Source organism: Massilia sp. BAP21, assembly GCF_057801335.1.
In genome coordinates, this window is the sequence record NZ_CM173596.1 from 3,948,304 (window position 1) to 4,003,304 (window position 55,001).

Annotated in this window: 62 protein-coding genes (2 of these 62 only partly in view); 44 read left to right on the forward strand and 18 right to left on the reverse strand. The window is 64.1% G+C overall.

Annotated features, from left to right (window positions below; all coding sequences use genetic code 11):
* The 26 genes from ACWYRN_RS17485 to ACWYRN_RS17610 form a co-directional block, all read left to right on the forward strand.
* Positions 1-1,334: the 3' portion of a terminase large subunit gene (locus ACWYRN_RS17485; protein ID WP_488688831.1), read on the forward strand. 397 nt of this gene lie to the left of the window's left edge; the window shows 1,334 of its 1,731 coding nt (coding positions 398-1,731); its start codon lies off the left edge, out of view; it ends in the stop codon at positions 1,332-1,334.
* Complete coding sequence (locus ACWYRN_RS17490) at positions 1,335-2,642, forward strand: phage portal protein (RefSeq protein ID WP_488688832.1); 1,308 nt, start codon at positions 1,335-1,337, stop codon at positions 2,640-2,642.
* Positions 2,593-3,342, forward strand: coding sequence for a head maturation protease, ClpP-related (locus ACWYRN_RS17495; protein ID WP_488688833.1), 750 nt, complete (start codon positions 2,593-2,595; stop codon positions 3,340-3,342). Before ACWYRN_RS17490 ends, ACWYRN_RS17495 begins: the two co-directional genes overlap by 50 nt.
* A 96-nt stretch (positions 3,343-3,438) precedes the next feature.
* A complete protein-coding gene (locus ACWYRN_RS17500; RefSeq protein ID WP_488688834.1) occupies positions 3,439-4,686 on the forward strand; it encodes a phage major capsid protein in 1,248 nt (415 codons plus the stop codon).
* A 54-nt stretch (positions 4,687-4,740) separates the two neighbouring features.
* Positions 4,741-4,899 (forward strand): hypothetical protein, encoded by a 159-nt coding sequence (locus tag ACWYRN_RS17505; RefSeq protein ID WP_488688835.1) that lies wholly within the window; start codon positions 4,741-4,743, stop codon positions 4,897-4,899.
* Between the two features lie 4 nt (positions 4,900-4,903).
* The gene (locus ACWYRN_RS17510) at positions 4,904-5,101 is read left to right on the forward strand and encodes a hypothetical protein (protein WP_488688836.1); all 198 of its coding nucleotides are present in this window, start codon (positions 4,904-4,906) and stop codon (positions 5,099-5,101) included.
* A gap of 7 nt (positions 5,102-5,108) precedes the next feature.
* Positions 5,109-6,149, forward strand: a complete 1,041-nt coding sequence (locus tag ACWYRN_RS17515) for a hypothetical protein (RefSeq protein WP_488688837.1) — start codon at positions 5,109-5,111, stop codon at positions 6,147-6,149.
* Entirely contained in the window at positions 6,149-6,964 is an 816-nt protein-coding gene (locus tag ACWYRN_RS17520; protein WP_488688838.1) for a hypothetical protein, read from the forward strand. Before ACWYRN_RS17515 ends, ACWYRN_RS17520 begins: the two co-directional genes overlap by 1 nt.
* Positions 6,965-7,055: 91 nt before the next feature.
* Positions 7,056-7,622, forward strand: coding sequence for a head-tail connector protein (locus ACWYRN_RS17525; RefSeq protein ID WP_488688839.1), 567 nt, complete (start codon positions 7,056-7,058; stop codon positions 7,620-7,622).
* Positions 7,622-7,957: a phage head closure protein gene (locus ACWYRN_RS17530; RefSeq protein ID WP_488688840.1), complete on the forward strand. Its 336-nt coding sequence runs from the start codon at positions 7,622-7,624 to the stop codon at positions 7,955-7,957. Before ACWYRN_RS17525 ends, ACWYRN_RS17530 begins: the two co-directional genes overlap by 1 nt.
* Positions 7,958-7,985: 28 nt before the next feature.
* On the forward strand, positions 7,986-8,402 hold the full coding sequence (locus ACWYRN_RS17535; protein WP_488688841.1) for an HK97-gp10 family putative phage morphogenesis protein: 417 nt from the start codon (positions 7,986-7,988) through the stop codon (positions 8,400-8,402).
* Positions 8,402-8,752, forward strand: coding sequence for a tail completion protein gp17 (gp17, locus tag ACWYRN_RS17540; protein WP_488688842.1), 351 nt, complete (start codon positions 8,402-8,404; stop codon positions 8,750-8,752). Before ACWYRN_RS17535 ends, gp17 begins: the two co-directional genes overlap by 1 nt.
* 63 nt (positions 8,753-8,815) lie before the next feature.
* A complete protein-coding gene (locus tag ACWYRN_RS17545; protein WP_488688843.1) occupies positions 8,816-9,451 on the forward strand; it encodes a phage tail tube protein in 636 nt (211 codons plus the stop codon).
* 9 nt (positions 9,452-9,460) lie between these two features.
* Complete coding sequence (locus tag ACWYRN_RS17550; protein WP_488688844.1) at positions 9,461-9,871, forward strand: phage tail assembly chaperone; 411 nt, start codon at positions 9,461-9,463, stop codon at positions 9,869-9,871.
* A gap of 17 nt (positions 9,872-9,888) precedes the next feature.
* Positions 9,889-10,164, forward strand: a complete 276-nt coding sequence (locus ACWYRN_RS17555; RefSeq protein WP_488688845.1) for a phage tail assembly protein T — start codon at positions 9,889-9,891, stop codon at positions 10,162-10,164.
* Between the two features lie 27 nt (positions 10,165-10,191).
* Positions 10,192-12,408 carry a hypothetical protein gene (locus ACWYRN_RS17560; RefSeq protein WP_488688846.1) on the forward strand — a complete coding sequence of 739 codons (2,217 nt, stop codon included), beginning with the start codon at positions 10,192-10,194 and terminating at the stop codon, positions 12,406-12,408.
* Between the two features lie 74 nt (positions 12,409-12,482).
* Positions 12,483-13,292, forward strand: a complete 810-nt coding sequence (locus ACWYRN_RS17565) for a hypothetical protein (protein ID WP_488688847.1) — start codon at positions 12,483-12,485, stop codon at positions 13,290-13,292.
* Positions 13,292-13,798 (forward strand): hypothetical protein, encoded by a 507-nt coding sequence (locus tag ACWYRN_RS17570; RefSeq protein WP_488688848.1) that lies wholly within the window; start codon positions 13,292-13,294, stop codon positions 13,796-13,798. Before ACWYRN_RS17565 ends, ACWYRN_RS17570 begins: the two co-directional genes overlap by 1 nt.
* On the forward strand, positions 13,798-14,169 hold the full coding sequence (locus ACWYRN_RS17575; protein WP_488688849.1) for a hypothetical protein: 372 nt from the start codon (positions 13,798-13,800) through the stop codon (positions 14,167-14,169). Before ACWYRN_RS17570 ends, ACWYRN_RS17575 begins: the two co-directional genes overlap by 1 nt.
* A complete protein-coding gene (locus ACWYRN_RS17580) occupies positions 14,166-16,685 on the forward strand; it encodes a host specificity factor TipJ family phage tail protein (protein ID WP_488688850.1) in 2,520 nt (839 codons plus the stop codon). The genes ACWYRN_RS17575 and ACWYRN_RS17580 overlap by 4 nt, the downstream gene beginning before the upstream one ends.
* Positions 16,686-16,696: 11 nt before the next feature.
* On the forward strand, positions 16,697-18,802 hold the full coding sequence (locus ACWYRN_RS17585; RefSeq protein WP_488688851.1) for a hypothetical protein: 2,106 nt from the start codon (positions 16,697-16,699) through the stop codon (positions 18,800-18,802).
* A gap of 126 nt (positions 18,803-18,928) precedes the next feature.
* A complete protein-coding gene (locus tag ACWYRN_RS17590) occupies positions 18,929-19,186 on the forward strand; it encodes an HP1 family phage holin (RefSeq protein WP_488688852.1) in 258 nt (85 codons plus the stop codon).
* Positions 19,183-19,689: a lysozyme gene (locus tag ACWYRN_RS17595; protein ID WP_488688853.1), complete on the forward strand. Its 507-nt coding sequence runs from the start codon at positions 19,183-19,185 to the stop codon at positions 19,687-19,689. Before ACWYRN_RS17590 ends, ACWYRN_RS17595 begins: the two co-directional genes overlap by 4 nt.
* A complete protein-coding gene (locus ACWYRN_RS17600) occupies positions 19,686-20,051 on the forward strand; it encodes a hypothetical protein (RefSeq protein WP_488688854.1) in 366 nt (121 codons plus the stop codon). Before ACWYRN_RS17595 ends, ACWYRN_RS17600 begins: the two co-directional genes overlap by 4 nt.
* Complete coding sequence (locus tag ACWYRN_RS17605) at positions 20,048-20,347, forward strand: hypothetical protein (protein WP_488688855.1); 300 nt, start codon at positions 20,048-20,050, stop codon at positions 20,345-20,347. The genes ACWYRN_RS17600 and ACWYRN_RS17605 overlap by 4 nt, the downstream gene beginning before the upstream one ends.
* Before the next feature lie 189 nt (positions 20,348-20,536).
* Positions 20,537-20,788, forward strand: a complete 252-nt coding sequence (locus tag ACWYRN_RS17610; protein ID WP_488688856.1) for a hypothetical protein — start codon at positions 20,537-20,539, stop codon at positions 20,786-20,788.
* A gap of 300 nt (positions 20,789-21,088) precedes the next feature.
* Here the strand turns inward: ACWYRN_RS17610 and ACWYRN_RS17615 are convergent, their stop codons facing one another.
* On the reverse strand, positions 21,089-22,825 hold the full coding sequence (locus ACWYRN_RS17615) for a class I SAM-dependent methyltransferase (RefSeq protein WP_488688857.1): 1,737 nt from the start codon (positions 22,823-22,825) through the stop codon (positions 21,089-21,091).
* 337 nt (positions 22,826-23,162) lie between these two features.
* Here ACWYRN_RS17615 and ACWYRN_RS17620 point away from each other — a divergent pair, with 337 nt between their 5' ends.
* From ACWYRN_RS17620 to ACWYRN_RS17630, 3 genes are all read left to right on the forward strand, one after another.
* Positions 23,163-24,833 carry a diguanylate cyclase domain-containing protein gene (locus ACWYRN_RS17620; protein ID WP_488688858.1) on the forward strand — a complete coding sequence of 557 codons (1,671 nt, stop codon included), beginning with the start codon at positions 23,163-23,165 and terminating at the stop codon, positions 24,831-24,833.
* Between the two features lie 131 nt (positions 24,834-24,964).
* Entirely contained in the window at positions 24,965-26,110 is a 1,146-nt protein-coding gene (locus tag ACWYRN_RS17625) for a porin (protein ID WP_488688859.1), read from the forward strand.
* A gap of 98 nt (positions 26,111-26,208) precedes the next feature.
* Entirely contained in the window at positions 26,209-26,646 is a 438-nt protein-coding gene (locus ACWYRN_RS17630; RefSeq protein ID WP_488688860.1) for a hypothetical protein, read from the forward strand.
* Here ACWYRN_RS17630 and ACWYRN_RS17635 read toward each other — a convergent pair.
* Both ACWYRN_RS17635 and ACWYRN_RS17640 read right to left on the reverse strand, forming a co-directional pair.
* Positions 26,605-27,642 (reverse strand): SDR family oxidoreductase, encoded by a 1,038-nt coding sequence (locus ACWYRN_RS17635; RefSeq protein ID WP_488688861.1) that lies wholly within the window; start codon positions 27,640-27,642, stop codon positions 26,605-26,607. The two genes, ACWYRN_RS17630 and ACWYRN_RS17635, sit on opposite strands and share 42 nt — an antisense overlap.
* Before the next feature lie 488 nt (positions 27,643-28,130).
* Positions 28,131-28,355, reverse strand: coding sequence for a hypothetical protein (locus tag ACWYRN_RS17640; protein ID WP_488688862.1), 225 nt, complete (start codon positions 28,353-28,355; stop codon positions 28,131-28,133).
* A 142-nt stretch (positions 28,356-28,497) separates the two neighbouring features.
* Here ACWYRN_RS17640 and ACWYRN_RS17645 point away from each other — a divergent pair, with 142 nt between their 5' ends.
* From ACWYRN_RS17645 to ACWYRN_RS17655, 3 genes are read left to right on the forward strand one after another with little or no spacing between them, the layout of a single operon-like run.
* Positions 28,498-29,283: a phosphatase PAP2 family protein gene (locus ACWYRN_RS17645; RefSeq protein ID WP_488688863.1), complete on the forward strand. Its 786-nt coding sequence runs from the start codon at positions 28,498-28,500 to the stop codon at positions 29,281-29,283.
* Complete coding sequence (locus tag ACWYRN_RS17650; RefSeq protein WP_488688864.1) at positions 29,283-30,119, forward strand: metallophosphoesterase family protein; 837 nt, start codon at positions 29,283-29,285, stop codon at positions 30,117-30,119. The genes ACWYRN_RS17645 and ACWYRN_RS17650 overlap by 1 nt, the downstream gene beginning before the upstream one ends.
* Positions 30,120-30,171: 52 nt before the next feature.
* Entirely contained in the window at positions 30,172-30,522 is a 351-nt protein-coding gene (locus tag ACWYRN_RS17655; protein WP_488688865.1) for a translation initiation factor Sui1, read from the forward strand.
* A gap of 14 nt (positions 30,523-30,536) precedes the next feature.
* Here the strand turns inward: ACWYRN_RS17655 and cls are convergent, their stop codons facing one another.
* The 8 genes from cls to ACWYRN_RS17695 all read right to left on the reverse strand — a co-directional run bounded on the left by cls (position 30,537) and on the right by ACWYRN_RS17695 (position 40,362).
* Positions 30,537-31,925: a cardiolipin synthase gene (gene cls / locus ACWYRN_RS17660; RefSeq protein WP_488688866.1), complete on the reverse strand. Its 1,389-nt coding sequence runs from the start codon at positions 31,923-31,925 to the stop codon at positions 30,537-30,539.
* A complete protein-coding gene (locus tag ACWYRN_RS17665) occupies positions 31,922-34,066 on the reverse strand; it encodes a site-specific recombinase (RefSeq protein WP_488688867.1) in 2,145 nt (714 codons plus the stop codon). The genes cls and ACWYRN_RS17665 overlap by 4 nt, the downstream gene beginning before the upstream one ends.
* 164 nt (positions 34,067-34,230) lie before the next feature.
* On the reverse strand, positions 34,231-34,692 hold the full coding sequence (locus tag ACWYRN_RS17670) for a hypothetical protein (protein ID WP_488688868.1): 462 nt from the start codon (positions 34,690-34,692) through the stop codon (positions 34,231-34,233).
* Between the two features lie 165 nt (positions 34,693-34,857).
* A complete protein-coding gene (locus ACWYRN_RS17675) occupies positions 34,858-37,719 on the reverse strand; it encodes a TonB-dependent receptor (protein WP_488688869.1) in 2,862 nt (953 codons plus the stop codon).
* Between the two features lie 346 nt (positions 37,720-38,065).
* Positions 38,066-38,734, reverse strand: a complete 669-nt coding sequence (locus ACWYRN_RS17680; protein WP_488688870.1) for a YiaD family glycine zipper/OmpA-like lipoprotein — start codon at positions 38,732-38,734, stop codon at positions 38,066-38,068.
* 155 nt (positions 38,735-38,889) lie between these two features.
* Complete coding sequence (locus ACWYRN_RS17685) at positions 38,890-39,036, reverse strand: lmo0937 family membrane protein (RefSeq protein ID WP_136223041.1); 147 nt, start codon at positions 39,034-39,036, stop codon at positions 38,890-38,892.
* An 88-nt stretch (positions 39,037-39,124) separates the two neighbouring features.
* Complete coding sequence (locus ACWYRN_RS17690; RefSeq protein ID WP_488688871.1) at positions 39,125-39,397, reverse strand: hypothetical protein; 273 nt, start codon at positions 39,395-39,397, stop codon at positions 39,125-39,127.
* A gap of 206 nt (positions 39,398-39,603) precedes the next feature.
* On the reverse strand, positions 39,604-40,362 hold the full coding sequence (locus tag ACWYRN_RS17695) for an outer membrane lipoprotein (RefSeq protein WP_488688872.1): 759 nt from the start codon (positions 40,360-40,362) through the stop codon (positions 39,604-39,606).
* A 233-nt stretch (positions 40,363-40,595) separates the two neighbouring features.
* Here ACWYRN_RS17695 and ACWYRN_RS17700 point away from each other — a divergent pair, with 233 nt between their 5' ends.
* Positions 40,596-41,327 carry a Crp/Fnr family transcriptional regulator gene (locus tag ACWYRN_RS17700; protein ID WP_488688873.1) on the forward strand — a complete coding sequence of 244 codons (732 nt, stop codon included), beginning with the start codon at positions 40,596-40,598 and terminating at the stop codon, positions 41,325-41,327.
* Positions 41,328-41,560: 233 nt separating this feature from the next.
* Here the strand turns inward: ACWYRN_RS17700 and ACWYRN_RS17705 are convergent, their stop codons facing one another.
* The 3 genes from ACWYRN_RS17705 to ACWYRN_RS17715 form a co-directional block, all read right to left on the reverse strand.
* On the reverse strand, positions 41,561-41,782 hold the full coding sequence (locus ACWYRN_RS17705; RefSeq protein ID WP_290424628.1) for a YMGG-like glycine zipper-containing protein: 222 nt from the start codon (positions 41,780-41,782) through the stop codon (positions 41,561-41,563).
* A gap of 22 nt (positions 41,783-41,804) precedes the next feature.
* Positions 41,805-42,125: a BON domain-containing protein gene (locus tag ACWYRN_RS17710; RefSeq protein WP_488688874.1), complete on the reverse strand. Its 321-nt coding sequence runs from the start codon at positions 42,123-42,125 to the stop codon at positions 41,805-41,807.
* A gap of 123 nt (positions 42,126-42,248) precedes the next feature.
* A complete protein-coding gene (locus ACWYRN_RS17715) occupies positions 42,249-44,312 on the reverse strand; it encodes an AsmA family protein (protein WP_488688875.1) in 2,064 nt (687 codons plus the stop codon).
* A 188-nt stretch (positions 44,313-44,500) separates the two neighbouring features.
* On the opposite strand from ACWYRN_RS17715, the gene ACWYRN_RS17720 reads away from it, so the two are divergent.
* From ACWYRN_RS17720 to ACWYRN_RS17745, 6 genes are all read left to right on the forward strand, one after another.
* Complete coding sequence (locus tag ACWYRN_RS17720; RefSeq protein ID WP_488688876.1) at positions 44,501-44,887, forward strand: DUF4398 domain-containing protein; 387 nt, start codon at positions 44,501-44,503, stop codon at positions 44,885-44,887.
* A 156-nt stretch (positions 44,888-45,043) separates the two neighbouring features.
* Positions 45,044-45,946 (forward strand): OmpA family protein, encoded by a 903-nt coding sequence (locus ACWYRN_RS17725; RefSeq protein ID WP_488688877.1) that lies wholly within the window; start codon positions 45,044-45,046, stop codon positions 45,944-45,946.
* A 49-nt stretch (positions 45,947-45,995) separates the two neighbouring features.
* A complete protein-coding gene (locus ACWYRN_RS17730; protein WP_229439604.1) occupies positions 45,996-46,535 on the forward strand; it encodes a ferritin-like domain-containing protein in 540 nt (179 codons plus the stop codon).
* 42 nt (positions 46,536-46,577) lie between these two features.
* Positions 46,578-46,901 carry an ElaB/YgaM/YqjD family protein gene (locus ACWYRN_RS17735; protein ID WP_305822713.1) on the forward strand — a complete coding sequence of 108 codons (324 nt, stop codon included), beginning with the start codon at positions 46,578-46,580 and terminating at the stop codon, positions 46,899-46,901.
* A gap of 18 nt (positions 46,902-46,919) precedes the next feature.
* Positions 46,920-47,306, forward strand: coding sequence for a phage holin family protein (locus tag ACWYRN_RS17740; protein WP_488688878.1), 387 nt, complete (start codon positions 46,920-46,922; stop codon positions 47,304-47,306).
* Positions 47,307-47,327: 21 nt separating this feature from the next.
* Complete coding sequence (locus ACWYRN_RS17745) at positions 47,328-47,720, forward strand: hypothetical protein (RefSeq protein ID WP_488688879.1); 393 nt, start codon at positions 47,328-47,330, stop codon at positions 47,718-47,720.
* A gap of 162 nt (positions 47,721-47,882) precedes the next feature.
* Here ACWYRN_RS17745 and ACWYRN_RS17750 read toward each other — a convergent pair whose 3' ends face one another.
* Both ACWYRN_RS17750 and ACWYRN_RS17755 read right to left on the reverse strand, forming a co-directional pair.
* Positions 47,883-48,371 carry a hypothetical protein gene (locus tag ACWYRN_RS17750; protein WP_488688880.1) on the reverse strand — a complete coding sequence of 163 codons (489 nt, stop codon included), beginning with the start codon at positions 48,369-48,371 and terminating at the stop codon, positions 47,883-47,885.
* 90 nt (positions 48,372-48,461) lie between these two features.
* Entirely contained in the window at positions 48,462-48,926 is a 465-nt protein-coding gene (locus tag ACWYRN_RS17755) for an outer membrane lipoprotein (protein ID WP_229439609.1), read from the reverse strand.
* A 216-nt stretch (positions 48,927-49,142) separates the two neighbouring features.
* On the opposite strand from ACWYRN_RS17755, the gene ACWYRN_RS17760 reads away from it, so the two are divergent.
* From ACWYRN_RS17760 to ACWYRN_RS17770, 3 genes are all read left to right on the forward strand, one after another.
* Complete coding sequence (locus ACWYRN_RS17760; protein WP_488688881.1) at positions 49,143-49,748, forward strand: hypothetical protein; 606 nt, start codon at positions 49,143-49,145, stop codon at positions 49,746-49,748.
* Between the two features lie 83 nt (positions 49,749-49,831).
* Complete coding sequence (locus ACWYRN_RS17765) at positions 49,832-50,146, forward strand: BON domain-containing protein (RefSeq protein ID WP_229439611.1); 315 nt, start codon at positions 49,832-49,834, stop codon at positions 50,144-50,146.
* A 49-nt stretch (positions 50,147-50,195) separates the two neighbouring features.
* On the forward strand, positions 50,196-51,464 hold the full coding sequence (locus tag ACWYRN_RS17770) for an AI-2E family transporter (protein WP_488688882.1): 1,269 nt from the start codon (positions 50,196-50,198) through the stop codon (positions 51,462-51,464).
* A 112-nt stretch (positions 51,465-51,576) separates the two neighbouring features.
* On the opposite strand, the gene ACWYRN_RS17775 is transcribed toward ACWYRN_RS17770, so the two are convergent.
* Positions 51,577-52,491, reverse strand: coding sequence for a YihY/virulence factor BrkB family protein (locus tag ACWYRN_RS17775; protein WP_488688883.1), 915 nt, complete (start codon positions 52,489-52,491; stop codon positions 51,577-51,579).
* A gap of 118 nt (positions 52,492-52,609) precedes the next feature.
* A complete protein-coding gene (locus tag ACWYRN_RS17780) occupies positions 52,610-53,647 on the reverse strand; it encodes an OmpA family protein (RefSeq protein WP_229439615.1) in 1,038 nt (345 codons plus the stop codon).
* Between the two features lie 466 nt (positions 53,648-54,113).
* Between ACWYRN_RS17780 and ACWYRN_RS17785 the strand changes: the two genes are divergently transcribed.
* On the forward strand, positions 54,114-54,719 hold the full coding sequence (locus ACWYRN_RS17785) for a winged helix-turn-helix domain-containing protein (protein WP_488688884.1): 606 nt from the start codon (positions 54,114-54,116) through the stop codon (positions 54,717-54,719).
* A 200-nt stretch (positions 54,720-54,919) separates the two neighbouring features.
* A protein-coding gene (locus ACWYRN_RS17790) for a glutathione peroxidase (RefSeq protein WP_488688885.1) crosses the window boundary here: on the forward strand, positions 54,920-55,001 show its start. It continues 674 nt past the right edge of the window; the window shows 82 of its 756 coding nt (coding positions 1-82); its start codon is at positions 54,920-54,922; the stop codon falls past the right edge of the window.

Below are 55,001 nucleotides of genomic sequence, written 5' to 3' on the forward strand. Positions count from 1 at the left end.
GCCTGGTCGCCGACGGCGAGGCGCGCGCCGAGGTCTACTCGGCAGCGACGAAGAAAGACCAGGCGATGATCCTGTTCCGCGATGCGGTCGCCATGTACGACCATTCGCCGGAGCTGCGCAAGCGCCTGACGAAGAGTGGCACCGGCGAGAAGGCCTGGAACCTGGCCTACCTGCAGACCGGCTCGTTCTTCCGGCCGGTGAGTAGCGACGACGGTCAGTCGGGCCCACGCCCGCACGTCTCTCTGATCGACGAGTTCCACGAGCACAAGACAGGGACCGTGCTCGAGATGATGCGGGCTGGGACGAAGAGCCGGCGCCAAGCGCTGATCTTCATCATCACCAACGCAGGCAGCGGCCGCAACACGCCGTGTTGGGGGTACCACGAATACGGCGCGAAGGTTGCCGCCGGCGAGTCGATCGACGATTCGTTCTTCCCCTATATCTGCTCGCTCGATGAAGAGGATGACCCGTTCAATGACGAGACCTGCTGGCCGAAGGCGAACCCCAGCCTGCAGGATGCGAATCTGCCCGGCTACAAATACCTGCGCGAGCAGGTGACTGAGGCGAAAGGGATGCCCTCGAAAGAGGCCATCGTCCGCCGCCTGAACTTCTGCCAGTGGACCGATGCGGAATCGCCCTGGATCAGCCACGAGATTTGGACAGGCGCCAAGCGCGACTACAACGTCGAGCAGCTGCGCGGCCGCCGCGCGATCGCGGCGATGGACCTTGCGAGCACTACCGACTTGACCGGGCTGGTGTTTCTAGTCGAGCCGGTAGAACCGGGCGAACCGTGGAAACTGGTGCCCTACGCCTGGCTGCCGGATGCGGATCTGCAGCGCCGCGCCGACCAGGACCGGGTGCCGTATGTGCAGTGGGTGGCCGAGGGCTTCCTCGATACGACACCAGGGCGCGCGATCAGTAAGCGGATCATCTTGCAAAGGCTGTCCGGCCTGAGCGACTTCTTCGAAGTCATCGTGTGCGCATACGACCGCTGGCGCATGGCTGACCTGATCCAGATGGCGGTCGACGACGGGATAACCCTGCCGCCGATGAAAGAGTTTGGCCAGGGCTACAAGGACATGAGCCCGGCTATCGAGCAGTTTGAAACGATGCTGCTCAACGGCGATCTGGTGCACAACGGCCACAAGGTGCTGACCATGTGCGCCGGCAACGCGGTGACGGACTCGGATGCCGCGGGCAACCGGAAGCTGGACAAGGCCAAGGCCACTGGCCGCATCGACTTGATCATCGCAGCGGTGATGGCAGCTGGCCTGGTCAATATGCTGGAGCCCGAGGCCGAGACTGCACCTGAAATTTACTTCTTGGACTTTTAGATGACCGGAAAACTACTGAACCTGGAGGCCACGGCGCAACCTTCGCGCGTGCTGGGCTCCTGGCTGGCCGGTCGCGATGGCGGCGCGGAGCGGGCGGGCATCGCCGCGCTGGGCGAGAACTCGCACAGCGATCTGTCGATGAGCGAGCTGGCGAACCTGCTGGGCGCCGCGCACCGCTCGTCGTCTGGCGCCGCGGTGACGGCCGAGACAGGCATGCGCGTCTCGGCGGCTTACGGCTGCATGTCGCTCATCGCTGGCGCCATCGCCACGCTGCCGATCGGCATCTACGAGCGCAAGGGCAACGAGCGCGATTCGGCCGACCACGAATACTGGTGGATGCTGAACGAGAAGGCCAGCGACGGCTGGACGTCGGCGGCGGCTTGGGAGGCCATCATCCTGTCGAAGCTGTCGCACGGCGATGGCTTCGGCGAACTGATCCGTCCGCATTTCGGGACGAACCGCGTAATCGGCTGGAAGCCGCTGCCGCGCCACACGGTCACCCCGTTCAAGGATGGCAAGATGGTGCGGTACCGGGTTACCCCCGGCGACGCGCCGCCGTATGTCCTTGACCGGGCCGACATCATCCACCTGCCGAGCCTGGGCTTCGATGGTCTCACCAGTCCGAGCCCGCTCACCTATGCGGCGCTGGAGGCGATCGGCACGGCGCTGGCAGCGCAGCAGCATGTCGGGAAGTTCTTCTCGGGCGGGGCGAACTTCGACTACGCGCTGAAGACCGCGTCGAAGCTGGACAAGGAACAGCTCGAGCAGCTGAAGGCTTCGCTACTCGCGCGCGTGCAGAACGGCGGGCGCGGCCCGCTGATTTTGGGCGGCGGCCTGGAGCCGGCGCAGCTCAGCGTGAACTCGAAGGATGCCGAGATCCTGGCAACCCGCCTGTTCACGGTTGAGGAAATCTGCCGGATTTTCGGCGTCCCGCCATCGATGGTCGGCCACGGCGGAGCGGTGTCGAACTGGGGTACCGGCGTCGCGCAGCAGGGCATGGGCTTCGTGCGCTACACGCTGCAGCGGCACCTGACGCCGATTGTCCAGGAGCTGAACAGCAAGTTCTGGCCTGTGCGCGACCGGTTCTTCGTCGAGCACATCACCGCAGCGCTCGAGCGCGGCGATCTGAAGGGGCGCTACGACGCATACCGCGTCGCGCTGGGCCGCGCCGGCGAGATGCCGTTCATGGACGTCGACGAAGTCCGGCGCCTCGAGAACATGCCGAAGAATCCGAATTTGAAAATGAATGGAGGCAAGAGTGCCGAACAGCCTGACCAAGCTCCTGGCGAGCAACAAGAAGCGGCCTGACCGGCTGCCCCAGTCGCGCATCGTTGCCCAGGGCGGCGACACCGAGATCTATATCTACGACGCGATCGTCGCCGACGACGAGACCGCTTACTGGTGGGGCGGCGTCTCCGCCGAAACCCTGGTGCCGGCAATTCGCGACATCAAGGGTGGCACGATCCACCTGCGCATCAACAGCCCCGGCGGCGATGTCTTCGCAGCGCAGACCATCTGCCAGGCGATCCGCGACACCGGCGCCAAGGTCGTCGCCCACGTCGACGGCTACGCAGCCAGCGCGGCCACCGTAATCGCTACCGCGGCCGACGAGGTCGAGATCTCGGACGGCGGCTTCTTCATGATCCACAACGCGTGGACCTGGGCGATGGGCAATGCGAACGACCTGACCGCCACCGCCACCCTGCTGTCGAAGATCGACGGCACCCTGGCCGCCCAGTACGCGAAGAAGAGTGGCATGGCCGTCGACGACGTGCGCGCCGCAATGGACGCCGAGACCTGGTACACCGCCGAGGAAGCGGTGGCCGCCGGCCTGGTCGACCGCATCGCCGTCGGCAAAAAGGCCGAGGCCTCCTGGAACATGAGCGCCTATGCCAAGGCGCCGAAGATCGAAAACAAGGAACCCGACCAAGTCGACCCGGTCGCCACCGCCGAACACCGCGCCCGCCAGCAACAGCGCATCTCGATGCTGGCCCGCATTGCAAGTTAGCTGACGCTCTCGCGCCACTAAGCCAGCCGCCTTCGAGCGGCTTTTTTTTCGCCCAAACCAGGCCGCGAGAGCGGACCACCCACCGAAAGGTAATACATGAGCAAGCTCGCACAACTGCGCGCCCAGCGCGACGCCGTGGCCAAGAAGGCCCACGACCTGAACAACAAATACCCGGCCGACCAGCGCATGCCGGCTGCCGAAGCTGCCCAGCTGGACGGCTTCCTGGCGGAAGTCGAGGTGATCGACGCCGAGATCGCGCGCGAGCAACGCATCGCGCAACTGGCCGGCGAGAACCCGGACGCCCAGCATGACGCCGCCATGCAAGCGGCGTATCGCGGTGGCGTGCGTGACGCTGATGAAAGCGCTGCGCTGCGTGCCATGCTGTCGGGCGGCCTGTCGGCCCTGACTGCCGAGCAACGCAGCGCAATGAACGCGCGCGTGAACCACGACATCCGCGCCGCGATGTCGACCACCACCGGCTCGGAAGGCGGCTACACCGTGGCCACCGAGTTCAACAAAACGCTGATCCAGGCCATGAAGGCAGCGTTCTCGGTGCGCAGTGTTGCGAGCGGCATCCAGACCTCGACCGGCGCGCAGATGCTGTTCCCAACCGCGGACTCGACCAGCGAGGAAGGCGAGATTGTCGGCCAGAGCGTTGGCGCCGGCAGCGGTGATACCGGCTTCGGCCAGGCGTCGATGGACGTGTACAAGTACTCGTCGAAGGCGATCGCGTTGCCGTTCGAGCTGATCCAGGACTCGATGTTCAACATCGAAGCCTACATCCAGAACCTGCTGCAGCTGCGCATCGGCCGCATCCAGAACCGTCACCACACCGTTGGTACCGGCACCGCCCAGCCGCGCGGCGTCGTGACCGCATCCGGCGCCGGCAAGGTCGGCGCTACCGGCCAGACCGGCACCGTCACCTATGACGACCTGGTCGACCTCGAGCACTCGGTGGACCCGTACTACCGTGCGACCGCCAAGTGGATGATGCACGACGACACCCTGAAGGTCCTTCGCAAGCTGAAGGACGGCAACGGCCGCCCGATCTTCGTGCCGGGCTACGAGCAGGGCAACCCGGGCGGCGCGCCTGATCGCCTGATGGGCCGCGAGATCATCATCAACCAGCACATGCCGGTGATGGCCGCGAACGCGAAGTCGATCCTGTTCGGCGACTTCTCGAAGTACCTGATCCGCGACGTGATGGACCTGACCCTGTTCCGCATGACCGACTCGAAGTACACCGAGAAGGGCCAGGTCGGCTTCCTGGCCTTCCAGCGCTCGGGCGCGAACATGGTCGACGTCGGCGGCGCGATCAAGTACTACCAGAACTCGGCCACCTAACAGCAACCGGCGGCCAGCTGCGGCTGGCCCCTCCCAATCCCGTAGGAGAAAGACATGGCAGAAGCCAAAAAGAAAAAGGCCCGCGTGCTGGTTAAGTGCGCACTGGGCGAGATCGACGACGTCGTCGAAATCGAGGTCGATCAGGAAAAGTCCCTGGCCGGCATGGTCGACACCGATCCGGCGGCAGTGAAGTACGCCGAGTCGCTGAAGTAAGCCGGTGGGCATCGGGCCCGCCACCTCCGCCCTCATCGCCGATCTGCGCGAGTGGGCGGCCGACCCGGGCGCCTGGTGCTACCCGGTCGAAACCACACGCGGCCGCGCCGTCCTCTTTCCGGAGGATGTCGACGGCCGCACCGATGAACAGTTGGTCGCGGTGATCTGCGAGCGGCTGAGCGAAAACCGAAAACGAAACTAGGATAAAAATGACGATTCGCCTTCTCGCCGCGCGCGGACACTATCCGGTTAATGCGATCGTTACCTTGGATGCTGGCACAGAAGCAGGTCTGGTGGCCGCTAGGCTAGCCGAATTCGATCTAACGGGCGGCACGCCGTACGTGGCGCCGACGCTGCCAAACCAGCGCTTCGACGCGCAGATCGAGGTCGACCCTGCCGGCGCCGTCGTCGGACTCGTCGCGGATGGGAAGGTGCTTGCTATTGGGGGCGGCTACACACCTCCGATTTCGCAGTACGACCGCGCGCTGATCATTCCGCAAATCCGCCAAGCGAACGCAGTCAAGGGATTAAGCCGCAACATCAACGATGCGCAGTATGTGGGCGCGATTACCGATGCGGAGGTCTACGACACGGAACCGGGCGCGCTGTCGGTCGGGCAAGCCACCAGCAAGGCGCTCGCCTTTCATTGGGGGAAAATGCTATGGGACTTGGCAGATGGGGAATCCCTGCTAGTGCAGTGCCGGTTCAAGACGGTGGGAGCCACGGCTGGCGCGCGAATCATCTTTGGTAACTCTAACGGCGCAGCTGCTGAGGGCTGGAATATTCAGCTCTATGGACCAACGGATTCGGGGCAGGCGGGCCGGCTGATTTTGAACTATAAGACCTCCACCAACGCCAGTAATCGCCAGCTTCAGCCAGCGACAGTGGGCAACGGATCGGTGGGGAGCACCATCCTGCCAACTGATGCATGGATCAACCTCACGATGGTGATAGAAGGAAGCACCCGCCGCATGGATTCATGGGTGAACTGCCAGCAGAGCTTGCAAGCCGGTTCCATCTTGCAGCCAGGTAGCTGGGTTCCAGCAGTTAAGCGTAATTTCGGCATCGGCCACGCACCGACCGACGACAGCTTTACGACAACATCGGCGCAGGCTGTACGAATTCAGGCGCTCCGGATTGCTGTCCTGCCTGCCGGTCAGACGTTTGCCAATCCTGGCTGGCTTGACCTGCAATTCAATATCAATCCGTATCGTTTCTTTAGCGATGCTGACTACGTGGGGGCTGTGTAATGGCACAACGAAAAATCATGCTAAACATCGGCTATGGGCAATCAAACGAACTGGGAACAGGCGTTGCGCCTCGTATGGACGGCACCACGTCCATCATCACGTCGAACATCGGGGTGAACGTACGTCACACCTCCGTGTTCGGCCGTCCCAATGTCAGCCTGACCGTGGCGGGCACGCCAGGCGCCGTGTCGGCAGCGTCGATCTTCCAGAAGCTAGCCGAGCATATTGCCTTGGAAACTGGCTGGATCGTCGGCGTACAGAACTTCGCACGGGGTGGCACAGCAGTTACTGATAACTGGTGCGGTTGGGATGGCACGAACAAACGTATTCTTGCCCCCGGTGAAACTGGCTATGACCCATCGTCGTTAATCGCCAACACGATTACCGGCGTCACCAGTGCAGTCGCGGCCGGATTTGAAGTCTGGTCGATCACGGCCGGGCACCAGAACGATATAACTATTAGCGATGTCAACAATGCTGCGTTTCGACCTGTGCAGCAGATCATTTCCGGTTCAGCTCACATTCAGAATCTTGCACTTGCTGCTGGCGCGTCAAAAGTCATCGTCGGCAAGACGCCGCGATTCATCGGCGGCTCGTATGAGGCAGAATTCGACCCAGGCGGGAAGATCCACCAGATCGCCGCAGGAGTCATAGCGGCCGTTCCTGGCGCCATCGCAGGCGCCGACCTGACGGGGAATCTTGATACGCGCCTTTGCGCAACGGACAATCTGCAATTCATCCACCTGAACCACGCGGGCGTGTGCTGGGCTGCCGAAAAGTGGCTTCACGCCATTAAGGCGGCAAAGCTCATCTGACTTCATTGCAAGCCTGCTCCCGCACCTGCGAGAGTGGGCGCAAGACCCGGGCGCTCTGCGCTGTCCGATTAATTCCTGAAAGCCGTTCCCAATGAGCAGAGAACAAACATCGGCGCCGGTGGCGCTCGCCCTGACGATGGCCGAGGCCAAGCAGGCGCTGCGCATCGAAGAGGATGACACCTCGCTCGACACCATGATCAGCATCTGGGTGGCAGGCATCACTGCCGAGGCTGAGGCGCAGACCCACCGGGCGTTCGTCAACCGCGGTATGCGCGTGACCCTGGATGCGTTTCCGGACGCGATCCAGCTGAGCGCGCCAACGTTCAGCGTCGAGGCAGTGCGGTACCTGGACCCCGATGGCGTGATGCGCACGCTCGCCCCGGCCGACTACTACGTCGACAAGGTGACGACGCCAGGCTACATCGTGCCAGCGCGGGGCAAGGCCTGGCCAGCGACCGAGGCGCACGTCAACGCGGTCACAGTCGACTACACGGCCGGCTACGGCCCGACAGCCGCCACGGTTCCAGATGCGGTCCGGCTGTACATCCTGGCGCGCCTGTCCGAGATGTTCGACCCGGCGGCGCGCGAGTTCAAGGAAACCCAGGCGTCGATCTTCGTGAACCGCCTGCTCGATGGCCTGTGGGTGCCGGCGCTATGATGATCGCGCACCGACTGAACAAACGCGTGGCGCTGCAGCAGCTGGTGAAGGGCAAGACGCCCAGCGGCGCGCCGACCGAGGTCTGGGAGAGCGTGGTCAAGACCGGCGACGGCAAGATCTGGGCGGGCAAACGCGACCTCACCGGCCGGCAGTACCTCGCCGCCGGCGGCACGCAGAACTCCGTCCAGACTGAGTGGGAAATCCGGCGCCGCGCCGGCGTGATCCCGGCGATGCGCGTCGTGCACGGCACCGACCTCTACGACATCGAGGCGGTGCTCGAGCAGCAGAATGGCTCGCTGAAACTGATGTGTTCGAAAGGGGCCAACCGTGGCTGATACCAAAAACCTGACCGGCTTCGCGGAAATGGCGAAGAAGCTGCGCGAGTTTGGCCCAAAGGTCGGCCGCAAACACCTGCGCGCGGCGACGTCCAAGGGCGCGGCTGTCATCCGGAAGAAGGCGCGCGAATTGGCCCCGGTCGACACCGGCGAGATGCGCAAGGACATCCAGCAAAAGCGCGTGAAGACTGAAGGCGATCACATCGCCAGCTTCTCGGTCTACACCCGCAGCGGCAAACGGTCGCGCCTGTCCGGCAAGGCCCGCAACGTGGACAAGGACTCGTTCTACTGGAAGTTCCAGGAGTTCGGCACGGCCAAGATGCCGGCGCAGCCTTTCATGCGGCCCGCGTTCGAAAGCGAGAAAGAGAACGCTGTCGACGAGATCGGCGCCGAGCTGGACAAGCGCATCCAGAAAGAAGCCGCTGACGCGGCCGGGGGAAGTTGATGGACGTGCTTGCTGAATTCCTCGCCCTGGTCGACCCGATCATGGACGGCCAGGCGTACCGCAACGTGATCCCGGACGACGCGCCCGCGCCGTATGCCCGGTTCCTCCGCGTCGCTGCGGTCGAGGGCATCACGCTCGACGACAACGGCGGCGACGACAACGAGACCGCCACCCGGATCCAGCTCGATATTTTCGGCAGCTCGCCGGACGTCGACGCGAAGGCGAAGGCGATCAAGGCCGCGCTTAAGGGCTGGGCCATCGACAACATCATCACGCTCGAGCTGGACAGCTTCGAGCCGGAAGTAAAGCTGCACCGGACGATGCTCGACATCTCCACTATCCACCCGTAACCCGCATCACCAATCCAAGCCCGCCCGCGACAGCGGGTTTTTTTACGTCCAAAAGGATCAAACATGTCCGGAATCTCCGCACAAGGCAGCACGCTGCACATCGCCACCGGCACCGGCGGCGCGAAAAACATCACCGGCATCGCCGCCGGGTTCCCGACCATCGTGACCAGCGCCGCGCACGGCTTCAAGAACGGCGACGTCGTCAGCTTCGCCAGCGTGACCGGCACGATCGCGGCGCAGATCAACGGCACCACGCGTGTCGTGTCGAACGTGACCACCAACACCTATGCCCTGGATGACCTGGACAGCACCGGCCTGGCCTACACCTCGGGCGGTACCGCCACGCCGCAGACCTACACCAAGGTCAACGGCCTGCTGTCGTTCGATGGTTTCGACGGTTCGGCCGACGAGCTCGATACCACCGACCTGGACTCGACCGCGAAGGAATTCGTGTCGGGCATCAAGGACGAGGGCAAGTTCGGCTTCGAGATGAAGACCCTGAAGACCGACAACGGCCAGATCGCCCTGCGCGCGGCGCGCACCAACGGCAACATCGTCGGCCTCAAGCTGACCCTGCCGGACGCCAGCGTGGCCTCGTTCAGCGCCCTGGTAAAAACGATCCCGACCAGCGGCGGCGTCAATGCCGTCCTGAAGGGCAAGGTCGACTGCAAGATTTCCGGTCCTGTGACCTGGGCATAAGGGGGACACATGAAACTGCTGAATAAAGCCGCGATCCTCGGTGCCGAGGACCTGAAGCACGAAGACGTGCCGGTGGCCGCATGGGGCGGTACCGTGCGCGTGCGCATGATGACCGGCGCCGAGCGCGACGAGTTCCGCGGCGCGATCGCAAACGATGACGGCAAGCCAGCGCCGGGCAAGGTCTCCGCCGCGCTCCTGGTGGCCACCTGCGTCGACGAGAACGGTGCACGTCTGTTCACCGCCGACGACATGGACGCGCTGCAGGAAAAGAGCGCGCCGGCCCTCGACGTGCTGGCTGAAGTGGCGATGCGCCTGAACGGCCTGGGCGGCAACGCGGTGTCGGATGCCGCAAAAAACTCCGCGAGCACCCAGAGCGACGATTCTGGTTCCGACTCGCTCTCGCCCTCGGAAAAACAGTAAGGCAGCTGCAGGCCGAGATGGACTCGGCCGAGTTCACCGACTGGATGGCGTTCTACCAGGTCGAGCCTTTCGGCGACCTGGTCGCCGACGAGCGGCACGGATCGGCGGCGTCCCTGCTGGCGAACCTGAACCGTGATCCGAAGACGCGGCCCGAGCCGTTCAAGCCGGAGGACTTCATTCACTGGCGCGCGACTGGCCAGGAGGCCGAGGAAGCCGAGCCAACGCTGCTCGACGATCCAGTAGCGCAATCCAACCTGATCCGCGCAGCAATGTTTGGCCTGTCCCCACGATAGGGGCAGGCATTTTTTTGGGAGTACTCGATGGCAGATTTGGGCCGGCTGGTCGTCAACCTTGAAGCCAACATCGCGCAATTTACGCAGGATATGCAGCGCGCGTCTCAGGTCACCGAGCAGACGGCAAACAAAATCAGCGGTGCCGTGGACCTTGCGGGGAAGGCCCTCGGCGCGCTCGGCATCGCCCTGTCCGTCGACCTGATTGTCAGCGAGATCAACCGCTCGCTCGATTCTCTGGCCGCGCTGGACGACATGGCGCAGAAGACCGGCTCGTCGGTCGAGACGCTCTCGAAACTGAGCAAGGTGGCCGCCTTCACCGGCACCGACCTGGGTGCCGTCGATGGCATGCTTGTGAAGCTGTCGAAAAACCTGAACGAAGTCGACGAGAAAGGCAACAAAACGGCGAAGGCGCTGGCCGCTATTGGGATCTCGACCAATGACCTCAAGGGCAAGGACGCAGCGCAGGTCTTCGTTGACATCACGAACAAGCTGCAGGACTACGAGGACGGCGCCGGCAAGGTCGCGTTGGTGACCGATCTGATGGGTAAGTCGGCAGCTGACATGCTGCCGTTCATGAACGACGTCTCGGAAAGCCTGGACGACTTTGCCGCCGACAGCGCGGAAGCGGCGGCTATGGCGGCGGCGTATCAGGATGAACTCGCCAAGACGAAGCTCAAGTACGACGACATGGTGAAGGCCATCGTCAAAGGGGCCTTACCAGCGACGACTGCCTTCATTGGCGCGCTGAAGGACGTCAGCCAAGAGTCCAGCAGCTTGACCGGTATTAGTGTCGATTCCTGGGCAGAAGACGTCGCCGTTGGCCTTGCTCGCGTCGTCGACGTGGCGGTGCTTCTTCCGCGCCTGTTGTCCACTATCGGCGGCAGCTTCAAGGCCGTTGGTGCCGACATCGAATTCCTCGTAACGGCAGCAGCAACAGCTACTCCGCAAGGAATCGCGCGTAGCCTGGCGCAGGGTATCAACCCGGTCGATACCATCCGAGCTGCCTTCGAGGAACGCAATGCAGTTGTCGACGAGGCGAACAGGAAGCTCGACGATCTGTGGAACAAGCCTGCGAACATGATGGAGCAGGCCGTTCTGAAGCGGATCGCTGCACGTCGTGATCTGGAGGCAGCGGCCGGCGCTGATGCAATGGCCGGCATGTTGCCCGGGAACGGTGCGCCCGAGGAGCGCAAGAAAATCGCGTACAGCGGTAGCGATAAGCCTGAGCCCAAGAAGAAGGATGGGTGGAGCGCTGAAGACGCTGCGAAGCGCCTCGTAACATCTGCGCTCGACGAGTCATTCGCGATCAAGAACACGACCGAAGCTACAGAAGCCTTGATCCAGGCCGAACAACGGAGGATGGATCAGTACGCTCGTGCTTCTGCTCAGATTACCGCCAACGCGCAGCAAATCCGCATGAGCCTGATGAGCGATGCCGAGGCCGAACAGTTCGAGCACGACGCGCGCATTGCCGAATTGCAGGCGTATGGCGAACTGGCACTGACGACCACAGAAGAAATCAATGCACTACTCGAAGCGGAAAACCGGAGGCATGCCGATGCGCAGGCGGCGATGCAATTGTCCGCCGCGCAGAACATCCTGAACATTGCGCAATCTTCGTCCAGCCAGTTGTATGACGCACTCAAGGCAGCGGGACTGGAGCAGACCGCGCTTGGCAAAGCGATGTTCTGGGCACAAAAGGCGATCCAGATTGCCACTATCATCGTCAACACCGAAGTGGCCGCAGCTGCAGCGCAGGCTGGCATGATCGCCGCGGCAGGCGCAACCGCGGCGGTTTCTGGGCCTGCTGGCCCGGGCATCCTGGCGGCCGGTATCGCAGCTGGCGCAGCGTACGCGACCGCGACACGAGCGATGGGATATGCCACAGCCGGCATCGTGGCAGGGACAGCTATTGCGTCGGCAGAAGGGGGCTTTGACATCCCCGCTGGCGTCAATCCGGTCACTCAGTTGCACGAAAAGGAGATGGTACTTCCGAAGGCTCAGGCTGAAGTGATTCGCGGCCTGGCTGCCAACGGCGGTGCCGGCGGCGGCATGAAGGTGACGATCGTCAACCAGACGACCGGCCGAATCGACAACGTGATCGAGCAGCGCATCAGCCCGACGGAGCGTGCGTTGATCATCCAGGAAGCGGTGGCGGCCACGGCGTCGACGCTAGGCGACCCGAACAGCAAGACGTCGCGGGCGATGAGCCGCAACTTTAACGTGGCGAGGACGCGCTCATGATTCCAGTTATGCCAGTTCGCCTCGTACCTGGCGTCTCGAGCTATACCGGGGCAGGGCCCGGTGGCGTCGTCCGCATGGAAGTTGGCGGTGGTGCGGCGCGCTACCGGCTCGACTGGGCCCGCGGGCGCGAGCGCTTCGACGTCCGCATGCAGCTCGACAAGGAGCGCTTCTCGATCTGGTCGATGTTCTATCACCACGTCATCAGGAAAGGCGCAGTCGCCTTCCAGATGCGGCTCGATACCGGGCTGGGCGTGGCGCCGCACCAGGTCAACCTGATCCCCGGCAGCTACCAGGCGTCGGCCTATGCAGGTGGCTACGCGGTCGCCTTCGCCGTCGAGTGCGACAACGCCGTGTATGCGCTGACCGACGCGCAGGTGGCCGCCTACGGACTCGACGCCGCGGCAATGCCTGCCGGCTTCGTGCCGACGGTGGCCTCGTACAGCTTCGGCGGCCCGGGCGGCGTGCTGCGCGACGATGTCGCCGGCGGCGCGCCAGGCTATGCGCAGGAGTGGGGCCGGGGGCCGCAGCAGTTCTCCTGCACGCTGATCCTGACGCCGGAGAAGTTCGCCATCTGGACGGTATGGTTCCATCGCCTGATCAACAAGGGCGGGCGCACCTTCACCATGCGCCTCGACAGCGGGCAGGGCACGGCCGACCACACGGCGACGATCATCCCCGGCAGCTACTCCACCGCGCGCACTGGCGGCATCGCCACTGTCGTGTCCTTCGCCGTCGAAGCCGAGAGCAATGTCTACGACATCAGCGCTGCCGACGCGCAGATGATGATCGAGTTCTACAACAGCATGGGCGGCGCCTCGATCAGCGGCCTGACCGAGCGCATCGAGCGCTTCGCCACGGTCGATACCAACGTACTGGAGTTCTAATGAGTCTCGACTTGGAAAGCCGCCTGCGCACCTTCCTTGCGTCGGCGCCGCAGCGCATCTGGCCGATCCAGACGATCCAGATCAGCCACTCGGCGCTGAGCAAGACCTATCACCTGTGGCGCGAGCCGTACCCGGGGCAGACGACGGTCGACGGCGTGCAAGTCGATATGCAGCCATGCAACATCGAGATCAAGCTGGCCGGCAGTGAAGGCCACCTTGACCAGAAGTTCGACATCAGGCTCGGCTTGGCCGACATCGAGGACGAGTTCCGCGAGCAGCTGGACCGCGTCCCGGTGGACACGCGGGAGAAGATCCGGATCGTCTACCGGGAATTCCTGAGCGACGACCTGGCCGCAGCGCAGGCCACGGCCGTGCTGCAGGCCGAAAGCATCTCGTACACCATCGGCGCCGCGCACATCAGCGCGGTGTCGCCGCGGCTGAACATGTCGCGAACCGGCGAGCTCTACACCCCGAAAGACATACCCATGCTGCGAGGATTCCTCTGATGAACGTGAACGACTACCTGGGCCGGCAGTACCCGGCGCCGCCCTGCTGGGCACTGATCGCAGACGTCTACGCAAACGAGCTGGCCACGACGGTCACGGATTACAAGACGGTCAACGCGTCAATCCGCGCGATCGCCAGTGCGTTTCGCCTGGCCCTGCACAAGTCGGCGCATGGATTCGCGCAGATCTCGGAGCCTGTCGACTATTGCGTCGTTCTGTTGGGCAAGACGGCGCGCACCGGCCTGCATCACTGCGGTATTTACTACCAGGGCCGGGTGCTGCACATGCTGGAAAGCGGCGGGCAGTACCAGGAGATGACGGTGATCGAAGACGCCTACGAGCTGATCGAATTTTGGGCGAAGCCGGCATGACGCGTATCCGACTGTACGACCACCCGTTTGCAGCGGCCGCTCCGCGCATCTTCGACGTTCCCAGCCTGGCGGAATGGCTGCTCGGACATTACGGCCCGGCGCCGTCGGTGACGGTGCAGATTTTCGCCGGCGAACCCTGTGCGGAGAACGAGATCAGTCAGGATGCGGAAGCGATCCTCGCCGACGACTGTGCCGAGTATGTCGTTCTGCAAAGCCCCGGCGAGGCGATGACCATCTTCTATGTCGTGATGGCGATCGTGGCCGTAGCGGCCGTCGTGCTGATGCCGAAGCCTGTCATGCCCGGCAACGTCAACCGGTCGCAGCAGAGTCCGAACAATGCGCTCAGCAGCCGCGAAAACAAGGTGCGCCTGCTCGAACGCGTCGAAGACATCTACGGCACGGTCAAGGCAATCCCGTCCCTGATGATGCCGACCTATACCAAGTACATCGGAAACAAGAAGTTCGAGTACGGCTACTACTGTGTCGGCCGTGGCTACTACACGATCAGCGAGCTGCGTGATGGCGATACGTTGATCTCGGATATCGCCGGCGCGAGCGCATCGGTGTATGCACCATTCACGTCGCCGAACAGCGGCCACGCACCGCAACTGCAGGTCGGCGCCAGAATCATCGATGACATCCTGACGGTGGCGCGCGCAATCGAGGTCGACGGTATTACCCTGCGCGCTTCCAACCAGGTGCAGCTCGGCGGCTATTCGACATATGATTTTTACTCGGAAGGACGGATTGTTCAGAACGTGGCAAAGCCGAACTTCAATGCAGTTGTGCATGTGGGCGATACTGTTGAGGTCGCGGCGTCGATTACCGGTGGCGAGCCGGAGGATTTCAGCGGAACCTACCAGGTAACCGAGGTCGGTGACGGCTACATCGTCGTCGCCGAACCCAACTGGTACTCGACGCACTTTAGCGTCAACGGATCGGTCAGTGTTACAGGCAGCCAGGCTGATGCATTTACCGACTGGGTGACCTTGCCCGATCCGTTGCGTACGCAGGTGTGGTGCAACATCGTGGCGCCAAACGGACTGTTCAAGGACAACGGCGGTAAATCGGCTGCGACGGTGGCCTTCAGGATCGAGATCGAGCGGCTGACTGCTGACCTGGCGCCAACTGGACAAGTTGAGGTCGCCGGTGGTTCGCTAAGTGGCGCGACCACCGAGGAGTATGCTGATACGATCGAGCACTCGACCGCCTGGACAGGCCCAGCCCGAGTTAGGATGATACGTCTGACGCCCTACGATTTCGAGTTCAAGGGGACCGTCCAGGACGAGATCAAGTGGGGCGACCTGTACAGCGCGAGTCCGGTCACGACGACCGAGTTTGGCAACAAGACGACGATCCACACAATCACGCAGGCGACGTCCCGGGCCACTGCAGTAAAGTCACGTCAGCTGAACTGCATCGCCTCACGCAGGCTGCCGGTGTTCGATGGCAGGGTATTTTCGGGATCGTTCGACGCGACGGGCCGGCATACGCTCGGCGTCATCGCGCCCACATCGCGGCTCATCGACATTATCGCCGCGGTGTCGGTCGACCCGAAAATCGGCGGGAGGGATCTGGCCCTTGAGGTTGACATCCCGCAGATCTGGGGTGTGCAGCAGAAGCTTGATGCGTGGCATCCGGAGTGTGGGCAGTTCAACTATACCCTCGACTCGGACGGCATGAGCTACGAGGAAACCGTGGTGAGTATCGCCAATGCGGGATTTTGTATCGCGTACCGCCAGAACGGCAAGATTCGCCTGGCGCTCGACCAGGCCCAGCCGGCCAGCACGGCGCTGTTCACGCACCGCAACAAGAAGCCCCGATCGGAGACGATCACCCGCAAGTTCGCCAACGATGCCGATTACGATGGCGTCGAATTCGTGTACGTCGACCCTGATACGCAGCAGTCGGAAACGATCACGCTGCCGCTGAGCGGTGGACACACGAAGGCGAAGAAGTTCGAGATCGCCGGCATCCGGTCGTTTGCCCAGGCGTGGTTCCGCGCGAACCGGGAGTACCACAAGCTGATGGGGCAGCGCATCACGATCGAGACGACGACTACGCCGGACGCTCGCTCACTGCTGCCCAATGCCCGCATCGACGTCGTCGACAACACGCGTTTCAAGTCGTACGACGGCGAGGTGGTGGGGCAGAGCGGCTTGACGCTGACGCTGAGCCAAGATGTGGCCTTTGCGGCCGGCCTGACGCACAGCATCCTGCTGATGCGGCGCGACGGCTCGCTACAGAGCATCGCCTGTACGCCTGGCGCATCGGCGAACCAGGTTGTCCTCCAGTCGCTGCCGAGCGAGGCCGTGGTGACGCGGGGCGGGGTAGACGGCATTCGGACGATCTACAGCTTCGCGGCCGACAGCGCGCGCGGAGCGATGGCGTATATGGTGCAGGAAATTGACCTGTCCGATGGCGACTACGCGACGATACGGGCGATCAACTACAGCGATAAGTACTACCAGATGGACAACGCGCCGGTCCCGGCCAAAGAAATCATCCTGAATTAACTGAGAAACTCATGCGGCCAATCAATATTCTTGATCTGAACAACGCGCAGCAGGACGTGACGCATATTGCGGAGATCGCGACCTCTGCTCAGGCCACAGCGGTAGACAGGCTCGGGCAACGCAAGCGCACAATCTCCGGGGTTGTTGCTGACGCTGCTCTTTCCGCCGAAACGAAGGCGGGGGCGGCAATGGCGGCAATCCAAGGGGTAATTACCGATGCTACTTTCGCTGTGGAAGCGGCTGCGAGCGCGTCAATGGCGTCGATCGGCTATCAACCACCGGTGGCATATGGAGCAGGCATCAGCATCACTGCTCGTACGCAGACGGTCTCCTATGCTGGACAGGTCTTTGGGCCGAACCTTGCTGATATCCCATTCACCACCAGCGGTACTTTTGAGTCGACCAAATTTCGCCTGATCTCGGGCGTGACGGCTGCCGACCTGGCCGCTGCAAGCGGCGCGGCGTTAGTCGGCAATGGCGGCGAGTCCGTCAAGGAATCCCTCGACGCCCTGCAACTTCCCGACTACGCCGCCCTGCGCGCGTACAAGGGGCCGCGAAAATCCGTCTATGTGACCGGTGTGCTGGGCACGGCTGCGCCTTCGGGCATCGCGGGCATGTTCGTGCGCGATGATGCGGACACGGCCAGCGCGGACAATGGCGGGACGGTTATCGTGGCGAGCAGCAAGCGGTGGAAGCGCGTGGTTGAGGGTCGCACTAACGTTTGTTCGTTCGGAGCGAAGCCGGACGGAGCGACTGACCTTTATCCCGCGCTGACGGCGGCCATTGCTGCTGGAAAGCCAGTTCGTATTCCCGACACCTTGCCTGGTGAGTTTTACTATCTATCCCAGCCGATCACACCAGCAGAAGGAATGGCTTTGTTTGGCGATTCCGAAGTCCCAGTACTCAGAACGCGCGGAGCAAAGATTTACGCGCCGAACGGGTTCATCGCAGGCGATGCGCGAATTCGCTACCAGCTTTACGGGCTGCACGTATATGGCAACTCTAGCCCTGGCGTTCATGGCATCACCGGCAAGATGGGAGGGCTGGTCGAGGGTTGCCTGTTCGAGAATCTCGACGCCTGCATCGTCAATCCACAGTCCTACCTGACCGACTATCGGCGCTGTAAGTTCTTCAAGGCCAATCGCGGATTGTGGCTGGGCGAAACCAATACCGTCAACATCGACGCCTGCCATTTCGACGGCGACGTATTGATCCAGATCGACAATCAGGCGTTGACGCCGGGCGGCTCGCTCGTCGGCGGCAGCGGCCTGGAAATCCACAACTGCAATTTCAACGTTGTTGCAACAACTCTGCAAGTGGCACGCCTGACGCAAAACGTGCGCTTCACCGGGATCAACTATTTCGAGGTCTACGAGGCCATGCCGGTTGGATCTGTGCTGATCGACTATCTGGCCGACCGTTTTGCCTATTCGGACTTCGACCTGACTGGCGCACACATGCCTGGGCAGAACAATTGTGATCGTGCACTGCGCATTCGCTCGACGCATACGCAAGGGACTGACCAGTGCGGCATCGTGACCAGAAACTGGATGCGAGGGTTCCGCAAAGCGCCGATCCTGGTGGACAACAGCGAAGGCAAGGGTCGCGTCACTGGCATCATCTACGAGCACAACCCGTCCACGCAGGCGCAAGCTGTCGAGTTCGGATCGTTCGCGGTTCCTCATGTGCAAGCCATGCGCGCGACCTACACGGCGGGCACGCTTGCCATTGCCGGGACATCGTTCATCGCCGTGCCCCTGACGGATGCGATGCCGACGATGGGCGCAGACTTGACCGCGTTAGGCGGTACGGCATGGAAGGCGGGACCCGCTGGGATGTACCACATCGAAATGAGCCTGTCGGCCAAGTCCACCGCAGCCGACCAGTTATCGCAAGAAGCCGCGTTGCAAATAAACGGCGTCACCGTCGATCAACGATTTTTCCCCATCGTGCGCAATGCGGCAGCAGGGAACCGTTACGCGAACGTGACCATCAGCGGCGTGTTTGCGCTCGCGGCAAATGATGTGGTGAGCATGGCCGCCCGAAATGGCGAAGTGCTGCACCGGGCAACCCTGAGCGCCTACCGTATTGGCGACAACTGCTACATCAAGGTGTAACCCATAACCACCGCCATTCCCTACACCGCCGCACCAGCGGCGTATGAACTGATGCGCGCCTGATCGGCGTGCTCGCCCACCAGGCCGCGAACAGCGGCTTTTTTTACGCCCAATGAAAAGGCAAACATGAGCAAATCCAACATCCCAGAAATGACGAGCTACGCCGGTGCGGCCAGCTCGCTGGGGATCGGCACCCTGACGATGAACGACTGGGCCATCCTCGTCGGCATCCTGATGGCCATCCTGACGTTCCTGTTGAACGCCTGGTATGCCGACCGCAGGGACAAGCGCGAACAGCGGCTGAAGGAGATGGAAGAGCAGCTGAAGAAGCTGGAAGAGCAGGAACTGCTCGCCCGCATCCTTGCGCATGGGGCGAACAAGTGAGCCGCATTCGCATGGCCGTGGCCGGCCTAGCCCTCAGCGCCTCGGCGTTTGTGGGCATTCTTACCTCCGAGAGCTACACCGAAACCGCGGTGGTACCAACGAAGAACGACCGGCCTACGGTGGGGTTCGGCTCCACGTTTCGCGAGGACGGCACTCCGGTGCGTATGGGTGATCGCATCACGCCCGTGCGAGCTGTGCAGCGCGCAGCTGCGCACCTGACGAAAGAAGAGGCGGCGTTCCGCGCCTCGCTGACGGGGGTTGAGCTCCACCAGGCCGAGTACGACCTGTACATGGACTGGGTCTACCAGTACGGCGCCGGCGCCTGGGCAAAGTCGACAATGCGGCGCGAGCTGCTGGCCGGCCGCTACTCGCAGGCCTGCGCTGGGCTTCTTCTCTACAAGTACTCGGGCGGCTACGATTGCTCGGCGCCGGGCAATCGCGTATGTCCCGGCGTGTGGGCACGCCAACTGGAGCGGCACCGCAAATGCATGGAGGCCCAATGATCGACATCCCCCTGACGAAGTACCGGCTCGCCGCCGGCGCCGCGGCGCTCGCCCTGGTGCTGGCTGGCGCGGCCGCCGCCGGCGCCGTCGTCAACGGCTGGCGGCTGGACGGCGTGCACCAGCGCGCGCTGGCCAGCGAGAAGGACAGGCGCATCGCCGTCGAGGCGCTGCTGGCCGAGCAAAGCGCCGCGGTCGACCAGCTGGGCGCCGAGAAGCGCGCCGCCGACGAGCGCCGCCAGGTGGCCGAGAAATTCGCGGCGTCCGCCATCGCGCGCGCGAAGGACCGCGGCGCGGCCGTGGCCGCCAGCCAGGCGCCTGACTGCAGCGGCGTGATGCGCGAGGCCTGGGAGGGATGGAAGTGAGGCCGCTGATCCTGTGCCTGCTGCTGGCGGGCTGCGGTACCGAGCCGCAGAAAATTCCGATGCCGGTCGCGGTGGGCTGCGTCGGTGCGAAGCCGGCTCGCCCGGTGAACACCTTCGGCGCCGGCGCCTACCCGGGCGACAAGGCGGCCGCGCAGTCAGCGCTGATCGACGGCGCGGCCTGGGAGGGCTACGCCCTGAAGCTCGAGGTGATCATTGCAGGCTGCCCGGCTCAGGCCGGCGCCGGCGCGAAGGTTCAGCCAGCACCCGCGCCGCAACCTCCGCCGGCACGCCGCTGAGCGCGAGCATGCAGGACACCTCCAGCCAGGTTATTAAGGGCAGCAGGATCAGGGCCAGGTCGACCCGGCTGGAGGTGAGAGTGTCGGCCCGTAGTTCCATGCCCGCATGATGCCAGCGCACCGCCGAGGCATTTTGATGATCAGCAGTCTGCCTTGATATACTGGATAAATATACAGTATTGGTGCCATATGGGATTCAAACCGCCGTTGACGAAAGAAACGCTGATCGAGATTCAGGATCGCAACCCTGAGTCAGCCGACGTGCGCGCGCTGCTGTGGGAGGTGAAGCGGCTGCGCTCCCTGGCGCTCTACGTCGATCAGCTGCAGCGCATGCTCGGGACGCTATCTGGGCCGCAGGGCATGCTGCTGGAATCGATCCGCGAGCAGCTCAAGAATGAGCCGTGCGTGCAGGAGTTCCCCCGGCTGCCGCCGGAGGCCTGAACCTGTTAAAATCGTTTCCGCAACCATGACGCCAAAGCCCGGAATGCGGGGCGCAAAGCGGCTGAAAAAGCGGGAACGTGCGGAAATGAAAAGCAGCTAACGTTTTGATTTCTCGGCAATAAGTCCGTAGACTTGAAAACTGCCGACGGTGTGAGCCGTTCGTGAGTTCGAATCTCACCGCTTCCGCCAAGACAGTAAAGAAAAGCCCCGCACGCTGGGGCTTTTTTGTTTCTCCTAGAGCCGATACATTAGTATCCAACGGCGACTGCCGGCTGATTACGCAAGCTGCTGCACCGTCAATCAGCCGAAGTCCGGAGCAAGTACAAGCCGCTCCCTGCGGGCCACCGGCTCCCACGGGCGCAAACCCTGATCCTTGGCCAGGCGAATGCGCTGTACCTTCATGGCGTCGATCAGGTCTGCTGGAGAAGCGGCTGTTTCGAGCATCGGAAGGGTTTGTTCGGCTTCAAGGAAAAACCGGTGGCGTGCATCGGTCCCCGTCGACAGGAACGCATCTTCCCACCATGCGGTGATTCGCTCGCTGGCCTGTTCCAGGGCAGTGTGTGTGACCAGGCGGTTCGACTTTTCGCCGTTGATCCGTTTCGAGGCAGGCATCAAATTCCAGGCGTCCCCGCAGGGCCATGCGGCGAAGGGAAAACAATGATCGATGTCGTAGTCACTCTTCAGACGCTGACCCGACCAGACGCAATAAACAGACTTCCCTTGATGACGAAGCCGCTCGACGGCCGCGCGCGCGAACCTGGTGTCGCGTTCCGGGTCTGCCCATGCGAGTAAAGAATACGCGGTTTGACTGATGGTCGGGCCGAGCTGCCCCGCATAGGATTCCATCAGGCGCACCCATTCCGCAACGAGAACCGGTTCGACCCAAACGTTGTAATGGCGAAGCGCATCCCAGATGGGAAGAGGGACGTGGAATTCGCCAAAGCTCCACAGGAATGGATCATCGATCCGCAAACGGGTCGGCGTCGACGTGCGGCACTGGTGCTTGATGTGGAAGATGTTCTCATCGCTCGCTGGCCAGCGCAGGTACTTCACAGGCATTTCGCGGATCAGTCTTGAGATCTCCCACAGGCTTGCGTGAAGGTGACGTGCGATGTCGTCATGGAAGTCCATGCCGGCACGGAGGTCAACCGGACGAACGAGACGCAAGGCGGTGAAGTTATCGGTCACGAAGCCGGGGGCATTGCCAGCCCGGTTAGGCGGCATCTGTGGAAGTCCGCCCTCGATGAGCGGCTTGTACATGCGCAGCCAGAACAGCGCGACCAAGCCCATTGGCAGCACGACGGACTCCGACTCATGCCGCGCTGCACCCGCGGCAGTATCGGCGATCCTGGCGAGGATGCGTAGCAACGCGATCTTGTAGGTCGATGCCTTGCTGTCCGTGAGGATCAAGTGGCGCAGCAGGGGAAGTGCGCCCAAGCCATCGTCGGGTAGCCCGAGAATCGCAGTCGTCCACGAGACGCCCGGCCGGCCCAGCCTGTCAGGACTGTCGTCGGTGCATACCACCCTCAGGCCAAACCGCCGGGACATCGCCGTCAATTCCGGCAGCGTCACCTCGTACATGGCGCGACCGGTATCGGGTGGGCCGATGCGAAGGCTGATGGCGAGGCGGCCATTCGGCGACAGCAAGGTCGCCAGCCTTCGCAGGGCGCGCTGACGTGCAGCCGGTGGAACGTGCATCCAGACCGCCGACAGCAGGATCAGATCGAAGCGAAGGCCAAGCCGCCGTACCTGGGCGAGGTCCGGCAAGCTGTCGGCTACCCAGTGAATGCGTTGCGAAGGATGGCGCTGGCGTGCCAGCGTCCGCATCGCCTCCGAAGGCTCGACAGCGACGACCTCGTATCCTTTGGCTGCAAACCAGGCGGCATCCCTGCCGGAACCGGCACCGACGTCGAGAATTGTTGCGCCGGGCGGTGGCAGGAGGTCCAGAAGGGCAGGGTGCACATGTTCGAAGGTCAGCGATTCATACTGGGAGACAAGCTGCTCGGCGTTCTGATCGTAGTGAGGAATGGTCTGCACGTGAACTTCGGTATGTTTTGTCGACTCATCAATTGTATTTCGAAGGAGCTGCCGTAGGGCAATCGATCTGCATTCCGCACCGGCCAACGTGAAACATCGACTTGCTCCGCTTCGGACTTGTTTCGCTTACCAAGGCGTTGCATATGAACAACAAAACTCCTGTCCGGCGGCCAGTGTGACCGCCAGTCTGTCCTGAAAATGTAACAGCAATTTATTCCCTACTGGCAATAAGGTTATCATGCTGGATTATTTGGAAGATCAGGATGACGTGCTGACCAGATTTTTTACTCGCTCAACTCCTAGCGGTGAGCATTCGCCCCGGTTGGCCACCCTGACCATGCTCGTCGTCAGCGCCGCGGTCGTCCTGACCATGCTGCTGCACCTGGCCCTGGTCAGCCACTTCGCCCACCAGCAGGCGCGCAAGGAGGCGCAGCTGCGCCTGCAGCAGCTGTCCTGGCAGATGCGCGATTCGCTGAACCGGGTGATCGGCAATGCCGCCGCCAACGTCAAGCTGCTCTCCGAATTGCCGCAGATCCGCTCGGTGCACGATGTCGACGCCACCCGCAACGCCCTCGAATCGCTGCAGCGCTCGGTGCCCGAGTATGCCTGGATCGGCGTGACCGATGCCGACGGGCGCCTGATGGCGTCCACCGGCCGCCTGCTGGAGGGCGCGCAGGTCGATGCCCGGCCCTGGTTCCAGGGCGGGCGCCAGGGTTTGCACGCTTCCGACTACCATCCTGCCGTCCTGCTCGGCAAGCTGTTGCCGAAGTCGCCCGATCCCTGGCGCTTCGTCGACGTGTCGGCGCCGCTGAAGAACGCCAGGGGCGAGTTCGTCGGCGTGGTGGGCATGCACATGAGCTGGCAATGGGTGCGCAAGCGCGCCGCCGAGCTCCTGACGCCGGCCCTGCGCGAATACGGCGCCGAGGTGCTGGTCGTGCGCGACGACGGCATGGTGCTGCTGGGGCCGGAGCAACTGATCGAAACGCGCATCGACACGCCCAGCCTGCGCCTGGCGGCCAAGGGGGAGACCGGTTCCATGAGCGAAACCGGGCCCGACGGCAAAGTGTATTTCACCGGCTACAGCCGCACCGGCGCCGACGGCGATCCGGCCTCACTGCGCTGGTCGGTGCTGGTACGCCACAGCGAGGATGCCGCCCTGGCCGGGGCGCGTGTGCTGGAGCGGCGCATGATCTGGCTGAGCGTGCTGATGGCCGCCGTACTGGCCGGCTCCGCGGTGCTGCTGGCGCGGCGCCTGACGCGGCCGATGGATGCGCTCAGCAATGCCATCGAACTGGCCGCCCACGAGACCGATGCCGGCCGCCCGGCGCCGGAAATCCCGGTGGTGGCGGGCTTTCACGAAGCGCAGGTCTTGTCGCAGGCGATGCGTGAACTGGTGCGCAGCGAGGAAGCCCATCGCCAGGCGTTGGAAACCATGAACCTGCAGCTCGAATCCACGGTGGCGCTGCGCACCGCCGAACTGCAGGCCCTGCTGCTGCGCGATGTGCTGACCGGCTTGCCGAACCGGCGTGCGCTGATGGAGACGCTGCCGGTCGCGATGGAGCGCTCGGCGCGCAGCGGCAAGCCCTGCGCCTTGCTGTTCCTCGACATGGACGGTTTCAAGGCCATCAACGATACCCACGGGCACGAGGAGGGCGACGAGCTGCTGCGCCAGTTCGGGTCGCGCATTGCCGAGGCGGTGAGGCGTACCGATACCGCGGCGCGCCTGGCGGGCGACGAATTCGTGGTGATTCTCGAGAACCTGGCCCATCTCGGCGACGCCGAGGACAAGGCGCAAAGCCTGCTGGCGTCGCTGCGCCAGCCGTATGCGCTGAAGAACGGCACCGTCAGCGTCGGCGCCAGCGTCGGCGTGGCCCTGCACCTGCCGGGCGACGCGGCAGACCTGGAAGCCTGGCTGGCGCGCGCCGACCAGGCCATGTACGTGGCCAAGCGCGGCGGCAAGAATGCAGTGGCGCTGGCGCCGCCGGCGCAGCGGACGGTGGCCGCTTAGTTGTAACCAGGAATCATCGTGGGAATGTACCTACAAAAAGACAAGCCATTATGGTGAGCGGTATGTGAGCTTTTTGACAGATGAACTCGCTTGGAGAGGCGTAAGGTAGAGGCGTAGAGAGGAATACGCCGATGCTCAAGTCGCTTGTCACATTTGCCATGCTGGGAGGAAGTGCCGCCGCTGCCTGCGCACAGGATGCGGGTCCGCGCGGGATCACGACCTATGGCGTGCTCGACGCCGGCGTGGTTGGCGAGCGCGGCTGCACGAACGCTTGCACGACGCGCGTCGGCAGCGGCGTGGCATCGGCCTCGCGCATCGGCATCCAGGGCAGCGAAGCGGTCGGCCAGAACACCAGCGCCATCTTCGGGTTCGAAACCGAGCTTCGGCTCGACACCGGCCGCGCCGCGAATAACCATGAGACCGGCCGCACGCTCGACCACGAACAGCGCCGCAACCCGGGCAGCGACTTCGCGCGCGAGCGCCTGGAGCACCAGGCATGGGTTGGCCTGACGGGCGAATTCGGCGCCGTCACCATCGGCCGCCAGTACAACCTGGAATACCAGGCCCTGGCCGACGTCGCCGATCCCTTCAAGGGCGGTACCGCCGGCAGTGCGACCAACCTGATCGGCGGCCCGCGCCGCACCGACAACAGCGTCCAGTACTACAAGACCTTGCCGAACGGCTTTTCGGCCGGCGCTTCCTGGGCTGCACGCGACCTCGACACGTCGCCGGCCGGGCGTGCCTGGGGCATGACGGTGGGCCTGACCAGCGGTCCGCTGACGGTGCGCGCGGCGCACCGCAACCAGGGCGCGGTACGGGCCCAGCTGAACTACAAGACCAGCAACGACATGACGTCGAAGAATTCGCTGCTGGCCGCCAACCTGCGCCTCGGCTGGGGCACCGCCTATGCGGCCTACAGCATGAGCCGCGGCATTTCCAACTCGCCGCTCTTCAATCCCGATAATCCCTACGCCGCCGGCATGGCGCGCACGCCGTCGAACAGCAGCCGCGACGTGCTGTTCGGGATGGCGGTGCCGGTCGACCGTTCCTTCACCCTGCTGGCGTCCTATATCCGCAAGGACGACCGCGACCTGGCCAACCAGGATGCCAACCAGACCGCCTTCGGCGCCAGCTATGCGGTGTCGCGCCGTACCGATTTCTACGCCGCGTACTCGCACATCCGCAACCGCAACGGCGCCGGCTATACGGTCGGCAATGCCAGCGCGCCGGGCAGCGGCAACAAGGCCTTCAATATCGGCATGCGCCACGCTTTCTAGCAGCATCTACCGTCGGGCCGATGCCATGCGCTGCGCCGCGCAGGCAGGAAACTCTGTAGCCTGACACCATCCACCCACTACCTGTATATGGAGGCAATATGACTGGAGCCAGCACCCTCGATCCGGACAACTTCCCGGAAGCCCCGGACCGCAGCCTTGGCAAGGGCCACGGCACCGACGCCCTCGGGCCGAGCGATATTTCCGATACCGGCAGCGACGTCGTCGGCGGCCCCGGCTTTGCCGGAAACCTCGACGACGATCAACTGATCCATCTCGACGAAGGCACGACCTCGGACCTTGAGCAGAGCCATGCCGGTGACACCGCCGGCCCCGACGTCGGCGACGCCGATTTCTCGGGCGACACCGACATGGGCGGCACCGGCGAACGCGCCGCCGCCGGCCGCGACACGGTGGCCAAGGATGGCGCCGATATCGATACCGACCGTATCGAATCCATCCCCGACCTGCCGCTCACGGAAGACGATACCGACTTCCTAGCGAGCCAGCCGCCGCGAGATCCCGCGGGCCGCGAATAAGGCCCCGAACAGCGCGCCACCGGCCAGCAGGGCGGTGGTGACCGGTTTCGAGCGCAGCGCCAGCGCCGTGTAGGCCGAGCTCTCGGCCACATGGCGCTCGGTCATGCCCTGGCGCTCGCGCAGGGCCTGGGTTGGATCGGGCGCATGCAGGGCGTCGGTGCGGCCGGGCTGTTTGTCGTATTTCGACTTCTGCTGCTTGAACATCGAGGCGTTCATGTACTTGTCGAGCAGGCGCGGCATGTGGGCAGCGCTAGATGACACCAGCTTCGAGGCGCTGCCAACGAAGATGTCGCGTTTCGGATGCTGGGCGCAGTACAGGATGGCCTTGGCCACGATCTCCGGCGCATACACCGGCGCCGGCAGCACCGCTTCCTTCTCCATGTAGTTCTTCGCGTGCAGTGCGAACATGGTGTCGATCGCGGCCGGCCTGACCAGCGTCACCGAGACCGGCGCTTCTTCCTTTTCCAGTTCCATGCGCAGGGCGTCGGTAAAGCCTTTCACGGCGTGCTTCGAGGCCGAGTACATGCCCTGCAGCGGGGCGGCGCGCTCCGACACTTCGCTGCCGACGTTGATGAGGGCGCCGCCGCCGCGCTGCTTCATGCGCTTGACCGCTTCCAGCGAACCATTCACCACGCCCCAGAAATTGGTCTGGAACAGGCGGATGTGGTCTTCCAGCGCCACTTCCTCCAGGCGGCCGAAGGTGCCGACGCCGGCGTTGTTGACCCAGGTATCGATGCGGCCGAAGCGCTCCATGGCGGTGGCGCCGATGCGTTCGACGTCATTGGCATTGCCGACGTCGGCGGCGACGGTGGCCACCTGGCAGCCCTGGCGCCGCAGTTCGCTGGCCAGCTGGTCGAGGGCGTCGCCGTTGCGCGAGGCCAGCACCAGCTTGGCGCCCTGTTCGGCGGCCATGCGCGCGGTCGTGAGGCCGATGCCGCTGCTGGCGCCGGTGATCACGATGACCTGCTCATTGATCTTGCGAAGTTTTACGGACATGACGTGTTCCTTTCCTGTCGGTTGGTACGAAACAAGCGCGGGCTGCAGGATTGCGCGATTGCGCACAGACGGCAGCGCCGCGTTATCGAACTATCACAGTCGTGATCGTGCCGTGTATTTCAAGGCATTTTTTGTTGGGCTGGCGCGCCGTAGGCTTGCGGCATGCCGGTGGGTGGAGGCAGGAAAGGAAGAGACAGTTGTGCGCGACGGCCGGGCGTTCGCTGTTAGCATTGAAGCAATGCCATGCGCAAGGGCGTGCGCAAGGCAGTGCGCGGTGGCGCGGCGGCGCGGGAGAAGGCTGGAGGCTGGAGGGTGGTCGCCCGGTGCGCCGCCGCCAGGAACGGGTCGCGCGGCGCATCGGGCGTTCTTGCACGCTGTGGCGGCCGTTGCGAAGGAGGCAGGGCGCCGGGAGCAAGCCCCGCCGGCACGGATTGGTGCGCGCCGGTCGGGGAGGGAGGAAACTGGTAAGGCCTGCCTTGATGCGAGACTTAGTGCGAAGCTTGATGCGCCTTTGAGAGGATCAGCAGCCAACGGCCGAACAACAACACCTCGACGTGGCCCGGTTCGATGCCGGTATCGCATTCGATGACCGGGTTGACCGGGTAGAAGCGCCTGCGGAAGTCGCGCGTGACGGTGAGTTCGCGGCGGCCGAAGCGCATCATGAAAGGAGCAGGAGCGTATTCCAGGCCGAAGGAGTTGTTCAGAGTGGTCATTGACGTTTCCCTATCGTTTTGTTGTGTTGGTCAAGTGAGTACAGAATAGCATAACCACTGTATAAATCTACAGGTACTGTACAAATAACCAGTAATATTTTTTGACTGTGGTTTTTTTGCCATGCATCCCCATTTGATGTCGATGGACAAATCATTGACTGCCCGCCTGCACCGTTTCGCGCGCGCACGCTTCTCGCCCGAAGAGGAATTCGGCCTGCACCTGACCGCCGGCGTGCTGGTGCTGCTGTTGGCGATGGCCGGTTTCGCGCGCATCGCCGGGGCGGTGGTGGCAGGGGCGCCCATCACCCAGCTCGACATCGACCTGGCGAACTGGCTGCATGCCCACGCCCATGGCAACGATGCCTTGCGCACCTCGCTGATGGTGCTCACCCAATTGCACAGCACACCCGGCGTGCTGGCGCTGACCGGCCTGGCCGGCTGGTGGTTATATCGCCGCGGCGCGCGCCACTGGATGCTTACCATCCTGGTGACGGTGCCGGGCGGCATGGTCCTGAACGTGCTCATGAAGCACACCTTCGAGCGTGCGCGGCCGCATTTCGAGGAACCCATCCTCACCCTCACCACCTACAGTTTCCCGAGCGGCCATACGGTGGCCGCGACCCTGCTGTACGGCTTCCTGGCCTGCTACCTGGTGCGCCATGCCCGTTCCTGGCCGGCGCGTGCCGGCTGGGTGCTGCTGGCCTGCGTCATGGTGCTGCTGGTGGCCGGCTCGCGCCTCTACCTGGGCGCCCATTACCTGAGCGACGTGCTGGCGGCCATGGCCGAAGGCTGTGCCTGGCTATCGGTGTGCGTGACCGGCGTGGCCACGCTGCGCCGGCGCCAGGCCGCGCAGGCCGCCCGTGCCGCCCATGCCACCAGTGCCGCCAGTGCACCGAGCGCCTCCACCAACCTGAGCGAGAAATCCTGATGCGTACACTTGTCCACTTGTCCGACCTGCATTTTGGCCGCGTCGACCCGGCCCTGCTGGAGCCGCTGCGCAAGCTGGTCCACGAGGTCGCCCCCGACGTGGTGGTGGTCTCCGGCGACCTGACCCAGCGCGCTCGCAGCGAGGAGTTCGAGGAAGCCAAGGCCTTCCTCGACACCTTGCCGGGCCCGCAGATCGTGGTGCCGGGGAACCACGACATTTCCCTGTACAACGTGTTCCGGCGCTTCGCCAAGCCGCTCGACCGCTACAAGCGCTACATCACCGACGACTTGTGCCCGGTGCACCTCGACGACGAGATCGCCGTGGTCGGCGTCAACACGGCGCGCTCGCTGACCATCAAGGACGGCCGCGTCAACAAGGAACAGGTCACGCGCATCCACGAGCGCCTGGGCGGCCTGCCGCCGCACATCACGCGCATCGTCGTCACCCACCATCCCTTCGACCTGCCGGAAAGCTTCCAGGAGCGCGACCTGGTGAACCGCGCGCCGATGGCGATGGAAGTCTTCGCCCAGTGCGGCGTCGACGTGCTGCTGGCCGGCCACATGCACGTTAGCCATGCGGCCAGCACCGCCACCCGCTACCAGATCGATGCCTACGCGGCGCTGGTGGTGCAGGCCGGCACCGCGACCTCGACCCGCGGCCGCGGCGAGACCAATTCCTTCAACGTGCTGCGGGTGGAGCCGGAGCGGGTCGAGGTCGACCGTTATGGCTGGGACGTGGTGAACGGCGGCTACCGCGTGGTGCTTACCGAGAAATTCGTGCGCAGTGGGAGTGTGTGGGCGCCGGCCAGCGAAGGCATGCTGGCGGCCGGCATCTAGGCCGGGCGGAGCTGCTACACTCGCGTGTTTCCACACACGCTTTTCCTCAAGCATGAAGCACAGTTCAAAGGGCGGCCTGGTCTATTCCACCGAAAGCGGCCGCATGTGCCCAGATTGCCGCCAGCCGCTCGCAGGCTGCCAGTGCAAGGCCGGTGCCGCCATCCTGGGCGACGGCGTGGTGCGCGTATCGCGCCAGAAAAAGGGCGGCAAGACCGTTACCCTGGTCAAGGGCCTGGCCCTGGACGCCGCCGCGCTCGCCCAGCTGGGCAAGGCCTTGCGCACGGCCTGCGGCGCGGGCGGCACCGTCAAGGACGGCGTGATTGAAGTGCAGGGCGACCATTGCGACCTGCTGATGACCATGCTCAGCGAGCAGGGCCACCGGCCGAAGCGCGCCGGCGGCTGAACGCCGGCTGCCGGTCAGATCCAGTATTCGGTCAGGCGCGAGGCCCATTCCTTGATGCGGTCCGACCAGGGGCGGTCGCGCCATTGTTCCAAGGTGATTTCTTTCGACGAGCGCAGGTCTTCGTTGAAGGCGGCTTCCATGTCGCGCCCGAAGGCCGGGTCGATCACGACCAGGTTCAGCTCGTAGTTGTGGATGAAGCTGCGGCGGTCGATGTTCGCCGAGCCGATGGTCGACCAGGCGCCGTCCACGACCACGGTCTTGGCGTGCAGTACCGCCACCTGCAGCTGGAAGATCTTGACTCCGCCTTCAAGCAATTGTTCGTAGAACGCACGGCCGGCCTGCATCACCAGGCCATGGTCGGACACGCCCGGCAGCACCAGTTTCACATCCACGCCGCGCTTGGCCGCGGCGATCAGGGCATCCACGATCTGCTGGTCCGGCACGAAATAGGCCGAGGTCACGTGCACCGACTTTTTCGCTTCGTTGATCGCCACCATCAGCGACTTGTAGATTTCCGAATGGCTGCCCGGCTCGGTGGCCAGCACGCGTACGAATTTCTCGCCGGCCGGGGCCAGGCGCGGGAAATACTCTGCCGGCAGCAGTTCGCCGGCTTCCTGGCGCACCCAGTTGTTCACGAAGGCATATTGCAGCGTGGCGACGGCCGGGCCGTCGATGCGGATGTGGGTGTCGCGCCAGCCGACCTTGTCCTTGTCGACCTTGTCGCTTTTGCGGCCCGAACGGAACAGCGAACTGTTGGCATAGTCGGCGCTGATGTTGATGCCGCCCGTGAATCCCACCTTGCCGTCCACCACCAGGATCTTGCGGTGGTCGCGGTTGTTGATCGACCAGTTGCCCTTGGCCTTGGCCGGATTGATCGGATTAAAGGCCAGCATGTTCACGCCGGCGGCGCGCATGTTGTCGAAGAAGGCCTGCGGCGTGCCGATGGTGCCGACGCTGTCGTACATCACGTTCACCACCACGCCCTGGCGCCGCTTTTCCATCAGCAGTTCGGCGAACTGCAGGCCGATCGGGTCCTGGTCGAAGATATAGGTTTCCAGGTTGATCGTACTCTTCGCGGCGCGCACCGCTTCGATCATCGCGCGCAGGGTGGCCGGTCCGTCGAACAGCAGTTGCACGTTGTTGCCTGCGATCAGCGGCACGCCGGTGGCCTGCTCCTCGAGCACGGCCAGCGACTTCAGATCGGGCGTGGCATTGGCCCAGCGCCGCGACAGCAGCTTCGACGATTGCGCCTGGCTCAGCGTGCCCTTGGCCGTGGCCACCGTCGGCACCGGCTTGGCCGGGGTCTCGGGCAGGTGCTCGGCGTTCGGCAAGGTCTTGCAGGAAGCGACCACGCCCAGGAAGGCGAGCGCGGCAATCCACATCGACGTGCGGTGCTTGTTCATTTTGAGTGTCCTCGATGAGCCTCGGGCGCGGCGTCGACGACGTCGATGTCGCGTGGGCCGAATAAGAAGTCGAGCGGCGCGTGCAGGAAGCGCCGGCCGAGTGCGCGCATCAGCAGGATGCTGCGCGTGAAGCGGATATTGCGTGCACGCAGCGCCACCCACAGCGCCAGGTTGAAGCTGACCAGCAGATTCACCGCGCCGATCAGGGCCACGCCGGCGGCGGCGTTCGCGATCATCTGCCAGCTCATCTGGTAGTCGAGCGCGACCAGCGCGGTGGCGAAGTTCGCGGTCGAGAAGGTGACGTGGCGGATGTCCAGCGGCAGCCCGAGCAGGTAGCCGACGGTGCCGGTGGTGCCGAGCAGGATGCCGAAGAAGAAGTTACCCATCAGGCCGCCCAGGTTGTTCTCGATGTAGACGGAGACGCGGTCGCGGCGCTCTGCGCCGAGCAGCCAGCGCAGCCAGCGCAACTGGCGCACGCGCAGGCCCATGCGCGTGTACAGGGCCTTGTTGTCGTAGTAGCCGGAAATCAGACCGGCCACGAACAGCCATACCCCGGCAATGGCCGCATAGAACAGGGCCGGCGTGTGGAAGGGATCGATGTCGTGCAGCAGGTGGTGCGCCTTTTCCACATTCACCAGGTGATGGCCCGTCATTTGCTGGACGGCGATGGCGATCACCAGCGCCGTCGGGAAGGCGACCACGACGTTGCCGAGCACCGACACGATCTGGGTCCGGAACACCTTGTTCACCAGCTCGGCCATGCTGTCGAAGTCGATGCCGCGCCCGTCGCGGCTGTGCAGGCCGGCGGCGATGCGCTGGGCCGTCATCGCCGGCTGCTTGGTGGCAATCGTCCAGTGCAGCATGTGCACCAGCATGAAGCCGAGCGAATAGTTCATGCTGAACAAAAAGGACTCGACCAGCGGCGCGGCGCGCAGGTAGCCCAACAAAATCTTGAACATCGCCATGAAGCCGACGATGAAGCCGGCCCCGGCCGAGGCGCCGAACATGCGGCGCAGGCCAGCGCGGCTTTCAGCGATGTAGTGCTCGCCGGTGCGGCTGGCGTTCTCGGTGACATTGCGCGCCAGCAGGTGGATGTTCTCGCGGAACAGCCCGCCCACCTGGTACTTGGTGTTGTGCGCCTCGATCAGTTCCTGGGCCAGGGCCAGGGCGGCGGCGCGCCGTTCGCTTACCAACGGCTGGGCCGGCTGGGCGACCGTCGCCGGCAGCAGCGTGCCGCTGTAGCCGGGGCTGTCGGGCGAGCCGGGAGCGTCGAGGGCGAGCGGGGCGGTCACGGTGGGCGGCTCGGCCGCTTCGCTGGTGTCGACCAGGAACAGCAGCTTGCGCAGCCGTGCAATGCTTTGGGTAATGGCCACCAGCACATAGGTCAGGGCCACGCTGGTGCCGACCGACAGCGAGTTGCGGCGGATCTTGGCCACGACTTCGTCGCACTGGTCCAGCATCACCAGCAAATGGCGCGGATCGTCGGGGCGGTCCATCACGCCGTCGAGATGGCGCGCATAGGCATCGAGGTAGGCGTTGACCTCGATGTTCTGCATCAGGAAAGGCGAATCGAAATCCTCGATCTGGCTGTAGCTGTGCACCAGCAGCGGCTCCAGGCCCAGCGCGCAGATGCGGCAGGACAGGGTGCGGATCGCGTCCAGGATGCCGGTCAGCGTCACGTAGCGGGCGCGGTCGGCTTTCGCGTCGGTGGGCGGCGCCGCATAGGCCACCACGTCGAACAGGGCCAGCCAGTCGGCGTCGGGCACGGCGCGGATCCATTCGTGGTCGTCCTCGGCGTACAGCACGCCGGCCAGGGCATCGGACAAATAGATGTCGTCGAGCGCGGGCGGCAGCACGCGGTAGGCGATGCGGCGCTTGAGTTCGGTAAAGAAACCGTCGTTCGAGAGGATGCCGACGTCGCTGTACAGGCTGGTATGGCGGCGCTTCTCGAGCAGGGTGACGAGGTAGCTGCGCAGGGACCAGGCCTGCTGCGGGTTGCCCCTCAACAGCTGGGTCAGCGTACGTACATTCGCGCGCGCCTGTCCGCCGTCGCGCCGCCGTGGACGCAGGCTGCAGACCAGTTCGACCAGCAGGTCGATGCGGTCGCTGTGCGGGTCGATGCGTTCGAGAATGGCGAGCATAAGTAATCCGGTTTTCGTCAAAGAGAGTGTACGCGCTGAGGCCGCCCGGGATTGGTACGGCAACGTACACACAGAGGATGATTGCGAGAAAGAGCGATCCGGCTAAGGAGTAGCCGGGCGGGCACTATAACCGATCATGGCGGCCGGTGCCGAGGGAGGGGCGATCAGGTAAACGCCAGCAGCAGGGTGGTGAACAGGAAAGCGCCGGCCCAGCACAGCCCGCCTAGCACCACGGCCAGGCCGAGCGCGCCGTTCCAGCCGCGCCGCGCATAGCGGCGCCCGTACTGGCGGCGCACCGCGATCCACTGCGGCCAGGCCGCGCCAAGCAGCCACAGCAGCAACCAGGCCAGGGCCAGCCAGGCCATCAGCGGCGAGTCGCCGTTGACGCGGCGGTTGATGGCGCCGGCCAGCAGTTGCAGGGCCAGCATGGCCAGGCTGGCGGCCAGCCAGAGGCGGGCGCGGCCGGCCGCCTGCGGCTGCCCGAGGGCGCGCCAGTTGTGCATCAGCAGCCAGGAGCCGAAGGCCGGCGTGAATACCAGGCTCCAGGCGGCGACGACCGACGGCCGCCACAAGGCGGTGCTTGGTGTGGCGTGGTCGAACTCGATCGCATGGGTAGTGTCGCGCATGATGACGATAGGAAATGTTGCCGACGTGAAGTAACACTATCGCGCGCTGCGCCTTGCGCCGGCTTGCGCGGGGTCGCCCCAGGCCGTGTGCACAATCAAGTGTACGGTGCATAAAAAAAACCGCCCGGCACGGGCCGGGCGGTTCTGGTCAGGCAGGCACTCCGATTAGAAGCGGTAGCTTGCGGTCACGCGGAAGTAACGGCCAAAGCCATTGTGCAGCTGCGAGTTGAAGCCCTCGGTGTCGTACGAAGGATCGTACGGCGCGGCGCGGTCGAACAGGTTGCGGATGTTGGCCGACAGGGTCCAGTTCTTGAAGCCGGTGTAGCTGTACGCCAGGTTCACGGTGGTCCACGAGGCCACGTCGCACTTCGAGGTCCAGTTCGAGAACTTCGGCAGGCCGCCCGGCTGGGTGTAGCCGTCGGCGTCCACGCCGTAGTAGCACATCGGGGTCTCGAAGGTTTCGTAGTTGTCGCTACGCAGCAGCATCGACACGCCCGAGACGTAGTCGACCGAGCCGGTCAGCGAGTGCACGCCCTTGATCCAGTTGGTCGACACGGTGGCGCGGTTGCGCGGCACTTCGCCGACCGAGGTGGCCCAGTTCGACAAGCCGCCAACGGTGCCGACCAGGTTGGTTTCCTTGTCGCCAGGCTGCTCGGCGCGGCGGTAGGAAATCGCGTGGTTCCAGTCCAGCCTGGTGGTCAGGCGGCCCATGTCGCCCAGCGACAGGCGGTGTGCGATCTCCAGGTCGATACCGGTGACTTCGGTCGCGCCCTGGTTCACGTACATGGTGTTGATCGCCTGCAGCGGACCCGAGTTCGGGATCACGTTGCCGTTGGCGTCGACCAGCTGGTTGGCCGGGTTCTGGTCGCGGATCACGAGATCCGGGAACTGGTCCTGGTGTTCGGCGACGAAGGTCGAGCCTTGCAGGGCGGTCTCGTTTTCCTTGCGAATCTTGTAGTAGTCGATCAGGATGTCGAGGTTGCGGGTCGGGTTGATGATCGCGCCGAACGAGTAGCTCTTCGAGGTTTCCGACTTCAGCTGCGGGTTTGGGGTCGACATGTTCGAGATGCTCTTCGAGCAGTCGAGCTGGTCGGCGCCCGGCAGCGGGTTCTGCTGGTCAGGGCAGCGGATCGGGTCGGTGAAGCCGTTCAGGAAGGACTGCACGCCGCCCGGCGAAACCTGGGTCAGGGCCGGTGCGCGGAAGCCTTCGGCGTAGGTGCCGCGGAAGGTCAGCTTGTCGTTGACTTCCCATTTCGCACCGACTTTCGGCACGAAGTTCGATTCGGTCGGGTACTTGTCGTAGCGGCCGGCGAAGTCCATCTCGAAGTTCTTGGTGAACGGGGTACGCAGTTCGACAAAGGCCGACTTGACCATGCGGCGGCCGTTGACGATCGAGTTGGCCAGGCCGATGATCTCGCCGCGCTGGGTCAGTTCGTCCGGGGTCAGGGCGATCTTTTCCTGGCGGATTTCGCCGCCGAATGCCAGGCCGATGTCGCCGCCGGCGAGCTGGCCGACGGTGGTCGAGGCCTTGGCGTCGAGCTGCATGACCTGGGCGTAGCCGCGGTTGTTCAGGTTGCGCACGGCGCTCGGGTCGGCCGCGGTCTCGGCCAGGGTGCGGCCTTCGGACGCGATGCGCTCGATGGTCGGACGGTACAGGCGGCCGAAGATGCTTTCGTCACGCTCGCTGCGGTTGATCAGGAAGCCCGATTCCCAGTCGAACTGGCCGGTCGTGCCTTTCAGGCCGGTCAGGAAGCGGTAGGCGGTGTTGACGTTCTTGCTGCCCGAGTTGGCATCGGTGAAGCGGTAGCCGACGGCGGCGCGCGAGCCGGCGAACGGATTGTCCGGGTGGCCGGCAGGCAGGATCATCTGGTAGTTCACCGGCAGGCCGTTGGCGCTGAATACGGTGCTGGCAGTGGTGCTGACCAGCGAGATCGGCACGCCGGTGTACTGGCGTTCGGTGCGGCTGTAGCCCAGTTCGGTGAACGAGGTGATGTCCGGGGTCAGCTGGACGGTCAGCTTCGACAGGATGTTGGCGTCCTTGCCCTTGCTCTGCACGTCGTAGGCGTTGTTGACGTCGTAGTTGCAGAACTGGCGGCCGTACAGCATCGAGGTCGGGCGGATGTTGTGCTCGGCGCCGCCGGTGATCAGCTGCGATGGGGCGCAGCCCGCGGTCTGGTTGATGATGTCGGCGTTGTAGGCGGCCGTGGTCTTGAAGTCGCGCGCACCCGGGGTGATCTCGCGGAAGAAGAACGGCTGGTTCGACACGTAGCTGCCGTAAGGATTCAGGCGTGCGTTGATGTCGTTGTACATCGCGCCCTGGATGTCCTTGACATCCTTCATGCCGGTGCGGTCACGCTGGGCCAGGTCGAAGCTGATGAAGGCGTTGAAGCGGTCCTTCTCCAGGTCACCGAAGCCGAACACGCCGTTGACGTTGGTGCGAGCGAACTCGCCGTCGTCGTTGGCGCTGGTCGAGGCCGAGATTTCGGCGCCCTGATAGTCGGTCTTGGTGATGAAGTTGATGACGCCGGCGATCGCGTCGGAGCCGTACACGGCCGATGCGCCATCCTTGAAGATCTCGACGCGTTCGATGGCCGAGACCGGGATGCTGTTCAGGTCATACACGGCCGACTGGCCCTGGTTCGGGTCGGCGTAGGCCGAGGCGGTGATGCGGCGGCCGTTCAGCAGGATCAGGGTCGAGGACGAGCCCAGGCCGCGCATCGAGGCGGTCGAGGCGCCACGGGTGAAGCTGCCGTCGGTGATGTCGGTCGCGGTGCCCGAGCCGAAGGCCGGCACGGTCTGCAGCAGTTCGGCCACGGTATTGGCGCCGGTGGCGGCGATCTGCTTGGCGTTCAGGGTCGATACTGGCGAGGAACCTTCCTTGTCAGCGCGCTTGATGTTGGAACCGGTGACGTACACCTTGGTTACCGGGGCGGCAGCTTCCTGCTGCGCGAAAACGACGCTGGACGAAGCCAGGGTCAGGGCGACAGCGACGACGCTGCGCTTTACTGCGAAATGCTGCTTGGTCAAAAAAACTCTCCGATGCTTCTTTCACCGTGCGGCCCGCCTGCGGGGAGCCGGCTTGTGGCCGGACTGTAGGGCGCTGACGCTCGGTTTGTTGCCGTTAAATAAATTGCTCAAGCAGCAAATTGCGCCTGAGGGGCAACATAAAAACATTTCGGATAAACAAATGTCAAATTCAATTGGATGTTTGTTTGGTTAACACAACAGGTATGCCACATCCCATAGGAGAAAAGGCCAATCACTCGTCTAGACGTCTATACAAAAGGGCCTTGAGCATAAGCAAAGCTTACGCTCAAGGCCCTTTTTACTTATCCTCCTCGCCTGGCTTCGACGGAGCCTGGCGGGACGGGGCTCAACCCTGTGCCGGTTCGGCGACGAAGATCTCGACGCGGCGGTTGCGGGCGCGGCCGGCTGCATCGCCGTTGTTGGCGATCGGCTCGCGGTCGGCGCGGCCTTCGATGGTGATGCGGTTCGGATTCACGCCGCGGCCAGCCAGGTAGTCGCGCGTGCGCGAGGCGCGGTCGACCGACAGCGGCTGGTTGATCGACACGCTGCCGGTGTTGTCGGTATGGCCGATGATGACGACGTTCGTGTTCGGGTTTTCCTGCAGCGTGGTGGCGAAGCGTTGCAGGATGGGCTGGAAGTTCGACTTGATGTCGGAGCGGCCCGTATCGAACGAGATATCGCTCGGGATTTCCAGCTTCAGGCGGTTATCCGAGGTCTGCGAGACCTGCACGCCGGTGCCTTGCGTGGCCTGTTCCATGGCCTGCTTCTGCTGCTCCATGCGCTTGGACCAGATGTTGCCGATCACGGCGCCGGCAGCGCCACCGAGGACGGCGCCCTTGGTGGCGCGGCTGCTGCCGCCGCCGCCGGTGGTGCCGCCGATGATGGCGCCGAGGGCCGCACCGGCGCCGGCGCCGGTGGCGGTGCCGCGCTGGGTGGCGCTCATGTCGGCGCAGCCGCTGACGCCGAGTGCGAGGATGGTCGCTGCGATGGCGGATTTGGTGAGATGGGTAGTCATAAGTGCTCTCCTTAAAGAAAAAATCCGTTTCGTAGGCGCACCCTGCGGGCACGTCCGCGAAACGGATTGGTCAAACAAACCTCTGTTGGCGCATGCGATTGCTGGTGCAATCGCGGGCGGCAAGCCGACGCAAGGCGTCACTCGCGCGCTGGCGCCTATATGCCTCGTCCGCTGATCAGGCGCACCAGGATCATGATCACGGCGACGACCAGCAGGATATGGATGAAGCCGCCGATGGTGTACGAGGTAACCAGGCCGAGCAGCCACAGGACGATCAAAACAATGGCAATAGTATAAAGCATGATGAGTCTCCTCAGACATTAGCGCCTCGGTGGCGCGGTAAGTCCAGTATGAGACGGGCTGCTCAGCACCACCGTTCGATGGCCCACATTATGTGCGAGATTTTTGTTCTTTTTGCATCCCGCCGCCTTGCAGGCCCGTGCTCTGCAGCCCCGCGCTTTGAAGCCCGGGAATCCAACCCATGAAACCGAGCAGGCCGACCACGCCGATCAGGCAGGTCAGCAGGCCGCCGGCAACGAGCAGCGTCACGTCGTGCGGCGCCACCGCATGCCCCTCGGGCAGCGGCGGGCCCGCGGACACCAGGCCGAAGCCCGTTACAAGCAATCCCCAAACGATGATGCCGATCCACGCGAGGCTATTCATGGTAATCCCCTTTTCGATGGTTGTGTCCAGGACTTGCCGCGGCAGGCGCCCGGCGCCGGCTGGTGTGCTCTTAGTTCCGGCGTAGAAACATTCTGGTGCCAGCTCAGCAGTAATTCCGTGCGTTGGCGCACATTGCACTGGAGAAAATATCAAGGCCGGGCATCCTTGCGGATGGCCGGCCTCGAAAAGGGGAAGATTGATCTGGATCAGGCGGCGCGCAGGCGACCCTTGACGATACGCACGCGGTCGCCGCTGCGCCATTGCGGCTGGCTGCTCTGGTGGAAGGTGCGCAGGGTGCCGTCATCCAGGCGCACCCGGATTTCGTAGCTGGTGCTGGCCTTCATGTTGCCTTCGACCTGGTTGCCAACCACGGCGCCGCCGATGGCGCCGGCGACGGTGGCCAGCTGGCGGCCATGGCCGCCGCCGATCTGGTTGCCGAGCAGGCCGCCGACCACCGCACCGCCGGCCGCGCCGAGACCGCTGCCCTGGGCGCGCTGCTTGATGGCGCGCACCGATTCGATGTTGCCGCAGTTGCCGCACCATGTTGGCGTCTCGGCGGCGGCGACCTGGACCGGTTCCTTCTCTGCCTTCGGATGCGTGACCGGAGCAGGGGCGGGGGCCGGCGCAGGCGCGGTGACCGGCGCAGGCGCATAGCCCTGGGCCAGCTGCTGGGCAGGATAGGCCGGTGCGGCCGGGGCCGCAGTCATGGCGCCCTGGGCGGCGAGCGGATCGGCGCCGCTGGCCGCCAGGGCCGTTGCATCCTGGCTCGCCGGCGGCAGGGTGGCGGCCAGCGCGGCGCGGTCGGCTTCGCTCAATTGACGGCTCGAATTGCCGCCGATCGAAGACGGAATCCAGCCCATGATGGCGGCGGTGCCGACCAGGCAGAACAGGACGACGGCAAGCGCCGCGATCAGGAGAAGCGGATGGTGCTGGGCGCGCGCCGGGGGAGTAGGGATATTGTTCATGGCTTGTCCTCGACAGATTGCAGGCCGCGTGTACGGCCCGCGCCGGCCAGGCAGCGCGCCCGGTCGACGCTGCTGATTGTCCTCAGGAACAACAAGGTATTCCGTGCGTCACCGAACATACTTCCTCCTATGGGAGGCTTTACTCTGATCGAAATTGTTTGCAAATGTATCCGCTGCCCGTGCCCCGTCCTGTTACCCGAGGCGGGACGCGTGCAGCCTACTACGAGGGTCCGATGAATTTTGCCGCTTCCCACGACGTCGCCGAGCACAACGCCAATCTGCTGCTGGCCGCGCTCCCGCCGCAGGAGTTGGCCCAGGTGTTGCCGATGCTCGACCAGGTAAAGGTCGAGGCGGGAGAGGTATTGTCCGAAGCGGGCGAGCCTTTCCATCACATTTACTTCCCCCACGATTGCCTGATCTCGCTGCTCGGCGTGGCCGGCGGGCGTCTCACGCTCGAGGTCGGCCTGGTCGGGCGCGAAGGCATGCTCGGCGCCACCGTCGCGCTCGGCCACCAGACGGCTCAGGTGCGCGCGGTGGTGCAGCGGCCCGGCAGTGCCAGCCGCATGACGAGCAGCGATTTCCGCGCCGAGTTCGCACGCAATCCGGCGCTCCAGCGCGTGCTCTACCGCTACACCGACACCCTGCTGGCGCAGGCGATCCAGATCGCCGTCTGCAGCCGCTTCCACGTGCTCGAGGCGCGCCTGGCGCGCTCGCTGCTGATCACGCGCGACCGCCTGCAATCCGACAAATTCCACCTCACGCACGAGTTCCTGGCCCATGCGCTCGGCGTGCGCCGGGTCGGCGTAACGAAAGCGGCCAGCGCGCTGCAACAGCAGGGATTGATCATCTACAGCCGCGGCAACATCGAGATCCTCGACCCGACCGGGCTGGCCGCGGCCGCCTGCACCTGCTACGAGATCGTCAAGGATGCCTCGGTCGGGGCATTGTCGAGCGCATTCGTCTGAGCGCATTGTAGGGTGGTCGGCTACACCCTTTCGTGTGCGGTCACGTGGCCGGTGCGCCGCCCACGCGTTCAACGAACTTCCAATCCGTCGCGGTGTGTCATCGTAGGTTTGAACGCGTGGGCGGCGTTCAGGCAGCGTGGTCATCCACCAGCCGGGTATAGCCGACCACCCTACGGCACTACAAACAACAACGCCCCGCAAGCGGGGCGTTGTCGCATCGGGCTGAAAACGATTTAGTTCGTTTTGCCGGTCTGGTTGCCGATCACGCCGCCGACGGCTGCGCCACCCACGGTGCCGACGGCCGAGCCACCGGTCAGGACGCCACCGACCACTGCACCGGCGCCGGCGCCGATGGCGGTGTTCTTGTCTTGCTGCGACATGCCGGCGCAGCCGGTCAGGCCCAGGGCCAGGGTTGCGATGGTTGCGCTCACTGCCAGTTGTTTGATGGTTTTCATAATGATCTCCTTGGGTGGGGTTTTACTTCAGGCGCAGGTCGTTGTGTACCGACTTGACGCCCTTCACGGTGCGCGCAACCGACGCTGCGGTTGCCACATTCTCTGCCGAGCTGACGAAACCGCTCAGCCTGACGATGCCTTCGCGGGTGGCGACATCGATGTCCGCTGCCCGCAGCTCCGGCGCCTTGCCGATGGCTGCCTGGACGCCGGTCGTGATCGTCGCGTCGTCCACGGCCCGGGCCTCAATTCGTCCCGGCACATTGCCGGAGGAAACACAGCCGCTGGCCATGCTTCCGAAGCCCAGGACCGCGAACAAGGCCACGGCCGGTTTCCAGTACGTCATGCAGTTTCCTCGAATGCCGCTTTTCACTTCGGCGATAGGTCCAGAATAGGCCAGCACACAAATGCAGTCTGTTCGACAACACACACTGTGGCTGGCCCTGCCTTCGGTTTTACATTTTTTACATTATTTCTTCGTCTTGCCGGGCGGCGGCGCGGTCGGCTTGGCATTCGCCAGGGCCACCAGCTTAGCGCAGTCGCTGTTCTCGCCAGGGCCGGTATTGATCAGCGGGAGCAGGGCCGCCACCGGCGCCGCGATGGTCGCCAGGGCCGCCGCACCGCCCGCCTTCAGGGCCAGCGTCTTCTTGTCGACCGACACATCCGGATCGCTGAAGGTGCCGCGCACGTACAGCGGGGCGCGCAGCGTGAACAGGCGCAGCGCCTTGGTCTCGGGTTTCACCGTCAGGTCCATGCCTTCGTTGCCGAGATTGACGTTGCCGCTGACGTTGATGATCGCCTCTTTCGTATCGACCACGAACACCTGCGACTGCATCACGCCCTTCTTGACGTCGAAGTCGGCGGCCAGGCAGTTCAGTTCCACCGGCTTGTGGCCGAACAGCTTGGTGAGCACCATGTTGCCCACGTTCAGGCCGGCCATCTCGAGCAGCATCTTGCTGATCGTGCCCTGGTTCACCAGCGCCTTGACCTCGCCGTTCGAGGTGCCGAGCAGGGACGCGACCGAGGTGCCGGTGGCCGACAGTTGGGCGTCGCCGTTCACCTGGCCGACCGTGGCCTGCATCTGCTCGATGGTCGGGAACAGCTGCTTGATCTGGATGTGGCGCGCCGAGACCTTGGCCGTGGCCGCGATGGTGTTGCCGGCCGCGCCGCTGCCATCCAGACGAATGGTCGAGCGCAGCGTGCCGCCGGCCACGCCGAAGTCGAGCGGCGCCAGGGTGATGACGCCATCCTTCATGATCAGGTGGGCCGAGAGCTTGCTGATCGGCAAGGTCTTCTCGCGGACAATCTTGTCCGCTGCATACTTCACATCGGCGTCGATGGCTTTCCAGCGTTCGGTCCGGAACTCTTCCACTGGCAAGACCTTGCCGCCCGGCTGCACGGCTTCCACGCCGCGCGCCTTTTTGCTCGCGTTCGAGTCGGCGCCGACCAGCGGGCCCAGATCCTCGAACACCAGCTTGTTCGACGCCACGTTGCCCGACAGCTTGCCGCGCGGCTTGCCGCCCTCGTAGACCAGCTTGCCGTGGATGTCGCTGCTGCCGACCTTGCCCTTGAAGTCCTCGTAGGTCCAGCGCCCGTATTCACGGTCGAGCTCGCCGCGCAGGCGGCCGGAGGTCGAGAAGGCCGGGGTTTCCGGCAGCGTGATGCCGGTAAAGTTATACAGGCGCGCCATGCTGCGGCCGGCCAGTTCCAGCTGGAGGTCGACCGCCTTCAGCTTGGCCGGGGAGGTGACGGTGCCCTCGATCGCGATGCGGCTGGGGCCGCTGCGCATGTCGGCCTGGACCGGGTAGGGCACATTCTGGTCCTTCAGCGACAGCACCTGGCCGACCTTGCCGCCGCCCGTGACCGGGGCGCCGTTGTAGCTGCCGCCGACCTCGAAGCTGATGCCGTACTTCGGATCGTTGGCCAGGGTGCGCACATTTGCCGTGACGTCGGCCTTGGTGACGGCGTCGACGAAGCGCACCACGCCGTCGGTCAGGACCACGCGCTCGAGGTCGAGCTTCCACTTCGATTCCTTTTCCTCTTTCTTGTAGACCCAGTTGTAGTGGCTGGCGTCGGTGCGCACCAGGTCCACGCGCGGCGCATCGAAGCGCAGCACGGGAATGCCGATCGTGTGGTGCAGCAGGCCGAGCGGGTTCAGCGAGAACGAGAACTGCTTCACCGCCGCCATGTCGGCCTGCTTCATGTGGGCCGGGTTGCCGACGTGGACGTCGTTGGCGATCAGGTGCGGCCAGGGGATCCAGTCGCGCAGGTTGCGGTCGCCCGGCGCCATGCTGCGCGCGGGGATTTCCCATTCCACGTTCAGGTTGCCGCGGATGGCGAACGGGCGCTCGATGGCTTCGCTGACCTTGGCGTTCAGCCAGGGGCGGGCCTTGTTCCAGTCGAAGGTCAGGATGAAAATGACGGCGATGACCGGGATCGCAACCAGGATGCCGATTGCGCTGAGGATGATTTTCTTGCGGCGGCCGTTGTGGGGCTTGACGGTGCCGTGCTGGGGAGTGGTGGTGTCTGGCATGACGATCCTTCGCTGGGTGTCAGTGTTGAAGCCAGCTTAGCGCAAAGGCAAGGGTCATCAATGTGCGGTGTCGCACGCTGAAAACGGATGAGCATTGCGATCGGTGGTCAGTGTGCGCTAGCGTACCGAACTCGTCTCATAACAAGCTTATAACGTTAACAACTTCCTCACATAAACAGGAGAACAGGATGGACAAGCAATTCCCGATGAAGCGTGTATTTGGCAGTGCTGCCCTGGCAGCGATGCTGGTACTGACCGGTTGCGCCAGCCAGAAAGCGCCGGCCACCGCCGATGTCGCGGTGTCGCGCAATGCAGTTCAGAACGCCGTGCAGGCGGGCGCCGCCGAGCTGGCCCCGGCCGAGATCACCGCGGCGCGCGCCAAGATGATGCGTGCCAACGAAGCCCTGGCCGCACGCGACTACAAGCTGGCGCGCGAGCTGGCGATGCAGGCCCAGGCCGATGCGCAACTGGCGCAGAGCAAGGCGAACTCGGCCAAGGCCACGGCTGCTTCCGACGCGCTGAACGAAGACCTGCGCGTGCTGCGCCAGGAAGTCGAGCGCGCAAACTCGCAGTAAGGGTAATGAGGAGGACGGTGGCCGCCATGCGCGCGCCGTCCGCCATGCAGTACGCCTGCACATCCGTGCAGCACACCATGACAGCGCCGCACCGCGCATGCCGGCGCACCGCGATCCCATGCGCCATGCGGCGCCAACGACAAGGAGGGCAAGAACATGAAAAACCGTTTCCTGAAACCGGCCGTCTTCGCCAGCGCCATCCTGCTGGCCGCCTGCAGCAGCACGCCGACCACCACGCCGACCCTGGACCAGGCGCGCGCCGATTTCGTTTCCGCAAATAACAACCCGCAAGTCTCGACCTACGCGCCGATGGAATTCCGCGATGCCAGTGCCGCGCTCGACCGCGCCAATACCGCTGCCGCGAAAAAGGAAAGCCTGGAAGACATCGACCGCCTGGCCTATGTGGCCAAGCAGAAGATCGCCACCGCCCAGGAAGTGGCGCGCGCCAAGGCCGCCGAAGCGAACATCGCGAACGCCTCGGTGGAGCGCAACGCCGTGCGCCTGGAAGCTCGCACCGCCGAAGCCGAACGCGCCAAGCGCGAAGCCGAAGCCGCACAGGCTGCCGCCCTGGCCGCCCAGCAGCAGGCGAACGCCGCCGCCGACCAGAACCGCGCCCTGGCCGAGCGCGCCGCCAAGCTCGAAGCGATGCTGGTCGAGCTGCATGCCAAGCAGACCGAGCGCGGCATGGTCGTCACCATCGGCGACGTGCTGTTCGCGACCGGCCAGGCCACCCTCACGCCGAACGGAACCTCGACCCTGCGCAAGCTCGCCGAGGTGATGCAGCAGAACCCGGAGCGTACCGTGCTGGTCGAAGGGTTTACCGATAGCACCGGCAGCTCGAGCTTCAACCAGGACTTGTCGCAGCGCCGCGCCAACGCGGTCGCCACGGCCCTGGCCGAAATGGGCGTCGAGCGCCAGCGCATCGCGACCAAGGCCTATGGCGAAGCCTTCCCGGTCGCAGGCAACGACACGGCCGGCAACCGCCAGTTGAACCGCCGTGTCGAGATCGTGCTGTCGAACGGCAATGCGCCGATTCCGCAGCGCACTGCCGGACGCTGAGCGGGCGGCCCCCTAGTTGAAGTAAATGAGCCGAGGTAAAGGAATCATCATGGAACAGTCCGGCAAGCCCCTGGCGCACGGCTTCGACATCGAAGCCATCCGCCGCGCCGCCGCCAACATCGACGAAGGCGCCGTCACCGATGGCTACGCGGCCGACCGCGAAGCCGTCATCGCCATGCTGAACGATGCGCTCGCCACCGAGCTGCTGTGCGTGCTGCGCTACAAGCGCCACTACTACACGGTGAGCGGGCCGAACAACGGCGCCCTGAAGGCCGAGTTCCTGGAACACGCCCAGCAGGAGCAGGACCACGCCGACCGCATCGCCGAGCGCATCGTGCAACTGAACGGTTCACCGAACTTCAACCCGGCCACGCTGACGGCCCGTTCGCATGCCGAGTACGACGATTCCGACGATACCCAGGCCATGGTGCGCGCCGACCTCATCGCCGAGCGCGTGGCCATCGAGTCTTACCGCCAGATGATCCAGGCGATCGGCGACAAGGACCCGACCACGCGCCAGATGCTCACCGAAATCCTCGCCGTCGAGGAAGAGCATGCCGATGACATGCGCGATTTCCTCGTGCCGTAACCACGTTTTATCCAACCCCATAATCAACAACAGGAGTACATCATGCAAGACACCACCGCCCGCTCGATCGACAACGGCCTGAAGGACGCGAATGCCGACATGAAAGTCCTGGTCAAGGATGCGCAGTCGCTGCTGAGCGCAGCCGCTTCGCTGACTGGTGACAAGGCCGACGAGCTGCGTTCGCGCGGCATGGAACTGCTGGACCGCGCCATGGGCAAGGCCAGCCAGTACCAGGGTCAAGCTGTCGTCAAGAGCAAGGAACTGGCGCACACGGCCGATGTCTACGTAAAAGACAACCCATGGCGCACCGTCGTTGCTGCCGCCAGCGTCGGCCTGCTGGTCGGCATCGTCCTGGGTCGTAAATAACACACGTCGGAGAGCGCCATGGAAAAGACCGACACCGTTGTACATGGTCCCGGACTCATGGGCGGCATCTCCGGCCTGGCGAAGAACCTGTTCGGCCTCATCGTGTCCCGCGTGGAATTAGCGGCACTCGAGTTGTCGGAAGTGCGCAACCACGCGATTCAGTTGCTGGCGGTCTTCGCCGGCGCGATCCTCGCCGTGTGGTTCGCACTGGCCTACGGCACCGCGACAATCGTGGCGCTGGCCTGGGACGCCATGGGCTGGAAGATCCTGCTGGTGCTGTTCCTCGTGTTCCTCGTCATCACGGCTGTGCTGGTGATGCGCGGAATGGCGATGCTCAAGCAGGGCAAGCTCGCCTTCCCGGAAACGATGAACGAACTGCGCAACGACCGCGACGCACTGCTGTAAGCGTCTACCAGGGGAGGGAACATGGACAAGCATCATCATAACGACGAACCAACCGGCCTGGCCGGTCACAAGCACAGCCGCGACCCTGCAACCCGCAAGGCCGAGCTGCTGCGCGAGGGCGAGTTCTACCGTGCCGGGGTGGCGTACGCGCGCGCACAAGTGAAACACGGCGCGCGGCCCGAAGTCATGTTACATTCTGCTTTCGACCACGCGACATGGGCACTGCGGGCCAGGGCTGATGCTCTGCTGAAACCCACGGGCACCAGCATCTCGGTCCTGATGCCGTACGGCCTGGCTGTCTTCAACTTCGTGCGCCAGCGGCGCATGGGCAAGCAGGCGCTGGCAGGTGCGGTACTGCTGGGTGTAGTAGGCTGGTTCATGCAGAAGCGCCGGGCAGCACGCGAAGTATCCTGAGCACGGCCGCGTTGCATGCGGCTTGCCCGGGGCGCGCAACCCGTTTGCGCTCCTGGCAAGCCCGATCCTCGCGGCGTCGACGAAAGAATATGGTGGGGCTTGAGCGGCGTCGCAATCCTTGATTGGGCGCCGTCTTTTTTTGCCGATGGCCTGCAGGCTGGCTCAGCGCCCCACCGTGGTATTCCCGGCGGCTGCGGCCTGTCCCGCGCCGGCGTTGGCCGTGCTGCCGGAACCTGTGCTGCCGGCGCCCGCGCTGCCCGCGTTGCTGGAACCGGCATTGCTCGAACCCGCGCTGCCGGCGCCAGCCTGCACCGGCGCCTCGGCGCGCACCGCTTTCATTTCGCTTTGCCAGGTCGCCTGGGCAGTCTTCAGGCAAGCCTGGCGCTCTGCCGCAGGCCCCGCCTTGCAGGCATTCTTCGCTTCGTCCAATGCCGCGCCGATTTCCTTGGTGCGCGTACGCAGGCGTTCCTGGCGCGTCGTGTCTTCCTTGTACCAGCGCACCGGGTCGCCCTGGGCGATCTCGCGCGCCTGCTTGCTGGCCGCGGCCGGCGGCACGTTGGCGTCGGTGCTGGCCTGGGCCAGGGCGAGGGGTGCGGCGGCGGCGAGGCAGGCGCCGAGCATGGCGCGTCCGGCGATCGTTCGAAGCTTCATGATGACCTCCACAAAGAATGCGGGCCGGCGCAGGCCGGCCCGTGGGCGTTTCGACAATGAGGGAGCCGGGGAGCGCTCCCGGATACGGTCTTAGTAGCGGTAGACGCGGCCGTCGACCAGGCGCACGCGGTTACCCACGCGCAGGTCGTAGACGCTGTCCTGGACCACGGTGCGGTATTCGCCGTTGTCCATGCGCACGTTCACCTGGTACATCTCCTGGCCATTGCCGGCATTCCGGTTGCGCTCGACATTGTTGCCGATGGCGGCACCCGCCACGCCGCCGGCCACCGTAGCCGCCGTACGGCCGCTGCCGCTGCCGACCTGGTTGCCCGCGAGGGCGCCGATCAGTGCGCCGGCCACGGCGCCGCCGCCGCTGGTGCGGTTCTCGGCCTGGGTCACCTGGATCGACTCGATCGTGCCGTAGCCCATCGAGGCGGTGTTGTTGTAGCCGCTGTTGTAGCCATTGTTGCCGTACGAAGGGCCGTTGCTGGCGCAACCGGCGAGGACGGCGCTGGCTGCGACGACCGCAGCTGCAAGGGTGCGGGTAGCTTTCATATTGTTCTCCTGGCAAATGATGTATGGCCAGAATAGGCAGTGCGGGGCAGGGGGTCTGTGCGATGACGCACTCACTGTTGCCGAGTTGCTAATGCTGAGCAGTATCACGCTGTTGTGTTCGACACCGTACAGAAATACCCGGTCAAGGAGCGTAAAACATCATCTGTGTTGACAAATAGAGCACAAACGGAGCACTCGAAGAACATGACGATAAGAATGAAAAATACGCATGCCCTGCTGATCCTCGGCGCCGCCCTGTTGTGGGTCGGCCATGCCCGTGCCCAGGCCGTCACGACGCCGGCCACGCCGGCCGCCACCGCGGCGGCAAGCGCGAACACGACGCCGGTACCCGACGCCGAGACGGCCTACGAACGGGCGCGCGACACGGCCGCCGCCAACTACAAGGCGGCGCGGGCGCGCTGCGACAGCCTGAGCGGCAACCCGCACGACGTGTGCGAGGCCGAAGCCAAGGCCGAGCGCGTGCGCACCGAGGAAGAAGCCGGCGCCGCCTACAAGAACACCCTGAAGGCCTATACCCAGGCCCGCATGCGCATCGCCGACGCCAACCATGCGCGCGACAAGGCGCGCTGCGGCGCGCTGGCAGGCAACGACCGCGACGTGTGCATCAAGCAGGCCAAGGCGACCCTGGTCGCCGCCCAGGCCGATGCCACCGCGGACCGCAAGATGATCGAGGCGCGCAGCAATGCGCGCGAAGACAAACTGACGGCTGAATACCGGGTCGCACTGCAGAAGTGCGATGCGTTTGCCGGCGCGGCGAAGGACCAATGTGTCCAGGCCGCAAAAACCGCGTACGGCAAGTGACGTACCGGCCCGCTCGCAGTGAGCAAGCAGTAAACATACGACGCAGTGAATATTTTTTGACCAACGAAAGAAAGGGATACATCATGAAAATCACCCAACGCCTGGCCACCGCTGTCTTCACCGGCGCACTCGCCTTCACCATGGTCGGTTGCGCTTCCGGCCCGCAAAAGGAAAGCGCCGGCGAATACGTCGACGACAGCGTCATCACCGCCAAGGTGAAGGCTGCCTTCGCCGCCGACTCGAACGTCAAGGCAACCGAAATCAATGTCGAAACCTTCAAGGGCGACGTCCAGCTGTCGGGCTTCGTGTCCGATGCCGGCGATGCGCAGAAAGCCGTCGCGATCGCCCGCGGCGTGAAGGGTGTAAGCTCGGTCAAGAACGATATCCGCGTGAAGTAATCCACGCAGCCGGGGCGGCGCGGTCCGGCGACTAACATTCGGCAAACACATGCAACTCGCCAGACCGGGCTCGGCAGCAGCCGAGCCAAACCATTCCGCCGCCCCCGAGGGAACTCCGGCATTCGCGGCAGACGCCGTCAGGCCGGACTCCCTCGAGCCGTCTTCTCCCGGCCATCCGCATCATCCCGACGACCTGGCCCTGCATGCCGGCGGCCTGCGTCTTCCCGTCCATGTGAACGCCCGAGGGCTGTCGCTGGGCATCCTGGCCACCGTGGCCTTTGTCTTCGCGCTGCAATGGGCGCAAAAATTCTTCGTGCCGCTCCTGCTCGGCATCTTCATCGCCTACACCCTGAGTCCGGTCGTGCGCTGGCTCGAGCGCCTGCGCATCCCGCGCCTGATCGGCGCCACCATCGTCACCGGCGTGCTGCTGGGCGGCATGGGCGCGACCATGTACCGGTTGCAGGACGAATTCTTCAACATCCTCGACGAACTGCCGACGCTCACGCACAAGGTGACCAAGCTCGTCACCAGCGCCACCGGCGGCGAGGGCTCGACCATCCAGCGCGTGCAAAAGGCCGCCGCCGAGATCGAGCAGGCCACCGCCAACGTCGGCGCCAACCCGCGCCTGATCCAGCGCCGCCCCACGGTCGCGGCCCAGCACTCCTCGAGTTTCCGCATCACCGACTGGCTGCTGGCCGGCTCGGTCGGCCTGGCTTCCTTCGTCACCCAGTCGACCATGGTCGTGTTCCTCGTGTTCTTCCTGCTGCTGGCCGGCGACACCTTCAAGCGCAAGCTGGTCAAGCTGACCGGGCCCTCGCTCACGCGCAAGAAAGTGACCGTGCACATCCTGGACGACATCAACACCTCGATCCAGAACTACATGTTCATGCTGCTGGTCACGAACATCCTGCTGGCGCTGCTGATGTGGGTGGCGCTGCGCGCCATCGGCCTGGAAAACGCCGGCGCCTGGGCCATCTTCGCCGGCGTGGCCCACATCATGCCTTACTTCGGTCCCTTGCTGATCACCTCGGCTACCGGCCTGGTGGCCTTCATGCAGTTCGAGTCGCTGCGCATGGTGATCCTGGTGGCCGGCGCCTCGATGGGGATTGCCACCCTGGTCGGCATGGTCGTCACCACCTGGATGACCGGCAAGATCGCCAAGATGAACCCGGCCGCCGTGTTCGTCAGCCTGCTGTTCTGGGGCTGGCTGTGGGGCATGTGGGGCCTGCTGCTCGGCGTGCCCGTGGTGGTGGTGCTGAAGGTGGTGGCCGAGCGCGTCGAGGGCATGGAAGCCCTGGCGGAGCTGCTCGGGGAGTAGGGTGGGTTCTCGAACCCACCACAACAACCGATCCCGAACGAACGTCTTCCTCGATCCAACAAACAAAAACAGCCGCGACGCAGCGCGGCTGTGACACGTGCAGGCCAGGCGCTCAGCTCATGCGCTTGACCTTCTTGGCCCCGGTCTCTTCCTTCGGCTTGTGCCGCAAGCTGCCCAGCTGCAGCGCGTACTGGCGCGCGAACTCGGCGCCGAGGAAGAAGATCTGCGCCGAGTAGTACACCCAGAGCAGGAGTGCGATCAGCGAGCCGGCCGCGCCAAAGCTGCTGGCCGCGCCGCTGTTGCCGATGTACAGGCCGATACCGTATTTGCCCAGCGTGAACATGGCTGCCGTGCCGAGCGCGCCGATGGTCACGTCGTGCCAGGACAGGTGGACGCGCGGCAGCAGTTTGTAGATCGTCCCGAACAGGGTGGCGATGACGAGGAAGCTGATGCAGGAGGAAATCCAGCCGACGATGATCGACGCTTCCTTGTACATGCCGCCGAAATAATTTTCGACCACGGCCATCGCCGCGCTCACGACCAGCGACACCATCAGCAGGAAGCCCAGCACCAGGATCAGGCCGAACGAGAGCAGGCGCGTGCGCACCGTGTCCCACCAGCTGGCATCCTTCGGCGGCGGCACGTCCCAGATCTCGTCCAGGCTGTCCTTCAGCTCGGCAAAGACCGAGGTGGCGCCGACCAGCAGCAGCACGGTGGCGATGATGGTGGCCATCAGGCCGCTGTCCTTGTTGCGGGCGCCGGCCAGGATTGCCTGGATGGTATCGGCGCCTTGCGCCCCGACCAGGCCGCGCAATTCATTGAAGAGTTGTCCCTGCGCCGCTTCGGCACCGTAGAAAAAGCCGGCGATCGCGATCACCAGCACCAGGATCGGCGCCAGCGAGAACAGGGTGTAGTAAGCCAGTGCGGCGCCCTTGCTGGCGGCGCGGTGCTCCAGCCATTCGCTGACGGCGCACTTCATCACATGGATGATCTGGCGTGAATATGGGAACCATTGTTTGACGGCCATACCGGATCTCCAAAAAAGGGAAAAAGAAAAAGGGGCACGAGGCCCCTTGAGCCGGACGTCCTGGGACGTCCGGATGAAGGGGCAATGTCGATCTCATTGCCCCTGCCGGCTGACCGGATTACTGCACGCGTTTTTCGATCGTGATCTGCTCGACTTCGACGCGGCGGTTCGGTTCCAGGCACTTGATCAGGTCTGCACGTTTCTTGTCGTTGCACTCGACGACAGGATTCGCTTCGCCCTTGCCGATGGCGTTCAGGCGGCTACCGTCGATGCCCTTGCTGACCAGGTAGTCACGCACGGCGTTGGCGCGGCGCTCCGACAGCTTCTGGTTGTAGCTGTCCGAACCCAGGCGGTCGGTGTAGCCGGTGATGTCGACGTTGGTGATGCTGGTGTCGGCTTGCAGGGCCATGGCGATCTCGTCCAGGCGGGTCTGTGGCATGCGCAGCTCAGCCTTGTCGAACTGGAACAGTTCGGTTGCCGACATCGTCACTTTTTCGAAACGTGCTGGCGGTGGTGGCGGCGGAGCGACCGGTGCCGGTGCCGGAGCCGGGGCTTCGACGACTGGTGCTGGAGCCGGTGCCGGTGGTGCTGGCGGCGGGTTGAACGCGTAGTTCAGGCCGACGGTGACGTACTTGTTGTTGCTTTGTTCGAAGCCGTAGCGTTCGTCGTCACGCAGGAAGCCGCGCACCGAACGGATGTCGGCCTGCAGCGACCACTGTGGGCTCAGGCTTGCCTGGAAGCCGATACCGGCGGTGGCATATGGCGAGTTCTTGCTGACGAAACGCTGAGCGTTTTCAACCTTGTCGCGCTCGGCGCCGACGCCGAACAGGATGAATGGGCGGAACTGTTTACGCGACAGCATCAGCAGCGCATCGACACCGACCAGGGTCTGGCGATAGCGTGCAGCACCGTCTTCGGTACGGACCTGGGTGGCACCGATCTGGATGTCCCAGTACGGGTGCACGGCCTTACCGAACTTCAGGCCGCCGCCCCAGTCCTTGTCGTCCACGCCGAAGTTGCTGTCAGGCTTCATGCCGACAACGCTAGGCTGGATGTACCAGGACGGGTTAATGATCTCAGACGCTTCTTGAGCCAGCGCGGTGCCGGCGGCGCAGAGCATTGCGACGGCCAGGGCGATCTTCTTCGAATTATTCACAGGAAACTCCCATAAGTTGAAAAGGTAGGGTGACATCGCGTGCCTTGACAGTGATGTTGGAGTGAAGAATACGAGGCCGAGTTCCGGAGGGTCCGTGCGCTAGCGCACCTATGAGTACTGCTGAGTGACAAAACCGCAACGTTGACAGCTTGATTTCACATTTGCTCTATATAGAGGGAAAGCGGATTTAACTTAATTGGAGGAAACTTTCTAATTTCTTCATGATCCGTTGTAATCGTACAACAAACGCGATTTTTCTCGAGTTCATTTGATTTTTGACAAGTTCCATGCTTGTCGAAATTCTTCATGGAATTTTACCAATGTGGGCTGGCGCACAGACCGGACAGTCTGACGCAGGCAATCTTGTGGCCAGTTAAGCGGAACCCAAGGTGTTGTCAGGGTGTCAGACAGACACACAGCGACCCGGACCACACAGTCTCTCTCTATCTCAACGGAGTACACCAACATGCATGCAACGACCCATCACAACGCGGTGCAAGGCGAACACGGCGCAGTGCACACTTCCAGCAACTCAGCGCTGATCGAACGCGTGCCGCCCCAACCGACCGAACGCGCCCCGATTTCGTTGGCGCCGATCGAGCGTGTGCGGTCTACCTCGGCCACCCAGCGCCGGATCGAGAACATGCAAAAGCTCATCAACGAACTGTCGACCCATGAGATGCTCGCCGACGAGATCGCATGGTTCCTGAAATTCTCGCCGTCCGGCGCCCGCAAGTACATCCGCGACCTGCGCGAAGCCGGCGTCATCGAACTGGCCCGCTACATCGAAGGCACCGCCACCTACCTGGGCAAGGCCGTGTACCAGATCTGCCCCGACCAGGAACGCGTGAAAGCCTTCCTGGCCGCCATCTGCCAGCCGAAGCGCGAAGGCGCCGCCCCACGCAAGGAACGTCCTGGCCTGCGCGAGCAGAGCATGGCCGGCAGCGGCCGCCACTTCCACATCCTGGCCGACGACACCCACTACGCGATCCGCGTGAACCGCAGCCCGGTCGCCCGCGATCCGCTGGTCGCCGCCCTGTTCGGCCCGGCACCTGGCCAGGTTGGCAAGTAACGCGCTCCGGCGCCTGCCGGAAGTGCGCAGCGGTGGAGACCCGTGGCGCCCTTCCTGAATCGACGATCGCTGTCGTCAAGTAAACGCCGCCCAGTGCGGCGTTTGCCGTTTACATCGAGTGGTTGGTCATTGCCGGCCAGTTGAAAACCTGCCAACAAGCCCCACCTGCGGCGGATATCCTGATAACAGAAAGGAACCCCATGCTGCCGAGTGCCGAATCGCTGGAAGGCAAACCAGTACCGAGTGTCACGTTCAAGATCCGCCCGAACGACGTCTGGCAAG

Bases quoted from the DNA above. Each gene is read 5' to 3' on its own strand.
- ACWYRN_RS17490 (WP_488688832.1), top strand. From the start codon at position 1,335: ATGACCGGAAAACTACTGAACCTGGAGGCCACGGCGCAACCTTCGCGC.
- ACWYRN_RS17500 (WP_488688834.1), top strand. From the start codon at position 3,439: ATGAGCAAGCTCGCACAACTGCGCGCCCAGCGCGACGCCGTGGCCAAG.
- ACWYRN_RS17505 (WP_488688835.1), top strand. From the start codon at position 4,741: ATGGCAGAAGCCAAAAAGAAAAAGGCCCGCGTGCTGGTTAAGTGCGCA.
- ACWYRN_RS17515 (WP_488688837.1), top strand. From the start codon at position 5,109: ATGACGATTCGCCTTCTCGCCGCGCGCGGACACTATCCGGTTAATGCG.
- ACWYRN_RS17520 (WP_488688838.1), top strand. From the start codon at position 6,149: ATGGCACAACGAAAAATCATGCTAAACATCGGCTATGGGCAATCAAAC.
- ACWYRN_RS17525 (WP_488688839.1), top strand. From the start codon at position 7,056: ATGAGCAGAGAACAAACATCGGCGCCGGTGGCGCTCGCCCTGACGATG.
- ACWYRN_RS17530 (WP_488688840.1), top strand. From the start codon at position 7,622: ATGATCGCGCACCGACTGAACAAACGCGTGGCGCTGCAGCAGCTGGTG.
- ACWYRN_RS17535 (WP_488688841.1), top strand. From the start codon at position 7,986: ATGGCGAAGAAGCTGCGCGAGTTTGGCCCAAAGGTCGGCCGCAAACAC.
- gp17 (WP_488688842.1), top strand. From the start codon at position 8,402: ATGGACGTGCTTGCTGAATTCCTCGCCCTGGTCGACCCGATCATGGAC.
- ACWYRN_RS17545 (WP_488688843.1), top strand. From the start codon at position 8,816: ATGTCCGGAATCTCCGCACAAGGCAGCACGCTGCACATCGCCACCGGC.
- ACWYRN_RS17550 (WP_488688844.1), top strand. From the start codon at position 9,461: ATGAAACTGCTGAATAAAGCCGCGATCCTCGGTGCCGAGGACCTGAAG.
- ACWYRN_RS17555 (WP_488688845.1), top strand. From the start codon at position 9,889: ATGGACTCGGCCGAGTTCACCGACTGGATGGCGTTCTACCAGGTCGAG.
- ACWYRN_RS17560 (WP_488688846.1), top strand. From the start codon at position 10,192: ATGGCAGATTTGGGCCGGCTGGTCGTCAACCTTGAAGCCAACATCGCG.
- ACWYRN_RS17565 (WP_488688847.1), top strand. From the start codon at position 12,483: ATGGAAGTTGGCGGTGGTGCGGCGCGCTACCGGCTCGACTGGGCCCGC.
- ACWYRN_RS17570 (WP_488688848.1), top strand. From the start codon at position 13,292: ATGAGTCTCGACTTGGAAAGCCGCCTGCGCACCTTCCTTGCGTCGGCG.
- ACWYRN_RS17575 (WP_488688849.1), top strand. From the start codon at position 13,798: ATGAACGTGAACGACTACCTGGGCCGGCAGTACCCGGCGCCGCCCTGC.
- ACWYRN_RS17580 (WP_488688850.1), top strand. From the start codon at position 14,166: ATGACGCGTATCCGACTGTACGACCACCCGTTTGCAGCGGCCGCTCCG.
- ACWYRN_RS17585 (WP_488688851.1), top strand. From the start codon at position 16,697: ATGCGGCCAATCAATATTCTTGATCTGAACAACGCGCAGCAGGACGTG.
- ACWYRN_RS17590 (WP_488688852.1), top strand. From the start codon at position 18,929: ATGAGCAAATCCAACATCCCAGAAATGACGAGCTACGCCGGTGCGGCC.
- ACWYRN_RS17600 (WP_488688854.1), top strand. From the start codon at position 19,686: ATGATCGACATCCCCCTGACGAAGTACCGGCTCGCCGCCGGCGCCGCG.
- ACWYRN_RS17610 (WP_488688856.1), top strand. From the start codon at position 20,537: ATGGGATTCAAACCGCCGTTGACGAAAGAAACGCTGATCGAGATTCAG.
- ACWYRN_RS17620 (WP_488688858.1), top strand. From the start codon at position 23,163: ATGCTCGTCGTCAGCGCCGCGGTCGTCCTGACCATGCTGCTGCACCTG.
- ACWYRN_RS17625 (WP_488688859.1), top strand. From the start codon at position 24,965: ATGCTCAAGTCGCTTGTCACATTTGCCATGCTGGGAGGAAGTGCCGCC.
- ACWYRN_RS17630 (WP_488688860.1), top strand. From the start codon at position 26,209: ATGACTGGAGCCAGCACCCTCGATCCGGACAACTTCCCGGAAGCCCCG.
- ACWYRN_RS17635 (WP_488688861.1), bottom strand. From the start codon at position 27,642: ATGTCCGTAAAACTTCGCAAGATCAATGAGCAGGTCATCGTGATCACC.
- ACWYRN_RS17640 (WP_488688862.1), bottom strand. From the start codon at position 28,355: ATGACCACTCTGAACAACTCCTTCGGCCTGGAATACGCTCCTGCTCCT.
- ACWYRN_RS17645 (WP_488688863.1), top strand. From the start codon at position 28,498: ATGGACAAATCATTGACTGCCCGCCTGCACCGTTTCGCGCGCGCACGC.
- ACWYRN_RS17650 (WP_488688864.1), top strand. From the start codon at position 29,283: ATGCGTACACTTGTCCACTTGTCCGACCTGCATTTTGGCCGCGTCGAC.
- ACWYRN_RS17655 (WP_488688865.1), top strand. From the start codon at position 30,172: ATGAAGCACAGTTCAAAGGGCGGCCTGGTCTATTCCACCGAAAGCGGC.
- cls (WP_488688866.1), bottom strand. From the start codon at position 31,925: ATGAACAAGCACCGCACGTCGATGTGGATTGCCGCGCTCGCCTTCCTG.
- ACWYRN_RS17665 (WP_488688867.1), bottom strand. From the start codon at position 34,066: ATGCTCGCCATTCTCGAACGCATCGACCCGCACAGCGACCGCATCGAC.
- ACWYRN_RS17670 (WP_488688868.1), bottom strand. From the start codon at position 34,692: ATGCGCGACACTACCCATGCGATCGAGTTCGACCACGCCACACCAAGC.
- ACWYRN_RS17680 (WP_488688870.1), bottom strand. From the start codon at position 38,734: ATGACTACCCATCTCACCAAATCCGCCATCGCAGCGACCATCCTCGCA.
- ACWYRN_RS17685 (WP_136223041.1), bottom strand. From the start codon at position 39,036: ATGCTTTATACTATTGCCATTGTTTTGATCGTCCTGTGGCTGCTCGGC.
- ACWYRN_RS17690 (WP_488688871.1), bottom strand. From the start codon at position 39,397: ATGAATAGCCTCGCGTGGATCGGCATCATCGTTTGGGGATTGCTTGTA.
- ACWYRN_RS17695 (WP_488688872.1), bottom strand. From the start codon at position 40,362: ATGAACAATATCCCTACTCCCCCGGCGCGCGCCCAGCACCATCCGCTT.
- ACWYRN_RS17700 (WP_488688873.1), top strand. From the start codon at position 40,596: ATGAATTTTGCCGCTTCCCACGACGTCGCCGAGCACAACGCCAATCTG.
- ACWYRN_RS17705 (WP_290424628.1), bottom strand. From the start codon at position 41,782: ATGAAAACCATCAAACAACTGGCAGTGAGCGCAACCATCGCAACCCTG.
- ACWYRN_RS17710 (WP_488688874.1), bottom strand. From the start codon at position 42,125: ATGACGTACTGGAAACCGGCCGTGGCCTTGTTCGCGGTCCTGGGCTTC.
- ACWYRN_RS17715 (WP_488688875.1), bottom strand. From the start codon at position 44,312: ATGCCAGACACCACCACTCCCCAGCACGGCACCGTCAAGCCCCACAAC.
- ACWYRN_RS17720 (WP_488688876.1), top strand. From the start codon at position 44,501: ATGGACAAGCAATTCCCGATGAAGCGTGTATTTGGCAGTGCTGCCCTG.
- ACWYRN_RS17725 (WP_488688877.1), top strand. From the start codon at position 45,044: ATGAAAAACCGTTTCCTGAAACCGGCCGTCTTCGCCAGCGCCATCCTG.
- ACWYRN_RS17730 (WP_229439604.1), top strand. From the start codon at position 45,996: ATGGAACAGTCCGGCAAGCCCCTGGCGCACGGCTTCGACATCGAAGCC.
- ACWYRN_RS17735 (WP_305822713.1), top strand. From the start codon at position 46,578: ATGCAAGACACCACCGCCCGCTCGATCGACAACGGCCTGAAGGACGCG.
- ACWYRN_RS17740 (WP_488688878.1), top strand. From the start codon at position 46,920: ATGGAAAAGACCGACACCGTTGTACATGGTCCCGGACTCATGGGCGGC.
- ACWYRN_RS17745 (WP_488688879.1), top strand. From the start codon at position 47,328: ATGGACAAGCATCATCATAACGACGAACCAACCGGCCTGGCCGGTCAC.
- ACWYRN_RS17750 (WP_488688880.1), bottom strand. From the start codon at position 48,371: ATGAAGCTTCGAACGATCGCCGGACGCGCCATGCTCGGCGCCTGCCTC.
- ACWYRN_RS17755 (WP_229439609.1), bottom strand. From the start codon at position 48,926: ATGAAAGCTACCCGCACCCTTGCAGCTGCGGTCGTCGCAGCCAGCGCC.
- ACWYRN_RS17760 (WP_488688881.1), top strand. From the start codon at position 49,143: ATGAAAAATACGCATGCCCTGCTGATCCTCGGCGCCGCCCTGTTGTGG.
- ACWYRN_RS17765 (WP_229439611.1), top strand. From the start codon at position 49,832: ATGAAAATCACCCAACGCCTGGCCACCGCTGTCTTCACCGGCGCACTC.
- ACWYRN_RS17770 (WP_488688882.1), top strand. From the start codon at position 50,196: ATGCAACTCGCCAGACCGGGCTCGGCAGCAGCCGAGCCAAACCATTCC.
- ACWYRN_RS17775 (WP_488688883.1), bottom strand. From the start codon at position 52,491: ATGGCCGTCAAACAATGGTTCCCATATTCACGCCAGATCATCCATGTG.
- ACWYRN_RS17785 (WP_488688884.1), top strand. From the start codon at position 54,114: ATGCATGCAACGACCCATCACAACGCGGTGCAAGGCGAACACGGCGCA.